Source organism: Streptosporangium sp. NPDC051022, from assembly GCF_040683035.1.
GTDB lineage: Bacteria > Actinomycetota > Actinomycetes > Streptosporangiales > Streptosporangiaceae > Streptosporangium.
Genome location: NZ_JBFBCF010000019.1, coordinates 1 through 57,671, shown reverse-complemented (window position 1 = coordinate 57,671; position 57,671 = coordinate 1). Strand labels below are relative to the sequence as shown.

The 57,671-nt window shown below is 72.0% G+C and carries 40 protein-coding genes (1 of these 40 running past the window's edge); 22 read left to right on the top strand and 18 right to left on the bottom strand.

All coding sequences use genetic code 11. The features are described 5' to 3' along the window. On the bottom strand, positions 1–598 hold the 5' portion of the coding sequence (locus AB0N02_RS27705) for a sigma-70 family RNA polymerase sigma factor (protein WP_363952281.1). Its footprint begins 266 nt before the window's first position; only the first 598 of its 864 coding nucleotides appear in the window; the start codon lies at positions 596–598; the stop codon falls past the left edge of the window. Between the two features lie 93 nt (positions 599–691). Between AB0N02_RS27705 and AB0N02_RS27700 the strand changes: the two genes are divergently transcribed. The 5 genes from AB0N02_RS27700 (at position 692) to AB0N02_RS27680 (ending at position 13,099) form a co-directional block, all read left to right on the top strand. Next, positions 692–4,306 carry a serine/threonine-protein kinase gene (locus AB0N02_RS27700; RefSeq protein ID WP_363952278.1) on the top strand — a complete coding sequence of 1,205 codons (3,615 nt, stop codon included), beginning with the start codon at positions 692–694 and terminating at the stop codon, positions 4,304–4,306. Positions 4,307–4,343: 37 nt separating this feature from the next. Continuing rightward, the gene (locus tag AB0N02_RS27695; protein ID WP_363952275.1) at positions 4,344–5,465 is read left to right on the top strand and encodes a serine/threonine-protein kinase; all 1,122 of its coding nucleotides are present in this window, start codon (positions 4,344–4,346) and stop codon (positions 5,463–5,465) included. Between the two features lie 80 nt (positions 5,466–5,545). Next, the gene (locus AB0N02_RS27690; protein WP_363952273.1) at positions 5,546–5,803 is read left to right on the top strand and encodes a hypothetical protein; all 258 of its coding nucleotides are present in this window, start codon (positions 5,546–5,548) and stop codon (positions 5,801–5,803) included. A gap of 67 nt (positions 5,804–5,870) precedes the next feature. Further along, on the top strand, positions 5,871–7,274 hold the full coding sequence (sthA, locus tag AB0N02_RS27685; RefSeq protein ID WP_363952270.1) for a Si-specific NAD(P)(+) transhydrogenase: 1,404 nt from the start codon (positions 5,871–5,873) through the stop codon (positions 7,272–7,274). 290 nt (positions 7,275–7,564) lie between these two features. Further along, positions 7,565–13,099 carry a metallophosphoesterase gene (locus tag AB0N02_RS27680; RefSeq protein ID WP_363952267.1) on the top strand — a complete coding sequence of 1,845 codons (5,535 nt, stop codon included), beginning with the start codon at positions 7,565–7,567 and terminating at the stop codon, positions 13,097–13,099. A gap of 222 nt (positions 13,100–13,321) precedes the next feature. Here the strand turns inward: AB0N02_RS27680 and AB0N02_RS27675 are convergent, their stop codons facing one another. Next, positions 13,322–13,960, bottom strand: a complete 639-nt coding sequence (locus AB0N02_RS27675) for an HD domain-containing protein (protein WP_363952264.1) — start codon at positions 13,958–13,960, stop codon at positions 13,322–13,324. 126 nt (positions 13,961–14,086) lie between these two features. Between AB0N02_RS27675 and AB0N02_RS27670 the strand changes: the two genes are divergently transcribed. The 3 genes from AB0N02_RS27670 to AB0N02_RS27660 are packed head-to-tail and all read left to right on the top strand — an operon-like array spanning position 14,087 to position 16,266. Continuing rightward, positions 14,087–15,124 (top strand): GlxA family transcriptional regulator, encoded by a 1,038-nt coding sequence (locus AB0N02_RS27670; RefSeq protein WP_363952261.1) that lies wholly within the window; start codon positions 14,087–14,089, stop codon positions 15,122–15,124. Between the two features lies 1 nt (position 15,125). Continuing rightward, the gene (locus tag AB0N02_RS27665) at positions 15,126–15,734 is read left to right on the top strand and encodes a phosphoribosylanthranilate isomerase (RefSeq protein ID WP_363952258.1); all 609 of its coding nucleotides are present in this window, start codon (positions 15,126–15,128) and stop codon (positions 15,732–15,734) included. Positions 15,735–15,756: 22 nt separating this feature from the next. Continuing rightward, positions 15,757–16,266 carry an N-acetyltransferase gene (locus tag AB0N02_RS27660; RefSeq protein WP_363952255.1) on the top strand — a complete coding sequence of 170 codons (510 nt, stop codon included), beginning with the start codon at positions 15,757–15,759 and terminating at the stop codon, positions 16,264–16,266. On the opposite strand, the gene AB0N02_RS27655 is transcribed toward AB0N02_RS27660, so the two are convergent. The 3 genes from AB0N02_RS27655 to AB0N02_RS27645 all read right to left on the bottom strand — a co-directional run bounded on the left by AB0N02_RS27655 (position 16,242) and on the right by AB0N02_RS27645 (position 19,090). Further along, positions 16,242–16,802, bottom strand: coding sequence for a VanZ family protein (locus tag AB0N02_RS27655; RefSeq protein WP_363952252.1), 561 nt, complete (start codon positions 16,800–16,802; stop codon positions 16,242–16,244). The two genes, AB0N02_RS27660 and AB0N02_RS27655, sit on opposite strands and share 25 nt — an antisense overlap. 37 nt (positions 16,803–16,839) lie before the next feature. Next, positions 16,840–17,376, bottom strand: coding sequence for a hypothetical protein (locus AB0N02_RS27650; RefSeq protein WP_363952249.1), 537 nt, complete (start codon positions 17,374–17,376; stop codon positions 16,840–16,842). Positions 17,377–18,418: 1,042 nt separating this feature from the next. Then, positions 18,419–19,090, bottom strand: coding sequence for an NAD(P)-binding domain-containing protein (locus tag AB0N02_RS27645; protein ID WP_363952246.1), 672 nt, complete (start codon positions 19,088–19,090; stop codon positions 18,419–18,421). Between the two features lie 122 nt (positions 19,091–19,212). Between AB0N02_RS27645 and AB0N02_RS27640 the strand changes: the two genes are divergently transcribed. Continuing rightward, positions 19,213–19,575: a helix-turn-helix domain-containing protein gene (locus AB0N02_RS27640; RefSeq protein WP_363952243.1), complete on the top strand. Its 363-nt coding sequence runs from the start codon at positions 19,213–19,215 to the stop codon at positions 19,573–19,575. 190 nt (positions 19,576–19,765) lie between these two features. On the opposite strand, the gene AB0N02_RS27635 is transcribed toward AB0N02_RS27640, so the two are convergent. Both AB0N02_RS27635 and AB0N02_RS27630 read right to left on the bottom strand, forming a co-directional pair. Continuing rightward, positions 19,766–20,476, bottom strand: coding sequence for a DoxX family protein (locus AB0N02_RS27635; RefSeq protein WP_363952240.1), 711 nt, complete (start codon positions 20,474–20,476; stop codon positions 19,766–19,768). A 68-nt stretch (positions 20,477–20,544) separates the two neighbouring features. Continuing rightward, positions 20,545–22,086, bottom strand: a complete 1,542-nt coding sequence (locus tag AB0N02_RS27630) for an MFS transporter (RefSeq protein ID WP_363952237.1) — start codon at positions 22,084–22,086, stop codon at positions 20,545–20,547. Positions 22,087–22,334: 248 nt separating this feature from the next. Here AB0N02_RS27630 and AB0N02_RS27625 point away from each other — a divergent pair, with 248 nt between their 5' ends. The 7 genes from AB0N02_RS27625 (at position 22,335) to AB0N02_RS27595 (ending at position 34,464) form a co-directional block, all read left to right on the top strand. Continuing rightward, positions 22,335–24,293 (top strand): hypothetical protein, encoded by a 1,959-nt coding sequence (locus tag AB0N02_RS27625; protein ID WP_363952235.1) that lies wholly within the window; start codon positions 22,335–22,337, stop codon positions 24,291–24,293. 314 nt (positions 24,294–24,607) lie between these two features. Continuing rightward, positions 24,608–26,947 carry an AAA family ATPase gene (locus tag AB0N02_RS27620; RefSeq protein WP_363952232.1) on the top strand — a complete coding sequence of 780 codons (2,340 nt, stop codon included), beginning with the start codon at positions 24,608–24,610 and terminating at the stop codon, positions 26,945–26,947. A gap of 273 nt (positions 26,948–27,220) precedes the next feature. Beyond that, positions 27,221–28,204, top strand: coding sequence for an ABC transporter permease (locus tag AB0N02_RS27615; protein ID WP_363952229.1), 984 nt, complete (start codon positions 27,221–27,223; stop codon positions 28,202–28,204). Between the two features lie 7 nt (positions 28,205–28,211). Further along, positions 28,212–29,123 (top strand): ABC transporter permease, encoded by a 912-nt coding sequence (locus AB0N02_RS27610; protein WP_363952226.1) that lies wholly within the window; start codon positions 28,212–28,214, stop codon positions 29,121–29,123. Positions 29,124–29,263: 140 nt separating this feature from the next. Then, on the top strand, positions 29,264–31,408 hold the full coding sequence (locus tag AB0N02_RS27605; RefSeq protein WP_363952562.1) for an ABC transporter ATP-binding protein: 2,145 nt from the start codon (positions 29,264–29,266) through the stop codon (positions 31,406–31,408). Positions 31,409–31,421: 13 nt separating this feature from the next. After that, on the top strand, positions 31,422–33,155 hold the full coding sequence (locus tag AB0N02_RS27600; RefSeq protein ID WP_363952223.1) for an ABC transporter family substrate-binding protein: 1,734 nt from the start codon (positions 31,422–31,424) through the stop codon (positions 33,153–33,155). A 220-nt stretch (positions 33,156–33,375) separates the two neighbouring features. Further along, positions 33,376–34,464 carry a winged helix DNA-binding domain-containing protein gene (locus tag AB0N02_RS27595; RefSeq protein WP_363952220.1) on the top strand — a complete coding sequence of 363 codons (1,089 nt, stop codon included), beginning with the start codon at positions 33,376–33,378 and terminating at the stop codon, positions 34,462–34,464. Here the strand turns inward: AB0N02_RS27595 and AB0N02_RS27590 are convergent. The 5 genes from AB0N02_RS27590 to AB0N02_RS27570 all read right to left on the bottom strand — a co-directional run bounded on the left by AB0N02_RS27590 (position 34,461) and on the right by AB0N02_RS27570 (position 38,927). Continuing rightward, the gene (locus AB0N02_RS27590) at positions 34,461–35,330 is read right to left on the bottom strand and encodes a biotin-dependent carboxyltransferase family protein (RefSeq protein ID WP_363952217.1); all 870 of its coding nucleotides are present in this window, start codon (positions 35,328–35,330) and stop codon (positions 34,461–34,463) included. The genes AB0N02_RS27595 and AB0N02_RS27590 overlap by 4 nt on opposite strands. Next, positions 35,327–35,950 carry an allophanate hydrolase subunit 1 gene (locus tag AB0N02_RS27585; RefSeq protein ID WP_363952215.1) on the bottom strand — a complete coding sequence of 208 codons (624 nt, stop codon included), beginning with the start codon at positions 35,948–35,950 and terminating at the stop codon, positions 35,327–35,329. Before AB0N02_RS27585 ends, AB0N02_RS27590 begins: the two co-directional genes overlap by 4 nt. Before the next feature lie 265 nt (positions 35,951–36,215). Then, positions 36,216–36,971 carry a 5-oxoprolinase subunit PxpA gene (locus tag AB0N02_RS27580; protein ID WP_363952213.1) on the bottom strand — a complete coding sequence of 252 codons (756 nt, stop codon included), beginning with the start codon at positions 36,969–36,971 and terminating at the stop codon, positions 36,216–36,218. A 7-nt stretch (positions 36,972–36,978) separates the two neighbouring features. Further along, positions 36,979–38,553 carry a hypothetical protein gene (locus AB0N02_RS27575; protein ID WP_363952211.1) on the bottom strand — a complete coding sequence of 525 codons (1,575 nt, stop codon included), beginning with the start codon at positions 38,551–38,553 and terminating at the stop codon, positions 36,979–36,981. 131 nt (positions 38,554–38,684) lie between these two features. After that, complete coding sequence (locus AB0N02_RS27570) at positions 38,685–38,927, bottom strand: hypothetical protein (protein ID WP_363952209.1); 243 nt, start codon at positions 38,925–38,927, stop codon at positions 38,685–38,687. A gap of 608 nt (positions 38,928–39,535) precedes the next feature. On the opposite strand from AB0N02_RS27570, the gene AB0N02_RS27565 reads away from it, so the two are divergent. Both AB0N02_RS27565 and AB0N02_RS27560 read left to right on the top strand, forming a co-directional pair. Then, entirely contained in the window at positions 39,536–41,629 is a 2,094-nt protein-coding gene (locus AB0N02_RS27565) for a SpoIIE family protein phosphatase (protein WP_363952207.1), read from the top strand. A gap of 241 nt (positions 41,630–41,870) precedes the next feature. Further along, the gene (locus AB0N02_RS27560; RefSeq protein ID WP_363952204.1) at positions 41,871–43,517 is read left to right on the top strand and encodes an RNA polymerase sigma factor; all 1,647 of its coding nucleotides are present in this window, start codon (positions 41,871–41,873) and stop codon (positions 43,515–43,517) included. 317 nt (positions 43,518–43,834) lie between these two features. Here the strand turns inward: AB0N02_RS27560 and AB0N02_RS27555 are convergent, their stop codons facing one another. Both AB0N02_RS27555 and AB0N02_RS27550 read right to left on the bottom strand, forming a co-directional pair. Beyond that, positions 43,835–44,575 carry a peroxide stress protein YaaA gene (locus tag AB0N02_RS27555; protein WP_363952202.1) on the bottom strand — a complete coding sequence of 247 codons (741 nt, stop codon included), beginning with the start codon at positions 44,573–44,575 and terminating at the stop codon, positions 43,835–43,837. A 363-nt stretch (positions 44,576–44,938) separates the two neighbouring features. Continuing rightward, positions 44,939–45,169 carry a hypothetical protein gene (locus AB0N02_RS27550; RefSeq protein ID WP_363952200.1) on the bottom strand — a complete coding sequence of 77 codons (231 nt, stop codon included), beginning with the start codon at positions 45,167–45,169 and terminating at the stop codon, positions 44,939–44,941. A gap of 238 nt (positions 45,170–45,407) precedes the next feature. Between AB0N02_RS27550 and AB0N02_RS27545 the strand changes: the two genes are divergently transcribed. Beyond that, positions 45,408–47,480, top strand: coding sequence for a DNA topoisomerase IV subunit B (locus tag AB0N02_RS27545; protein ID WP_363952198.1), 2,073 nt, complete (start codon positions 45,408–45,410; stop codon positions 47,478–47,480). A 457-nt stretch (positions 47,481–47,937) separates the two neighbouring features. Here the strand turns inward: AB0N02_RS27545 and AB0N02_RS27540 are convergent, their stop codons facing one another. Next, the gene (locus AB0N02_RS27540) at positions 47,938–48,432 is read right to left on the bottom strand and encodes a carbonic anhydrase (RefSeq protein ID WP_363952195.1); all 495 of its coding nucleotides are present in this window, start codon (positions 48,430–48,432) and stop codon (positions 47,938–47,940) included. A 166-nt stretch (positions 48,433–48,598) separates the two neighbouring features. Between AB0N02_RS27540 and AB0N02_RS27535 the strand changes: the two genes are divergently transcribed. Then, complete coding sequence (locus tag AB0N02_RS27535) at positions 48,599–48,916, top strand: hypothetical protein (protein ID WP_363952192.1); 318 nt, start codon at positions 48,599–48,601, stop codon at positions 48,914–48,916. Positions 48,917–49,103: 187 nt separating this feature from the next. After that, entirely contained in the window at positions 49,104–49,466 is a 363-nt protein-coding gene (locus AB0N02_RS27530) for a VOC family protein (protein WP_363952189.1), read from the top strand. 602 nt (positions 49,467–50,068) lie between these two features. Here AB0N02_RS27530 and AB0N02_RS27525 read toward each other — a convergent pair. The 3 genes from AB0N02_RS27525 to AB0N02_RS27515 form a co-directional block, all read right to left on the bottom strand. Next, positions 50,069–52,588: a DNA topoisomerase IV subunit A gene (locus tag AB0N02_RS27525; protein WP_363952186.1), complete on the bottom strand. Its 2,520-nt coding sequence runs from the start codon at positions 52,586–52,588 to the stop codon at positions 50,069–50,071. Between the two features lie 332 nt (positions 52,589–52,920). Next, the gene (locus tag AB0N02_RS27520) at positions 52,921–53,562 is read right to left on the bottom strand and encodes a GNAT family N-acetyltransferase (RefSeq protein ID WP_363952184.1); all 642 of its coding nucleotides are present in this window, start codon (positions 53,560–53,562) and stop codon (positions 52,921–52,923) included. 99 nt (positions 53,563–53,661) lie between these two features. Then, the gene (locus AB0N02_RS27515) at positions 53,662–55,299 is read right to left on the bottom strand and encodes a SulP family inorganic anion transporter (protein ID WP_363952181.1); all 1,638 of its coding nucleotides are present in this window, start codon (positions 55,297–55,299) and stop codon (positions 53,662–53,664) included. A 210-nt stretch (positions 55,300–55,509) separates the two neighbouring features. Here AB0N02_RS27515 and AB0N02_RS27510 point away from each other — a divergent pair, with 210 nt between their 5' ends. Then, positions 55,510–57,579 carry a RecQ family ATP-dependent DNA helicase gene (locus AB0N02_RS27510; protein ID WP_363952559.1) on the top strand — a complete coding sequence of 690 codons (2,070 nt, stop codon included), beginning with the start codon at positions 55,510–55,512 and terminating at the stop codon, positions 57,577–57,579. Positions 57,580–57,671 lie beyond the last annotated feature (92 nt).

The window sequence follows — 57,671 nt, the reverse complement described above, 5'->3', positions numbered from 1 at the left end:
CCACGTCGGGATCGAGCAGCCTGATCAGAGCATTGATATCCCTGCCCTGGTTGGCCCTGGCGAACGCCTCGACCACCTTGCGGTGCTCGGCCGCGTCGACCTCGAAGCGGGGCGCCCTGGCCGTGACGTGCTTACGGGCCCGGGCGGCGAGCTGGCGGCAGGCGGCGGAGGAACGCCCGACGGCCTGGCCGACCTCGTCGAAGGACAGCCCGAACACGTCGTGCAGCACGAACGCGGTCCGCTCGGCGGGACTGAGCGACTCCAGCACCACCAGCATGGCCAGGCTCATCGACTCGGCCAGCGTGATCCTGTCGGCCGGGTCGGCCTCGGCCACCACCGGCTCGGGAAGCCACGGCCCGATGTACTCCTCCCGGCGCACGCGCGCCGAGCGCAGCACGTCCAGCGCCAGCCTGGACACCGTGACCACCAGCCAGCCGGTGACGTCCTGGATCTCGTCGCGATCGGCCCGGCCCAGCCGTAACCAGGCGTCCTGGACCACGTCCTCGGCCTCGTCGAGGCTGCCGAGCAGTCCGTAGGCCACGCCGACCAGCCGCGGCCTGATGGCGGCGAACTCGGCCGCGAGATCGTCATCGTTCACATAAGGAGGACGGGACATCTCCTGAGTGTGTGACATCGATCGAACTATGGTGTCCACCGACGCGTCAAACAAGCCGGTGAACGGGGGCGGGAGATGAGCACCGGACTGCTCGACGGCGATCCCCGGAGACTGGGCGCCTACTGGCTGGCGGGGCGGCTCGGCGCGGGAGGCCGGGGCGTGGTCTACGAGGCCTACGACGCCGAAGGCGGGCGGGTCGCGATCAGGGTGCTGCACGGCGACGCGGGCGCCGACCCCGGACTGCGCGACCGGTTCGGGCACGAGACGGCCGCCGCCCGGCGGGTCGCCGCGTTCTGCACGGCGGCCGTGATCGACGCCGACCTCGACGGGCCGAGGCCGTACATCGTCTCCGAATACGTCGAGGGCCCCAGCCTGCGCGACGCCGTCGCGGACGGGCGCCGCTTCACCGGCGGCGACCTGCACCGTCTCGCGACCGCCGTCGCCACGGCGCTGACCGCGATCCACGACACCGGGGTCGTCCACCGCGACCTCGACCCCGGCAACGTGCTGCTCGGCCCCGGTGGCCCCCGCGTGGTCGGCTTCGGGATCGCCCGCGCGCCGGACACGTCGCCGGCCGTGACCGCGGTGGAGGCGGACACCCCCGTCTGCACCCCCGTCTGCACCCCCGTCTGCACGGCCGCCTACACGGCCCCGGAGATCCTCATGGGCGAGCCCGCGGGCCCGCCCGCCGACGTGTTCGCCTGGGGCGGCGTCATGCTCTTCGCCGCGACCGGCACCGACCCGTTCCGGGCGGAGGGCCCCGACGGCGTCACGCACCGGGGGTTCTCCGTACAGCCCCAGCTGGACATGCTGCCCGAGCGCCTCCGTCCGCTCATCGCCGCCTCGCTCGCCGGAGACCCCCGGGCCAGGCCGTCGGCCGGGGAACTGCTGCTCGCCCTGGTCGGCGCGGACGGCCCGCTGGACACCCCGAGGCTGCTGGCCGCGGGCGGTGAGACGGGAGCCCGGGTCCGCTCGGCCTGCGACGACCCCGCGCTCGGCGCCCTCGCCGAACAGGCATACACCGCGCTCGGCCAGGCCGAGCGGGACCTCGCCCCCCAGATCTTCCTCAGGCTCGTCACCGTGACCGGCGACGGCGGGCCCGACGTACGGCGGGCCCGGCTGTCCGAGCTCCTCGACGGGCGCCCCGAGGCCGAGGCGGACGCCGTGAGACGGGTGTTGCGGGGCTTCGCCCACCTGCTCGCCCACGACGACCGGGAGGTCTGGCTGACGCGCCCGGCGCTGCCCCAGGCCTGGTCCCGGCTGCGCCGGTGGATCCGGGCCGAGCGGAGCGGCCTGTTCGTCCACCGGGACGTCCGCACCGCCGCACGGCGCTGGCAGGACAGGGGCCGCAAGGACGCCGACCTGTTCCGGGGCGGGAGCCTGGAGAGCGCGATGAACTGGGCGGCGACCGGCCGGCGCGCCATCGCCCTCAGCGCGGCCGAGCGTGACTTCCTGGCGGCGGGAGCCGCCCTCGCCCGGCGTCGCGCCCGCGGGAGCAGGAGGCTGTCGGTGACCCTGGCCGGGCTGCTGGCGGTCGCGCTGGCCGCGGGGACGCTCGCCGTACGGCAGAGCCTGGCGGCGGAGGAGCGCGGCGCCGCCGTCGCGCTCCAGCGCGACCGGGCACAGGCCCGCGACCTCGCCGCGACGGCCGAGACACTGCGGGTGGCGGACCCGGTCAGGGCGATGCTGCTCAGCGTGGCGGCCTGGCGGCTGGCCCGGGTGACCGAGGCCAGGGCGAGCCTGACCGGATCACTGGCCCAGCGGGAGACGGCGGCCTTCCGCGATCCGGCCACCGGGCTGCGGACGCTCCGCGCGCTGAGCCGTGACGGGCGCACCCTCGTCAGCGCGGGGGAGGGCGAGGCGCGGTTCTGGGACACGCGGACCGGCGAGCGCGCCGGCGTCCTCCACGGGATCGGCGACGACCTGCGCTGGATCGCGCTGAGCCCCGGCGGCGGGCTGCTCGCCGTGGTCGACGGGCGGCGGCTGAGGGTCTGGGACGTGGCGAAGGGCAGGCCGACCGGTGCGGCCCTCGACGTGCGAGGCCCCGGCGACGGCGGCCAGACGCGGGCCGTGTTCGGCCAGGCGGAGAACCTGCTCCTGGTGACCGGCGGAGGGGGACTGACCGCCTGGAACCTCACGACCGGCGCCCGGCGGGTCCTCCCCGTCGCGGGCACGGACTTCGACACCTCCGCGGACGGGCGTCGCCTCCTGGTCGGCGACCTCGGCGGGGGAGCGGCGACGTGGGTCCTGGACGGCCCGCGGAGCGTCCGCCTCGGCCGGTGCGCCGACTGCGCGACGAACGTGGCCTACAGCCCCGACGGCCGGATCGCCGCGGTCGGCGCGGCCGGCGCGGACGGCGCGGACGGCACCGTCCGGCTGTACGACACGGCCACCGGGACCGACCTGGGCCGGACGCTCTCCCCGTCCGACGGGGGCGTGCTGCGCTTCAGCCACGACGGGCGCTTCCTGGCGGCCGTGAGCCGGACGGGCGTCAGGCTCTGGCGGGTCGCGGACGGCGAGCCCCTGCTCACCCGGCGGATCGACGCGATCGACCCCGCCGTCGCCTTCGATCCGGATGGGCGCACCCTGCGTTATCTCGCGGAGGGGACGGTCGTCTCCCTCGACGTCGCCGACCTGACCGTGCCCGACGTGCTGAAGGGCATCCGGGCGGCGGAGACGGAGGCGGCGGAGGCGGAGCTGAGCCCGGACGGGCGCCTGCTCGCCGTCAGGGGCGAGCGGGCGGACGAGGTCCGGCTCTGGGACGTCCGCCGCCGCGCGCCCCTGGCGACCCTGCACCTCGGGCCCGGCGGGAACGCCCGTCCCGAGATGACCTTCAGCGGCGACGGCCGGAGGCTGGCGATCGTCGACGGCGACCCGGTCTCCAGGCTGGAGATCTGGGACACCGCGGCCTTCCGCCGGATCGGCGTGATCAGGCCCGAGCGGGACGGCCGGATGTCCACCGTGACGATGAACTCCGACGGCACCGCGGTCGCCTCCTACGTCACCCGCACCGGCTCCGGGGCGGTGCCCCGGGGGGAGGTGTACGCCTGGGACCTGCCCGGCGGGCGCCGCCGCTGGTCCCACCCGGAGGGTTACCTCGACGGGCTGAGCTTCACCCCGGACGGCCGCGCCCTGGCCATGGCGGGGGGCGAGCAGCGGCTGCTGGACGCGGCGACCGGCGAACCCTTCGGCGTCCCGTACGGCCCGCCCGCCGCCGACAACCCGGTGACCACGCTGGCCTTCAGCGGTGACGGCGCCCGCTTCGCCATCGCCGACCAGACGGGCCGGATCTCGGTGTGGGAGACCGGCGCCAGGAGGCAGGTGGGGACCACGGTCAGGAACGGCGCCGGCGTCAGGTTCGGGCTGGCCTACTCGCCGCGCGGCGACGTGCTGGCCGCCGCCGGCGAGCCCGTCGACGGGAGCCGGTCGGTGGTGCTGTGGGACATCGAGGCCGGGCGGCGGCTCGGGCAGCCGATTCCGGTGGGCGCGGGGGAGCTGCGGTCGCTGGCGTTCACCCCCGACGGATCCCGGCTGGTCACCGTCGACTCGGCCGGGACGCTGGCCGAGCACCCGGTCGATCCCGAGCTGACGGCCGGGGCGGTCTGCGAGCGGGCGAGACGCGCGCTGTCCGGGGAACGGTGGCGGGCCTACCTGGGCGAGGTTCCGGTCCGGAACATATGCCCTGGCTGACAAGAACTTTCCGGGCAAAGGCCGCATCCAACATCGCATGAGAGTCGCGGCGGGATTGGCCGAGGGAGATCCGCAACACCTGGGGGACTACCGGCTGGCCGGGCGCCTGAGCTCGGGCCGCCGGAGCGTGGTCTACGAGGCCTACGACTCCGGTGGCCGGCGGGTGGTCGTGCGGGTGCCCTGCGGCGACCCCGAACCCTGGAGGCCGCTCGCCGGGGAGGTGGCCGCGGCGCGGGACATGACCCCGTTCTGCACGGCGGAGATCATCGACGCCGGCTGCGCGGGGCCGCGGCCGTACATCGTCAGCGAGTTCGTGGCGGGCCCCAGCCTGCGCGGCCTGGGCCGTGTCCTCGCCGGTGACGACCTGTACCGCCTGGCCGTCGGCGTCGCCACCGCGCTGGCCGCCCTCCACGAGGCCGGAGTGGTCCACCGAGACCTCACCCCGGATGCCGTGCTGCTCGGCCGGGACGGCCCCCGGGTGGCCGGTTTCGGAATGGCGCGGACCGCGAGGACGAAGCGCGCCTCGCCCAGGCTGACGGTCGGCGCCCCGGGCTACACGGCGCCGGAGACGTTCACGGGCGATGAGGCCGCCGCCCCGGCCGACGTGTTCGCCTGGGGCGCGACCGTGCTCTACGCGGCGACCGGCGAGGATCCGTTCACGGGGGACAGCCTGGGCGCCGTCATGCACCGGGTGTTCTCGTACGACCCCGACGTGAGCCCGCTGCCGGCGTCGCTGCGCCCCCTGGTCGCCGCCGCCCTGGACAAGGACCCCCTCGGCCGGCCGTCCGCCAGGGAGCTCCTGCTGGCCCTGGTCAGGCAGCACACGCGGGCACTGTCGGAGGAGACGGTGGACGCGCTGCTGGCGGCGCGGGCCCCGCTCACCAGCGAGGCGGTGCTCGGCGAGCGGGTGCCGCTGGTCGAGGCCCTGCTCGCCGCGGAGGCCCCGCTCACGATGGACTTCCTGCTCGCCGCCGGCGAGCACGTGGCCGCCGGGCTGCGCGTCTCCCGCGACGAATCCGGGCCCGGCGCCGCCGGAGCCGGTCATCGTCCTCCCCCCGTGGCTCGCGGGGGCCGAGCCCGCCTCGCCCCGCTCGCGATGGCCGTCGCGCTGCTGTTCGCCCTGGTCATCGTGGTGATCGGGATGCGCATGACGGTCTGAGCGCCGTCTGGCCGGGGTAGATCTGAACAGAAAGCGGGGTGAACCCGGATAGATAACGCCAAGAGTTCTCGGGGGAAGAGATGGCGCTGTGTGAAGTCTGCGGCAACGACTACGACATGAGCTTCGAGGTGCACGCCCAGGGGGCCGTGCACGTCTTCGACAGCTTCGAATGCGCCATCCAGCGGATGGCGCCGCTGTGCGAGCACTGCGGGGTGAGGATCGTCGGCCACGGGGTCCAGGCCGACCGGCGCTGGTTCTGCTGCGCGCACTGCGCGCGTCAGGAGGGCGCGAACGCGATCGTCGACCGGGTCGGCATCCCCATGCAACAGGGAGCGTAGAAAGTGTTCTCCGGATAGTCGGTTTTCGGCATGGCCGGTGGCGCGTTCGGCGTTCACACTGAGGTCCATGTGGGACTTCGATGTACTCGTGCTGGGGTCGGGACCGGGTGGGCAGAAGGCCGCGATCGCCGCGGCGAAACTGGAACGACGCGTCGCCGTGGTCGAGCGCCGCAACATGATCGGCGGCGTCTCCGTCAACACCGGCACCATCCCGTCCAAGACGCTGCGCGAGGCCGTCCTCTACCTGACGGGCCTCAACCAGCGCGGCATGTACGGCCAGAGCTACCGGGTGAAGGACGAGATCACGGCGGCCGACCTGGGGGTCCGCACCCAGCACGTGATCGGCCGCGAGGTGGACGTGATCCGCAGCCAGCTGTCGCGCAACCACGTGGCACTGCTGCAGGGGACGGGACACTTCGTCGACCCGCACACCGTGGCGGTGATCGACGACAAGGGGAACGAGCTCAAGGTCACCGCGGACAAGATCATCATCGCGACCGGGACCAGGCCCGTGCGCCCGGCCACGGTGGAGTTCGACGAGCACACGATCATCGACTCGGACGGCATTCTGCACCTGCGGGACGTGCCGGACTCGATGGTGGTGGTCGGGGCCGGGGTGATCGGCATCGAGTACGCCTCGATGTTCGCGGCGCTGGGCACGAAAGTGACGGTGGTCGAGCGGCGTGAGCGGATGCTGGACTTCTGCGACCTGGAGATCGTGGAGGCGCTGAAGTACCACCTGCGGGACCTGGCGGTGACCTTCCGGTTCGGTGAGACGGTCGCGGCGGTGGAGAAGCGCTCGCGCGGCGCGCTGACCGTCCTGGAGAGCGGCAAGAAGATCCCCGCCGAGACGGTGCTCTACTCGGCGGGCCGGGAGGGGATGACCGCGGGGCTCGCCCTGGAGAGCGCGGACCTGACCGCCGACGAGCGCGGCCGGATCGCGGTCGACGAGCACTACCGCACCGCGGCCGGGCACATCTACGCCGTCGGGGACGTCATCGGGTTCCCCTCGCTGGCGGCCACCTCGATGGAGCAGGGCCGCATCGCCGCCCACCACGCCTGTGACGAGCCGCTGCCCGGCATCCACCACCTGCAGCCGATCGGCATCTACACCATTCCCGAGATCAGCTTCATCGGCCGGACCGAGGACGACCTCACCCGCTCCCACATCCCCTTCGAGGTGGGCGTCTCCCGCTACCGGGAACTGGCGCGTGGGCAGATCATCGGCGACACCTACGGCATGCTGAAGCTGCTGGTCTCCCCGGAGAACCGGGCCCTGCTGGGGGTGCATGTCTTCGGTACCGGGGCCACCGAGCTGCTGCACATCGGCCAGGCCGTGATGGGCTGCGGCGGTACGGTCGACTACCTGGTGGACGCGGTCTTCAACTATCCGACGCTGGCCGAGTCCTACAAGGTCGCCGCGCTGGACGCGGTCAACAAACTCCGCCGCGTCGCCCGCTTCGAGGTCTGACCACCCTCGTCGCCTCCGGAGCGGCGGCGCCGGCGACACGACGACGCGCCACCGGGTGTGAAGAGCACCGGTCGGCGCGTCCGCCCATGTCCGTCGAAGGCCGGGCGGCGTCTGCTCCTCGGTGAGTCGTTCGGGGAGCACGCTGAGCGCTTTGTCGGATACTTCTAAAATATGAGCATTTGTCGGGATTTGCCGATCGTTCACCTTTGCTACATGCGTGCGAAGTAGGCCGTTCCAGCCGCTGTGATTTCTGTGATCAGCACACTAGAACCACCTGAAACGGCAGAAACATGACGCGCAGCAGCGCACCACGAACACCTGCCTGGCCCGGTGCGATCACCGCGATCGCACTCACGGCCGGCGCACTCGTCGTCGTGCCGGCTTCCCCGGCCTCGGCGGCCCGCCAGGATCGGCCGACCTACCTCGGAAAGTCCCTTTACACCGGCGAGTTCCACGCGCACACCGGGATGAGCGACGGAGCCGAGAACCCGGACACGGCGTTCAACTACGTACACGACGAGACGGACGCGGACTTCTTCGCCCTCACCGAGCATGACGTGATGTGGGACGTCCGTAACGGCGACGACTTCATCAAGGACTGGCGGGACGCCGACTCGGACGAGTGGCGTGCCCTGCACGAGTCGGCGGACAAGTACAACGCGTCCCAGAACGACCTCACCGTGGTCCCCGCGGTCGAGAACACCTGGTACGACGGCACCGGCCACATCAACCTGTTCAACACCAGCTGGCACGCGACGGCCCGGGGCACGGAGAAGGGCACCGTCGACGGGTACGCCAACGGCTTCGGCATCGGCGACATGAAGTACGACTACTTCACCTACCTCGCCCGCCTCAAGCAGGATCCGAACGCGATCGGCCAGTTCAACCACCCGTCGCCCACGGGCAAGGGCGAATTCTTCGGCTTCAAGGGCCTGGACAAGACCGCCGACGACCGCATGGAGCTGATCGAGGTCAAGTCCGCCGACCAGGTCAAGGAGTTCCAGAAGGCGCTGGACGCCGGCTGGCACCTGGCCCCGGTCTGGAACGGCGACGAACACTCCGCGACCTGGGTTTCGAGCAGCCCGTCGATCACGGGCGTCTGGGCCAGGGGCAGGAGCCTGGACGACCTGTACGCGGCGATGCGCGACCGCAGCACGTACTCCACGGGCGACGTCAACGCCGTCCTCGGCTTCGGCGGCAACGACAAGCTGATGGGCTCGATCCTGCCCGCCGACACCACCACCCTGGACGCCCAGGTCCAGCTGAAGGACCCCGACGCCAAGGACTCCTTCACCGGCGCGCAGCTGATCACCAACGGCGGGAAGGTCGCCTACGACTTCGGCAGGCTCAGCGGCAACGACCTGACGCTGAAGACGAAGCTGGACGTCAGGAACGGCGACTTCTACTACGTCCGCGCAGACCAGGCCGACGGCAACCTCCTAGTCTCCGCCCCGATCTGGATCGGCGAGACGACGAGCGGCGCGAACTACGCCCCGCAGATCACCGTCGCCGATGTGCCCGCCACCGCCCAGTACGGCCAGACGGTCGCGCTGCCGCAGGTGAGCGCCACCGACGACTCCGGCAGGCAGCCCACCACCGCCTTCGAGGTGTGGGACTCCGCAGGCCAGGTCCCGGTCAAGGACGGCGCCTTCCAGATCCGCTCCTACGACGACACGTTCGTCGTCGTGAAGGCGACCGACGACAAGGGCAACACCAACGCCGAACTGCGCCGGATCCAGATCGACCGGAAGACGCAGGACCCGGCCGGCGTGTTCCGCTTCACCAACAACGTGGCCGTGGGCGCCAAGCCCGGCACGGCGGGCATTTCCGTCACGACCGACCGGGACGTTCAGAGCGTCTACGCGCAGGTCCTGCCGGAGGGCGGGGACGACTGGTCCAAGGCCCAGGTCCTCACCTCGACCGGCGACAGCCCGTACGAGACGGAGACCGTCGGCAACGACGAGCCCAAGTTCCAGCACTCCATCACGGGCCAGACGCTGCGCTCCCACGAGTTCCGGCTCACCGGCCTGAAGGTCGGCACGACCTACCGGTACCGCCTCGGCGTCACCCGGAACGGCGCCGCCCCGGCGGCCGCCGACACGGCCGCCTGGACGGACGTCAAGGGCCGGTTCCGCGCGGGCGGGGCCGACGGCGAGCCCGTCTACCTCCTCGGCGACGTCCAGGTCCCCGACGGCAACGCCGACAGCCTCAAGCTGCCGGGCAAGGTCCTCGACCGGCTGAAGTCCAAGGCGCCCGGCGGCGGCACCGTCGTGCAGCTCGGTGACCTCGTCGAGAACGGCGGCCGCACCAAGATGTGGGACGAGATCGACGACTCGCTCCTGTCCGGCCTCGACACGCAGTACGCGGGCGTCAAAGGCAACCACGAGACCTACGAGGACCCCGACTACAACTCGGTCGCCGACGAGCCCGGCTCGGTCTTCACCAACATGTTCGCGCTGCCCAAGAACGGCGCCGTGGGCGAGGCCAACTACTCGTTCGACCGCGGGCAGATCCACTTCTCCGTCCTCAGCTCCACCGCCCGCCTCGACGACCAGCTCTCCTGGCTGGTGAAGAACGTTCGGGCCTCGGACAAGAAGTGGAACGTCGTCCTCGGGCACTTCTCCTACTACGGCGGCCGCCACGGGGGCGACGCGGGCATGGACATCGACCGCGAGAAGGTCACGCGCGTGCTCGACCAGCTTGGCGTCGACATGTACGTCGGCGGCCACGACCACGTCTACAAGCGCTCGACGATCTACGACGGCCGACTGGCTCGGACGCCGGAGGAGACGGCCGAGGGCACCACGTTCGTGACGATGGGCTCGGCCGGCCCCAAGTTCTACGACAACGCGAAGTACTGGTGGGACGACAAGGTCGACGACGAGGACGTCCAGATGGGCGGTGTCCTGACGGTCACCGACGCGGGTCTGCGACTGACGGCGTACAAGATCGACGGCCGTCTGGTCGACGACTTCACCGTCACCAGGCCGCAGGGCACCTGGAAGGTCTCCTCCGCCGAGGTCAAGAACCGTGAGCTGGACGGCGTCGGGCTCCTCTCGTCCCCGGGCAGCCTCGACAAGCTGACCGTCACGGCCGCGACGTACGACGCCTCGCAGCAGAAGATGATCGACGTGCGCTCGGCCGACGTCACGCTCGACCACAGCGGCCGTGAGCAGTACGTCCGTTTCGACGAGCCGCTCGCGGTCGCGCCGAGCTCGACCGTCAAGCTGTTCGTCTGGGACTCGCTGAAGTCCGGCAAGCCGTTGCGGCCCGCCGTGACCCTGCGCGAGGGCCTGGCCGGTGACGGCACCGCCCAGACCCCGTACCTGATCGACTCCGCCGACGACCTGGCGAAGATCGACAACGACCCGGCCGGACACTACGAACTGGCCGGCGATCTGAACCTGAGCGGCCTCGGCCGTTCCCAGATCGGCCGCTCGATCGCCTTCACCGGTGTGTTCGACGGCGCCGGGCACACCGTCTCGGGCCTGTCCGCGATCTCCGGCCAGGGCCCCGGCCTGTTCGCCGACAACCACGGCACGATCGAGAACCTGGTCGTCAACGGCGACGCCACCACCGACCGCACCCCGGCCGGTCTCGTCGCCGACACCAACCACGGCACGATCGAGCGGGTCCGCGCCGACGGGTCGCTGACCGCCGCGAGCTATGTCGGCGGCATCGTCGGCCACCAGTTCGGCATCGTCCGCGACAGTGTCTCGACGGTGAACGTCAAGGCCACGACCCAGTACGTCGGCGGCGTCGTCGGCGTCGCGATGGGCGGCTCGGTCACCCAGAACGTGCTGGCCACCGGCTCGGTCACCTCGGCCGGGGCGTCGGCGGGCGGCATCGCGGCCTACGGGTACGACGCGACCGAGGTCAGCCACTCGGTCGCGCTGAACTCGAACATCTCCGGCACCGGCTACGCGCACGCCATCGTCGGCCGCGTGCTCGCAGGGCAGACGGCCTCGCTGGAGGACAACCACGTCAGCCGGACCGTGCCGATCAGCGGGCAGACGCTGACCGACCCGCCCGCGGCCGGCAACCAGAAGGGCAACGTCGTCTCCCCCTCGGAGATCCAGAAGCAGTCTTTCTACGCGGCGCGCGGCTGGAACTTCACCGACGTCTGGCAGTGGAGCGAGACCGGCGCGCGGCCGACCCTGAAGGTGGCACCCGAGCCCCTGCAGACCGGTGAGTCGCCCAAGCTGCCGAAGGACGGCAGGGGCTTCCACATCGTCAAGAGCACCGACGATCTCGCCCAGATCGGTACGTACCCTTCGTATGACTATGTGCTCGGCGCCGACATCGACCTGAGCGGCAAGCCGTTCACCACCCTGCCGGGCGCGTTCACCGGCGAGCTGGACGGCGCGGGCCACACGATCAAGGGCCTGACCTCCACCGGCGGCCTGTTCACGCAGGTGTCCGGGAACGTCCACGACCTCGCGATCATCGACGCCAAGGTGACCGGCGCCACCGCGCGCGCGGGCATCCTGGCGGGCGCGAGCACCGGAACCGTCGAGCGCGTGTGGGTCTCCGGCTCGGTGACCGCGGCCTCGCGGGTCGGCGGTCTGCTCGGCGACTCCCAGGGCGTCGTCCGTGACGTCTACTCCACGGCGGACGTGCGCTCGCTGACCACCGAGGCGGGCGGAGTCATCGGCGTCGCGCTGGCGGGATCGCTCACCGAGCGGGCCTTCGCCACGGGCGCCGTCCGCGCGGACAGCCGCAACGACGGAGGCGTGGCCGGGTACGGCTACACCGGCACCACGATCCGGAACTCGATCGCGCTCAACCCGACGGTCAGCGCGCCGTCCTGGGCACACCGCTTCCTGGGCCGGGTGCTGGCGAACAACGTCGCCTCGCTGGAGGGGAACTGGGCGGTCGAGACCGTCCAGGCCACCACGCAGCAGGAGACCACGATCGGTCCGGCGACGCTCAACGGCGCCACCGTGACCACGGCCGAGGCCCGCGGCCAGGACTTCTGGACCGGCAGGCTCGGCTTCGACCTCACCACGGTCTGGCAGTGGGACACCGGCCTCGGCCGGCCGGTCCTGCGCGGCCTGGCGGCACCCGTCGGCAAGGCGACGGCGGCACCCGCCGCCGAGGCGACCGCGAACCCCGCCGCGGCGACGGAATCCGCGGCCGCGGGGGAGAGCGGCGACAAGGGAGGCTCGGCGCGGACCGTCACGTTCACCGCTGCGGTCCCGGCGGCGGCCGAGGCCGCCGAGACCGGCGGCATCCGCCACGAGGCGGTCGTGAACGACGACGGCACCGTCACCGTGACGGTGTCCGCCGGGACCTCCACGGCGGCCGGGCAACTGTCGTTCCTCCTGCTGAAGGCCGGCGCCCCGGCGTCGGCTCCGGCCAAGGACGACATCGCCTACCTCGGGGAGGTCCGCCTCGACGAGCAGGGCAACGCGACGCTGACCGTGCTCCTGAGCCGGCCGGACGGGACGACCCTCGTGCTCAACACCTCCGGTGACACGGAGCGCCACGTCGCCCCGCTCCTCCCGCGGACGCCTGGAACCGCGGCGATGAGGGTGCTCCACGACACCGTCACCGCCACGGTCAAGGCACAGGGGAACGCCCCTGCCCAGGCGACGGTCACCCTGGTCTGCGCGGGTGCGGACAAGTGCCAGGAGCAGGTCACCGTCTCCCACGACGGCCGCTCTCTCGACGAGAAGAAGGTCACGCTCCAGCCCGGCAAGACCCGGGACCTGAAGCTCAACCTCCGCGACGAGGCCCGCGCCGCCCTCCTCGCCGGCAGGCCGATCATCCTGGACGTCCGGATCGGCACGGCCCCGGCGGTCCAGGTGAGGGTCACTCCGTGACGTACCGGCCGGAGAGGCTCCGGCCTCCGCGGTGACTCCGGAACCCATGGCGCCCGTGGCCTCCTCGGCTGCGGGCGCCATGGCCCGTTCCCCGAACCGGCCCGGGGGCGACGCCGCGGCCGGGTTCGCCGACGCCACTCCCGGCGCCCGCCTCGTCCTCCATCCGGGCGAGGCCGCACGCGCGGCGGACGGGAGTCTCCGTCCTCCGGGACGGAGAGGATGTCATTCGGGCCAGGCGGAGTTCAGGATGACCTCGACGAAGTCGATGTGCCGGAAGCCCGGGACGAAGTGTTCCAGGACGTCGGCGTTGACGGTGCCGAACGTGGTGTCCGGCCGGTCCTTGAAGCCCTCGGTGAAGGCCTGGAGGATCAGGCGCTTGAAGTCGGGGCGCGGGTGCGCGGCGGTCACCTCGGCGACGTCGTCGGCGGCCAGGTCGCCGTAGCCGATGCCCAGGACGTCGGTCTCGACCCCCGCGGTCACGAGCGCCACCTCGGGTTCGAGACGGTGGGGGATCTCCGGTGTCGTGTGCAGCGCGACGGCCTCCCACACCTTGCGGACGTCGGCCTCGGGCACACCGCGGGAGGTGAGGAAGCGGCGGGCCTCGTCGGCCCCGTCGAGCTCGAAACGCTGGTCGGTGCGCCGGTAGGCCTCGGTCAGCCCCAGGTCGTGGAACATCGCGCCGACGTAGAGCAACTCGGCGTCGGCCTCCAGCCCGAGCCGCTTTCCCTGAAGGGCGCCGAAGAGGTACACGCGCCGGGAGTGGTCGTACAGCAGGGGGGAGGCGGCCTCCCTGACAAGCTCGGTCGCCTCCCTGGCGAGCGCCGAATCGGGGACGGTGATGCCGGCGATCGTCTCGGTCATGATGATGTTCTCCTTTCCGGGCCCGTACGGGCCGTTCCGGTGATCTCAACCCTCTCAACCGGGAAAAGGGGAACGCCCCGCCTGCCGGGACGTGTTGTCCACAGAAAAGGACAGGAGAGACCCGGGATGGAACAGACGCACGGAGCCGCGCACCGCGTGGGGATCCTGGTGTTCGACGGCGTCAAACTCCTCGACGTCGCCGGACCGAGTGAGGTGTTCACCGAGGCCAACCGGCTGGGGGCGGCCTACGAGCTGGTGCTGTGCTCACCGGGCGGCGAGCAGGTGGTCTCCTCGACCGGCATGCGCATCCCGGTCGACGCCGACGCCAACGCCGACACCAACGCCGATGATGTCCGGTTCGACACGGTGCTCGTGATGGGCGGGGACGCCTTCCCCGGCCATCCGGTCGGCGCGGAGCTCCTGGCCGCCGCGCGCCATCTGGCCGGTCACGCCTCCCGAGTGTCGTCCATCTGCACGGGGGCCTTCATCCTGGCGGCGGCGGGACTGCTCGACGGCCGCCGCGCGACCACCCACTGGAAGCACACCCAGACCCTGCGGAGGTCCTATCCCGAGGTTCTGGTGGAACCGGACGCGATCTTCGTCAGGGACGGTTCCGTCTACACCTCGGCGGGAGTCACCGCGGGCATCGACCTCGCGCTCGCCCTGCTGGAGGACGACCACGGGGACGAGCTCGCCAGGAGCGTCGCCCAGTCCCTCGTGGTGTTCCTGCAGCGCCCGGGAGGTCAGTCGCAGTTCTCTCCGTCCCTGCGGGGCCCGCGACCGCAGGGGCCGCTCCTGCGGGCGGTCTTCGACGCGGTGGCGGCGGATCCGGCGGGGGACCACTCGGTCTCGCGGCTCGCGTCGCGGGCGGGGGTCAGCACGCGTCATCTCACCCGCCTGTTCCAGAACGAGGTCGGCATGTCCCCCGCCAAGTACGTGGAGCTCATCCGTTTCGACGCGGCGAAGGCGATGCTCGACGCGGGGCACTCCGTGACGTCCGCCGCCGAACGCGCCGGTTTTGGAAGCTCGGAGTCCCTGCGCCGCGCCTTCGTCAGCCGCCTGGGGGTCTCGCCGCGCGCCTATCGGCAGCGGTTCCGGTCCACGCAACGCCAGCGTCGTCCCGCACCGGGAATCCGCGCGGCGGGCATCCCGGCCAAGGACTAGTGTGCCCAGGGTGTATGTGAAGATCTGCGGGCTGCGCGAGCCCGAGCACGTCATGGCCGCCGTCGAGGCGGGAGCCGACGCGATCGGTTTCGTCCTCACCAGGAGTTCCCGGCGGGTCACCCCCGCGCGGGCCCGCGAGCTGGCCGCGGCGGTGCCCTCCCATGTGCTGACCGTGGCGGTGTTCGCCGGAGAGACCTCCCAGGAGGTCAGGCAGGCCACGCTGGAGGCCGGGGTGAGGGCCGTCCAGCTGCACGGCGACCACCCGCACGAGGACTTCACCGCGCTCAAGGACCTCGACGTCACGCTGGTCCGTGCCGGCGCCGCCGGCGCCGACCTGCGCTGCGGGGCCTTCGACGAGGATCTGCTCATCGTCGACGCGCCCAGGCCGGGTTCCGGCCTGCCGTGGGACTGGGCGGCGGTGCGCGGGCGCCCTCAGGGCCGCTGGATGCTGGCGGGCGGCCTGGACCCCTCCAATGTGGCCGAGGCGATCGACGCCGCCGGGCCCTGGGGGGTGGACGTGTCGAGCGGGGTGGAGACCGCTCCCGGGGTGAAGGACGCCGGGCTCATCAGAAGCTTCCTCGCCGCCGCGCGGCGAGCCGGACAGGGCTGAGGCTCCGGGAGGATCCGCCACCATGTCCGTCACCTGGCACACCCGGCCCGAGACCGGCGAGGACGTCGCCGCGATCCGCCGGGTTCTCCTCAGCGCCTTCCCCACCCCGGCGGAGGCCGACCTCGTCGAGGCGCTCCGCGCCGATCCCGCCTGGCTGCCCGGCCTGTCCGTCGTCGCGGAGGACCCCGCGGGCGTCGTCACGGGATACGCGCTGCTCACCCGCTGCCACGTCGGCGACGTTCCGGCGCTCGCCCTGGCCCCCTGCGCGGTCCTCGCCGGTTCGCAGCGGCGGGGCGCGGGTTCGGCCGCGATCCGCGCGGGTCTTCGGGCGGCCCGTGACGCGGGGGAGAACCTCGTCCTCGTGCTCGGTCACGCCGGCTACTACCCGAGGTTCGGCTTCACCAGGGCCTCCGCCCGCGGGATCCGTCCCTCCTTCGACGTCCCCGACGAGGCGATGATGGCGCTGGCGTTCGACGAGAGCCTTCCGGTGCCGAGCGGGACCATCGTCTACCCGGCACCGTTCGGCGTCTGATCCGGGCGGGATCCGTCCGGGACGGGACGCTTCCCGCCCCGGACGGACCTCCGCCGGAGAAGGACGACGGCCGCTCCCGCCCCGGCGACGGCCCCGAGGATGTTGAAGATCATGTCCGCGGTGTTGCAGTCGCGCCGGTCCGAGAGAAGCTGGGCGAACTCGATCGAGACCGATGTCGCCGCCAGCCCGGCGACCACCCACGAGAGGCGGCGGGTCACGAGGACCCCCAGGAAGGCCGGCGGTACGTAGAGCAGCACGTTGAGGAAGTTCTGCGGATCCGTGACGGAGACCGTTTCCGGCAGGCCCGCGACCGTGCAGGAAACGGGGCCGTGTGACGAGAGGCGGGTCGGCAGCGTGAACGCCGCTACGACGGCCAGGCAGAGCAGCGAGCCGAGCGTCGTGAGCCGGTCCGCGCGGAACAGGGCCGCCGTCCTCGCGCTCAGCGGGAACGACAGCCCGGCGAGGATCGCCAGCAGGCAGGCGACCGGTGCCCAGAGGTCACGGTTGGAGAGGAAGACCTCGACGGGAACGGGCATGGGTGTGCTCCACGGGGAATCCGGAACGGTTTCGGGGTCAGCACTCGCCCCAGACCTTGGTGACGTACTGGTAGCGGGTGGCGGTGTTCAGCATCACGCCGTGGTAGCAGCCCTGCGGGAGGGCGAGATAGAAGCTCTTGAAACTGATGTTTCCCGAGATGGCCGTCAGCGGGGGCGCGTACACCGGCCGTCCGATCCCCACCCCCGAGCGGTTCGTCTGCTGGAAGCCGAGCCGTATGTTCGTGGAGATCCCCTCCGTCTTGTCGTAGGAGACGTTGATCCGGCGGACGGATCGCGGGCCGACGCAGAATCCGGCGGTGAGTGTTCCGTTCTCGAGATAGCCGAACGCGGAGCCGGAGAAGGTGAGGTTGCCGCAGTCGCCGACGGACGCGCTGTTCCCGGCGCGCCCGGTCTTCCCGGTCTTCCCGGTGTGCGCGGCGCCTTCCGAGGGGGTGGAGGGAACGGCGTTCGCGGCGGGAGGCGCGACGCCCGCTCCGGCCCAGGTGACGAGGAAAGCGATCAGCAGGGTGGCGGGACGCCGGGCGGTCGTGGGTGAGAGATGGCGATCCAGCAAGACGAGTCCTCCCGTGGGTGAATTCGCGATGTTGGCGAGCTTGAGCCTGAAATATATGGATAACCTGAAAAATCGATAAATGCGCGAAGAGTGGTGGTTGTCGCCGATTCTCGGCGTGCTCCCCGGTCAGACGGGAACCTATCCGCAAACGGGCGCGTGATCAACGACGTTCGGATCGCGTGGAGTTCGGTTTTCGACGCCTCTCGCGGCGGGAGGGGCGAACGCCGGGGCGTACTCCATCTCGCCGGGTCTCGCCGGACCTCGTCAGGTCTCGCCGGGTGCCCTCGCGCGCGTGAGGCGCCAGATGTTCCCCGGACCACCTCCCTGAGAAGAAGGCGATATTTAATGGCCAATATGTTTTATGTGTGGTTTGCGGAGTGGTACTTCACGGTCCTACATAAACCACTGCGGGTCCTACAGAAAAAGCAACTCAATGTGCGGACACATCGTCGTAATCGCAGCACCACCGGAGGCGGCCACTTCGGGCACCCTTGAGAGGCAACGGCCGCACACGCCTCTCGCGCCGAAAGGAGAAACAGCAATGATCGCTTCCGATCTTCCATTCCGACCGCCCGCCGTCCACGACGCTGAACGGTCCGGGGACAGGGCCGGTGGCCCACGGGCTCACTCCGGCCGCGCGCCGCGGTTCCGGTGTCGTCCCGGTGCCGGTCCCGGCCGTCGGCCCGGACCGGGCCGGTCGCACGGCCCGCACGGGTGTGCGCGGCCGGCGCACCGGTCCGGAGCCCGCCGGGCGACGGCCTCCCCGTTCTTCGGGGGCGGAGGCCGGACGCCCACGTGGCGGGCCGTCCGGTCCGGCGCCGCGCGCGTGGCGCGCGGCGTTCCCGGACGGCCGGTCGACAAGGCCGGGGTGATCTGGACGGTGATGCTGTCCGGTGAGCCCCTCTGTGCGGGTGTGGCGGCGCGATCTGGAGGGTGAGCGCCGCCACGCCTCACACCGCCGTGTCCCGCACGGCGTGTCCCGCACCGTCCGGCCGGTGATCGTCCGGCCCGGTGCCCGTCCGGCCGCCCGGGGCGTCGAGCGTCACGGGGCGGTCGTGCCGGGATCCCCCTGCGCGAACCTCAGCGGTGGCAGCGTCGCCTGGGCGTCCGCGCCACCGAACCACATCCCGATCACGAACGCGGCCATGGCCTCCAGCAACCCGGCGCGTTCCAGCCCTCCGCCCTCGATCGGCACGCACCCGAGGTCCTCGACCAGGGAGCGCGCGGTCGCGAGCGCGCCCGGATCGTCCCCGCACAGCGGTACGGCCAGGCGCCTGCCGTCGAAGACGGGCGGCGTCATCCGCCAGACGTCCTCGTGGCACAGGTTGAAGGCCTTGACCACGTGCGAGCCCGTCGCGGCCGACGCGACGCGCTCCGCCATGGACGGGCCGCCCTCCGTCGCGAGGGTGAACCGTCCGGGGACGACGGGATTGGTGCAGTCGATCAGTACCCGCCCGCGCAGCGTCCCCCCGGACGCTCCCGCCGCCGCGAGGACCTCGGGCACCGCGTGGTCGCGTACGGCCAGCAGCACCACCTCGCCGAAGGTCGCCGCCTCCGTCCAGGTGCCCGCGCGGGCGGTGGGACCGAGCCGTTCCGCCAGGGCGGCGGCCCTGGCCGGGTCGCGTCCGCTCACTGTCAGCCGGTGGCCCGCGCGGGCCCACTGCGTGCCGAGCGCGTCCGCCATGCGGCCCGCGCCGAGGATGCCGATGCGCATTCGTCCTCCCGATGTCGTTGACCGGTGAAACCGGAAGACGAACCTAGGAGGCCCGTTGGGCACCGTTCGGTGCGTGACGTCCCGGTCATACTGGAGGACCGGCCACACTGGGGGGTTCCGAGGTGTTCCTAGCCGACTGCCACGCGCGTCTCGCCTTCGACCTGATCGGTCACACCTGGAGCGCCGTGGTCGTCTGGGCGCTGCGCGGGGGGCCGTGCCGTCCCGGCGACCTGCGCGGGCGGATCGGCGGGATCAGCGCGAAGGTCCTCACCGAGACGCTCCGCAGGCTGGAGTACAACGGCATCGTCTCCCGGCGGGCCTACGTGGAGGCGCCGCCGCGGGTCGAGTACGAGCTGACGGATCTGGGCCGCACCCTGGTGCCGCTCATCGGGGCCTTCGGGGAGTGGGCCTTCGACCACGGCGACGAGGTCCTCGAAGCCCAGGACCGGGCGGAGAGCCTCAGGGAGATCCAGGAAGGGCGGTGAGACGAACCTCTTGATCCCTCTTGATCCCAGTGGCGACCGCGACGACGCCCGGCAGGATCGGGACGTGCGCGTAGAAGCAGGCGCCGAGGATCGGCCGGGTGCGCCGCACCGGCTCGGCACGCGCCAGGACGTGCTCGGCGCGGGTCTCGTCGTCCCCGCCGAAGTGGATCCATCAGCCGGGCTCCGGGGTTCACCGTCCGGTGGTCTCGGTGTCCCCGACGGGTTCGTCCCGCCGCCGGGCGACGAGAACGTCGCTCCCGCCGGGCTCCGGCGCGTCCGTTCCGCCAGGTTTCGGGGTGTCCGTTCCGACGGGCTTCGCCGTGCCCGTCCCGGTGGCGCCGGCGGGGCCGTCCGTCTCGGCGGTACGGGCCGGATCGTCCGCGCCGGGACCGGCCCGCCGGTCGAGGGCGGGCCGGGCGCTCTCCGGGTCGCGCAGCGCGGCGATGACGTCGTTCGCCTCGTTCTCGGCGGCGAAGTCCTCGGCCGCCTCGGCCTCGCGGCGCTTGATCACCACCAGGTGGTCGGCCGACAGGCGGCCGCCGCCCACGACGGCGAGCAGTACGGACGCAGCGCCGAGCGCGACGACCAGGCTCACGTCGCCGCCGGTCAGCGGCAGGCCCCGCTCGCCGCCGGCCATGACGAACACCGCCGCGGCCTCGGCGAACAGCAGCAGCCCGCAGACGGGTACGGCGAGCCCGGCCACGAGCAGGGCTCCGCCGACGAGTTCCGTCAGCATCGTGGTCGCGGCCCAGACACCCGGGGCGGGAGCGCCGAGGGCGGCGAACTGGTCACCGGTGGCGGTCAGGCCCGCTTCCAGCTTGTGCCAGCCGTTGGCGAAGAAGATCCCGCCGACCCCCAGCCTGGCGGCCAGGGAGGCGAGGTCGTGGAGGGCTTGTCGCACGGCTCCTCATTCCGGTTGGATTCCCCGCTCCTGCCCATAGATGACCGGGTGGGGGCCGCCCAAACCCGTCAGCGGTGCTCGCGTCGTTTCGCCGGGGCGGATCGGCGGGGGAGCAGGAGCGCGACCGTCACGGCGGTCGAGCCCAGCAGGAGCGCGCTCACGATGATCGTGGTGTGCAGCCCGTCGATGAACGCGATGCGGGCCGCGTACAGCAGGGCCGCCCCCGTGTCGCCGCCGATCTCCTGAGCCGCGTGCGCGGCCGCGGCGAGCGACTGGCGCGCCAGGGTCATCAGGTGCGCGGGGACCCCCGGGACGGCGCCCAGCGAGGGCGCGTAGACGATGGTGGTGATCGTGCCGAGGACCGCGACCCCGAGCCCGGCGCCCAGCTCGTAGGCGGTCTCCTCGACCGCGGCGGCGCCCCCCGCCCGGGACTCGGGAGCCGAGGACATGATCGTGTCGGAGGCGGCCAGCAGGGTGACCTGGATGCCGAAGCCGATGCCGACGAAGCAGAGCGCGAGCATCACCACGTGCCGCTCCGTCCCCCAGGCCAGCGTGGGAAGCAGGGACAGCGTGGTCAGCGCGAGCCCGCCGGTCATCGTGGCGCGCAGCCCGAAGCGGTGCAGCAGCCGTGCCCCCGCGAGACCTCCCGCGACCGCGGCGACCATCAGCGGCAGCATGCGGAGCGCGGCCTGGAAGGGACTGTCGCCGAGCACGAGCTGGAGGTACTGGGCGAGCATCAGTTCCAGCCCGACCAGGGCGAAGACCGTCAGCAGCACGGCGGCGACCCCGACGGAGAACGCCCGCTGCCGGAACAGGCCGAGGTCGAGCATGGGGAACGGCATGCGCCGCTGCCTGCGCACGAACCAGACCAGCAGCCCGGCCCCGCCCAGGAACGCCACCAGGCCGGTGGGGTGCCCGGAGCCCGCCTCCTTCAGGCCGAAGGCCAGCGCGAGGATCCCGGCCACGGACAGCAGCGCGCTGAAGGCGTCCCAGGGGTGCAGGGCGCGGGAGCAGGAGTCGGGCAGCAGCTTCGCGGCCACGGGCAGCAGCACCAGCAGGATCGGCACGTTGATCAGGAAGACGGCGCCCCACCAGAAGTGCTCGACGAGCAGGCCGCCGATCATGGGGCCGATCGCCGCGCCCGCCGCGGCCACCGCGCTCCACACCCCCAGCGCGACCGCGCGCTCCCGCCGGTCGGTGAAGACCTGCCGGATGATGGAGAGCGTGGCGGGCATGATCATCGCGCCGCCGACGCCCAGGAGGGCCCGCGCGGCGATGAGCGCGGGCGCGGTCGGCGCGTACGCGGCCGCCGCCGAGGCGGCGCCGAACACCAGATAGCCGAGCAGCACCAGGCGTTTGCGCCCGTAGTGGTCGCCGAGCGTGCCGAAGGTCAGCAGCAGCGGCGCGACCACCAGGGAGTAGATGTCGATGATCCACAGCAGCTGCACCGAGGTCGGTTCGAGCGCGGCGGTCAGCGCGGGGACGGCGATGTGCAGGACCGTGGCGTCCACCGCGATCAGCAGCAGGCTGAAGCACAGCAGGACCAGGATCGACCAGCGGCCGGTCCCACGGCTGCGCGGGTCGATGCCGGTACGGATGGCACCGTCCATGACCCCGGCGGCGATCATAGGCCGCTGGAGGAGCTGCCGGCCTGGGCGAACATGCGACGCAGCTTAGGCGAAGCCGGGTAGTGGGCGAGCAACGATTGCGAGATGCGTTCACGTATCCATATGAATTTTGTTCACAAGTTCTCCACCTCTCTAGAGAGATACAGGGATATATCCGCTCTCTAGGCAAAAGGTGATCTCGCACGCACGATGGCGGTCGTGGGCAATCAGCGTGGGTTCCGTGGGCCGCCGTGGTGAGCGGGCCGGACGAGCCGGACCCCGCCTCCGTCCCGGCTCCGGCCGATCCCGGCAGTCCTCGTGAATGGTGTGTCGCGGCCGTCGCCTGGCTGGACCGCGACCGGCCCGAGGCCGCGCTGGAGGCCGCCCGTCAGGCGATCGACCGGGATTCCGGAGCCGGGTCCGCGGCCGACTGGGGGTACCGGCTCGCCAGCCTCGCCTTCGAGCGGCTCGGCCGCGACGCCGAGGCCGTGGCCGCCGCAGAGGAGGCCGTACGGCTGGCCCCCGGATCGTGGACGGCGCGCCTGCGTCTCGGCGCGGCCCTGCGCCGGGTGCCCGGGAGATGGCGGGAGTCGTCGGCCCAGGCGGCCAGGGCCGCGCGCTACGCGCCGGAGGAACCCGATCCGCACGTCCTCGTCGGCGACCTCGCGCTGCTGCGCGGAGAGCACCGCCGGGCCGAGACCGCCTACCGGGCCGCGCTGCGCATCATGGACGACCACCCCGGCGCGAGGATCAACCTCGGCCTGGCCCTCCTGCGCTGGAGACGCCCGCTGGGGCACCACGATCCCGCCTGGCCGATCGACCCCCGCGAGACCGGCCGTGCCAGGCACGCCGTGGAGCTGTGGTCCCGGCAGGTCCGCGCTCTGCTGGCCGTGGCGCTCGCGGCCGTCGTCGCGGTGGCGTTCGGAACCGGCCTGACCTCGGAGGCGGCGATCGGCGGCGCGGCCGTGCCGCCCGCGGTCCTGGTGATCACCCTCAGGCAGGGGCGCCGGGTCAGGCTCTGGCCGTACGTCCCTCGCATGCTCGCCCGCGACCCGTGGCTCGCCGTGTCCGTCGTGGCCGCGGTGGTCACCGTCGCCGCCTACACCGTGGCGGTCGCCGCCCTTCCCCGCGAGGTTCTCCCGCTCACCCCCGGTTCCCCGCCGGGAGGCTGGTGGGCGTGGCCGGCGGGACTGGTCCTCCTCAACGGCGCGATCCTGCTCGTCCTGCGGATGCCGGTCGAGGCGTGGCGGGGACGCCCCGTCAGGGCGCTGGCCGAGTTCGCCGCGGCCCACCGGGACCGTACGGCCAGGCGGAACATCACCGTGACCCTGTGGCTGGTCGCCGGCCGCGCGTGGTCGGCGCTGGCCGCGCTCGCCCTGGCCGTCGCGCTCCTGGACGAGCCCCGCCCCGCCCTCGCCGCGCTGGCGGTCCCCGCCGCGCTCGTCTGGACGCGGGCCAGGGGCGGTCTGGCCCGCTGCCTCGACCAGGTGCTCGCCGCGGACCGCTGGCTTGTGACGGCGCGGGCCCTGCTGCTGGCCGCCTCGGTGTCGCTGGCGGGCACGGCGGCCGTGGCGTTCTGCGGTCTTCCCGCGACGATGGGCGAGTGGGCCTGGTGGACCGGTACCGCCGCGCTGGCCGCGCTGGTCGCGGTGTTCGCCGTCCGGTCGGCGCGGGCGTGGTGGCGCGGCGTGCCCGGACCGTGGCGGTCCTCCCTGATCATGTGCGAGAGCTGCGGCCACCGCCTGCCGGGCGACGCGGAGGCGCCGGTCGGCCTCAGCGCCGAGATACGGCGGGCCTTCACCTACGCCCGCGGGGTGGTCCTCGCCTACGCCGACCCCACGGGGCCGAGGGCACTGGCGGTCGGCGCGGTCAGCTCGATCGGCCCTGGTGGCGAGTTGCGGCTGATCGCCGCCGACGACGCCTGGGAGGCGGCCGAGCGGGACCCGAGGGTGGCGGTGTTCGTCGCGGACCCGATGGAGCGCCGCTTCTGGGCCGAGGTGCGCGGCATCGCGATCGGCGACACCGAGACCGACGTGCTCAGGGTCACCCCGAAACAGGTCGTGGTCGCCGAGTACCCCGGCCGCCACCAGGGGCGCCACCGCGCACGCCGCCAGGGCCGCCGTCCGGGACGTGACCAGGGCCGCGACCACGATCGTGACCAGGGGCGCGAGGACCGTCACGGCCGCGGCAGGGTTCCCGGGGGCGAGTGACCCCGGTGGGGCGGCTGCGGACCGGCCGCGTTCCGTCCCCTCGCCTGTCCGCGTCCCCGTCGTGCCCGTGCCGTACGGCCCCGCCCCGCTCGCGCCGTGCGCGGCCGTCCCGCCGTCACCGTGTGCGGGGCGGCGGGGAGAACGGGCCGTTTCGAGGGGGGAGGGCGGGGCAGTAACCCGGCACCCGGATCGTGGTGTTCATCCGGTCTCATCCGTTTATCGGATCGTGTCGGTGCGGCGGCGTGGCGCGGTGCTCACGGGCGCGCAAACCTTTTCCCGGTGCGGTATAACCGGGGGCGGACCGGGGAGGCGTGATGCGGGAACCCGACAGGACCCGGCCGGCGGGACGGGCGGCGGCGCGGGATGCGTTCGAGCAGGTGCGGCTGCGTTATTTCCAGCTCTCTCCCGGACTGCGCCGGCTGATCCACGTCGCCGTGCTGATCGCGGCGGTCGGGCTGGCGCTGGGCATGGGCTGGTCGCCGTTCGGCGCGCTCTTCGTCACGATCGCCCTGCTCGGCTTCGCGGCGCTGACCCTCCGCTTTCCCCGTGCCGCGGCCACGCTGGTCGTCGTGCTCGCCTGGACGATGCTGCTGCCGGTCTTCCAGAGCCTGTACGGCACGGGGCAACCGACCCCGATGGCGCTGACCTTCCTCGCCTTGCCCGTGGCGGGGGCCGCCCATCTCATCCGCTGGGTCCCGCCGTGGATGACCACGCTCATGGCGCTCGTCCCCGCGGGCGTGGTGGCCGCGCTGTTCTCGGTGATCCTGCCCGGCATCGCGCTGTGGGCCGCCTACGGCGTCGCCGCCGCCGTGCTGGTCCACCGGTTCCTCCAGGCCCGCCGGGCCAGGGCCGCGCTGGCCGGGAGGGACGACCGGGTCCGGGTCAGGGCGCGTGAGGGCGGGCAGCCCGCCCCCGCCTCCGGCGAGCGGTCCGCGCCGCCGCCGATCTCCGTCGAGGAGGCGCTCGGCGAGCTGGACGGCATGATCGGCCTGGCCCCGGTCAAGGAGCAGGTGCGCTCCATCGCCGCCTCGATCGAGGCCTCCAGGCTGCGCAGGGAGGCGGGATACTCCACCGAGCCGCCGATGCGCCACTTCGTGTTCGTGGGCCCGCCCGGCACCGGCAAGACCAGCGTGGCCAGGAGCGTCGCGAAGATCTTCTACTCCTTCGGCCTGCTGGAGACCCCCTACGTGGTCGAGGCCCAGCGCGCCGACCTGGTCGGGGAGTTCCTCGGGGCGACGGCCATCAAGACGAACGAGCTGATCGACCGGGCCCTGGGCGGGGTGCTGTTCATCGACGAGGCCTACGGCCTCATCAACTCCGGAGACGGCCAGCCGGACCGGTTCGGCGCCGAGGCCGTGCAGACGCTGCTCAAACGGGCCGAGGACGACCGCGACCGGCTGATCGTCATCCTGGCCGGATACGAGAAGGAGATGGACTCCTTCCTGTCCTCCAACCCCGGTCTGTCGAGCCGCTTCTCCAGCAGGGTCCGCTTCCCCAGCTACGCGCCCGGCGAACTGCTGCAGATCACCGAGCTGCTGCAGCGGCGGCGCGGCGACCGGATGGCCGGCGACGCCCGCTCCGCGCTGCTGGCCAGGTTCGAGGACGTGCACCGGCGCGCGCTCGTGGACGAGCTGGGCAACGCCCGCTTCGTGCGCAGCCTCGTCGAGGCCGCGGCCCAGGCCCGCGACGTGCGCGTGGTCGGCGCGGGCGGCTCGCCGACGACCGAGGACCTGGTGACCACCACCGCGGGCGACCTCGCCAAGGCCTTCGACGACCTCACCGTCCGCTACCGGGGCTACCAGGCCACGCCCTCCCTGGAGGAGGCGCTGGCCGACCTCGACCGGATGGCGGGCCTCGAACCCGTCAAACAGCAGGTGCACGCGATCACCGCGCAGCTCAAGGTGGCCAAGTTGCGCCAGGAGCGCGGCCTGCCGACCCCGCCGCAGATGCGGCACTTCGTCTTCACCGGGCCGCCGGGCACCGGCAAGACCACCGTGGCCCGCATCCTGGGCCGCATCTTCGCCGCGCTCGGCCTGCTCGCCCAGCCGGACGTGGTCGAGGCGCAGCGGGCCGACCTCGTCGGCCAGCACCTCGGGGCGACCGCGATCAAGACGAACGAGCTGGTCGACCGGGCTCTGGGCGGGGTGCTGTTCATCGACGAGGCCTACAGCCTGGTCAACCCCGGCTACTCCGGAGGCGACGCCTTCGGGGCCGAGGCCGTGCAGACGCTGCTCAAGCGCGCGGAGGACGACCGCGACCGGCTCGTGATCATCCTGGCCGGATACGAGCGGGAGATGGACTCGCTGCTGGCGACCAATCCCGGCCTGGCCAGCAGGTTCAACCAGCGCGTGCGCTTCCCCTCCTACTCCCCGGGGGAGCTCGCCGAGATCGCCGTGCTGCTCGCCGAGAGCTCCGGAGACCGGTTCGACGAGGGCGCCCGGCGCGACCTGGCCGAGGTCTTCACGTGGGTGTGCGAGGACGGCCTGATCGACGGCCTCGGCAACGGCAGGTTCGCGCGCTCGCTGTTCGAACGCGCCGCGATGCGCAGGGACGTGCGCCTGGCGGCCATGGGCGGCACCGCCAGTGCGGCGGACCTGACCACGATCACCAGCGCCGACCTGCGCGCCGCCGTCGACGAGCTCGCGGACCGCTGACCCTCCCGGGGCCGTCCTCGGGCCCCGCCCGCGCCGGGGAGCGTGCTCCCGTCGCCGAGGTTCGTGGTCTGGTGACCTCATGATCCTGTGTTGTCCGTGTTCTTTGCGCTCCCGCTGACCTGCGGTTCCGCGTTTCCACACTCGCGAGATAGCGTGGTAAACACCGCCCTTGACCGAGATCGAACCCCCGATTGAGCACTCCCAGTAGTTGACTGGCCGCAAGATGTAGCAGGATGGCCACCGACAGAGGGACGACGGCGAAAGGGGAGCGTGATGGCGGGGTTCCTTCTCCGCAGGCTGCTCAACTATCTGGTGCTGATCGTCGTCGCCACGAGCCTGGCCTACATGCTGGCCGCCAGCGCGCTCAATCCCCGCTCCAACTACGAGGGCCGCAACCCGCCGATTCCGGAGGCGGTCATCGACGCGCGCCTCACCGAGCTGAACCTCAACGACCAGACCCCGCTGGTCACGCGCTACATGACCTGGGCCGGCGACGTCCTGCACGGAGACTTCGGCAAGACGGTGACCGGCGGCTCGGTGGCCGAGGACCTCGGGCGGAGGATCGGCGTCACCCTGCGCCTGATCACCATCGGGGTGGTCCTCGGCAGCCTCACCGGCGTGCTCGTCGGCGCCTACGCGGCGGTCAGGCAGTACGGATCCTTCGACCGGGTGTCGACGGCGTTCTCCTTCGCCGTCCTGGCCGTCCCCACGGTCGTGCTCGCCAACATCCTGATCATCGCCGCGGTCTGGTTCAACGAGCTGACCGGAGTCCAGGTCTTCCTGGTCAGCGGCGAGGCGACCCTCGGCCTCGAGGGAGGTTTCGCCCTCCAGGTCGTCGACCGTCTCCAGCACCTGATCCTGCCGACGCTCTCCCTGTCGCTGGGGCTGGTCGCCGTCTACAGCCGCTACCAGCGCAACATGATGCTCGACGTGCTCGGGGCCGACTTCGTCCGCACCGCCATGGCCAAGGGGTTGCGCCGCCGTACGGCGCTGACCAGGCACGCGCTGCGAACCGCGCTGATCCCGGCGGTCACCTACTTCGCCTTCACCTTCGGCGCGCTGCTGGTCGGCACCACCTTCACGGAGAAGATCTTCGGCTGGCACGGCATGGGGGAGTGGCTGGTCGACTCCATCTCGACCAACGACGTCAACACCGTCGCGGCGATCAGCTGCTTCGCGGCCCTCGCCGTGCTGGTGGCGTCCCTGGCCTCCGACGTCCTTCAGGCCGTCCTCGACCCCCGAGTCCGGGTGGGGTGAGGAAAAGATGACCATCACCGACGAGGAGTTCGCCGAGCAGCGGACGGACATCGGCGGGCTCAGGGCGCCGTCGCGCCTGCGGACGGTCGCGGGCCGCTTCTTCGGCTCCACCCAGGGCCGGATCGGGTTCGCGCTTCTCGGGCTCATGTTCCTGCTGGCGTTCGCCGGGCCGTACGCCGGCAGGTGGTCCTACACCGACAAGGACTTCATGGCCTTCCTCCAGCCGCCCTCGCCCCAGCACTGGTGGGGCACCCTGCAGACCGGCGCCGACGTGTACGCGGTCACGCTGCGCGGCATGCAGAAGTCGCTCATCGTCGGGCTGCTGGCCGCCGTGGTCGGCACCACGCTGGCGGCCGCGGTCGGCGCCTTCGCCGGATACTTCATGGGCTGGACCGACCGGGCGCTGACGTGGATCACCGACCTGCTGCTCGTGCTGCCCGCCTTCCTGATCCTGGCGATCATGTCACCGCTCTTCGCCGGAGGTCAGTGGCCGCTGTTCGTGCTCGTGCTGGCGCTGTTCCTCTGGATGGTCACCTCGAAGATCGTCCGAGGCATGACCGTCTCGCTCAAGGAACGGGAGTTCATCCAGGCGGCCAGGTTCATGGGCGTGCCGCCGACGAAGATCATATTTCGGCACATCATCCCGAACATGTCCTCGTTGCTGGTCGTGGACGCCACGCTGAACGTCAGCGCCGCGATCCTCACCGAGACCTCGCTGTCCTACTTCGGTTTCGGCATCCAGCCACCCGACGTCTCGCTGGGCGGCCTCATCGCCGACGGCGCCAAGATGGCCGTCTACGCCCCGTGGACCTTCTGGTTCTGCGCCGGGCTGCTGATCGTCACCGTGCTCGCGGTGAACCTGGTCGGCGACTCCCTGCGCGACGCCTTCGATCCCACCGCGAAGAAGGGCGGACAGTGAGCGAGCGCGACGAGTGCCCGGCGGGCACGCGGTCCCGCAACAGCCAGGCCCTGCGCCCGGAACGCCCCGGGCACCCGGAGCGTCTGGAGGACCCGCGGCGCCGGGAGCGCGAGGGGGACCGGGGGCGTCCCGGGCGGCCGGTGCCGGCCAGGTCCGCCGAACCGGTCCTCGAGGTGACCGGCCTCGACGTCACCTTCGGCTCCGGCCCGGGCGCGGTGCACGCCGTACGGGGGGTGAGCTACGCGGTCCACCCCGGCGAGGTGCTCGGCATCGTCGGCGAGTCGGGGTCCGGCAAGTCCGTCACCTCGCTGGCCGTGATGGGCCTGCTCCCGCCGAACGCCCGCGTCACCGGTTCGGTGCGGCTGCTGGGCAAGGAGATCCTCGGGGCCACGGAGAAGACGCTCACCGCCTTCCGGGGCAAGACGATCTCGATGGTCTTCCAGGACCCGCTGTCCGCGCTCACCCCCGTGTACCGGGTGGGCGACCAGATCGCCGAGGCCGTACGGATCCACCAGAGGGTCACCAGACAGCAGGCCGCCCGGCGGGCCGTCGAACTGCTCGACCTGGTCGGCATCCCCAACGCCGCCCAGCGGGCCAAGGCCTTCCCGCACGAGTTCTCCGGGGGCATGCGGCAGCGCGCGGTGATCGCGATGGCGATCGCCAACGACCCCGATGTGATCATCTGCGACGAGCCCACCACCGCGCTCGACGTCACCATCCAGGCCCAGGTGCTGGAGGTGCTGAAACGGGCGCAGCGGGAGACCGGCGCGGCGATCGTGATGATCACCCACGACCTGGGGGTGGTCGCCGGGTTCGCCGACCGGGTCATGGTCATGTACGCCGGGCGGTCCGTCGAGGTCGGGCCGGTCGACGACGTCTACTACCGGCCGCGGATGCCGTACACCATGGGTCTGCTCGGCTCCATCCCCCGCCTCGACCGGGGCGGCGGGCAGCCGCTGGTCCCGATCGGGGGCAACCCGCCGTCGCCGGGCGCGCTGCCGCCGGGCTGCCCGTTCGAGCCGCGCTGCCCGATAGCGGTGCCCGCCTGCGCCGAGGCGGAACCCCCGCTGGAGGCGGTGGACTCACCGGACCACCTGGCCGCCTGCATCCGCTCGGGTGAGATCGAGCTCGAAGGCTGGTCACCGGCCCAGATCTACCGGGTCGGTGACCTCGACGGTGCCCCCGGTGGTGACCTCGACGGGGCCCTCGACGGGGCCCTCGACGGGGCCGCGGAGAAGGCCGGGACCGTCCCGGAACAGCCGGTACGGCCGCCGCGCGCCGAGCGCGCGACCGTCCTGGCGGTCGACGGCCTGGTCAAACACCACCCCCTGATGAAGGGGGCGATCTTCAGGCGGAGGGTCGGCACCGTCCACGCGGTCGACGGCATCAGCTTCGACATCCGCGAGACGGAGACGCTCGGCCTGGTCGGCGAGTCGGGCTGCGGCAAGACGACGACGCTGCTGGAGATCCTGGAGCTGACCCGGCCCCAGCAGGGCACGATCGCGGTGCTGGGACACGACACCTCGGCACTGGGCGCCCGCGAGCGGATGGCGATCAGGCGGGACATGCAGGTGGTCTTCCAGGACCCGCTGGCCTCGCTGGATCCCCGGATGACCGTCTACGACATCGTCGCCGAACCGCTGCGCGCGCACGGCGGCCGGAAGCCCGGGCCGAGGGTCCGGGAACTGCTCCGGCTGGTCGGGCTGGAGCCCGGCCACGCGGCGCGGTACCCGCAGGACTTCTCCGGCGGCCAGCGCCAGCGCATCGGCATCGCCCGCGCGCTCGCGCTGGAACCCCGGCTGGTCGTGCTGGACGAGCCGGTCTCGGCGCTCGACGTCTCCATCCAGGCGGGCGTGATCAACCTGCTGAACGACCTGAAGAACCGGCTGGGCCTGTCCTACCTGTTCGTGGCGCACGATCTGGCCGTGGTCCGGCACATCGCCGACCGGGTCGCGGTCATGTATCTCGGGAAGATCGCCGAGATCGGCCGGGTCGACGCGGTCTACGACGCCCCCATGCACCCCTACACGCAGGCGCTGCTGTCGGCGATCCCCCTGCCCGACCCCCGTAAGGAACGGTCCAGAAGACGCATCCTGCTCGAAGGTGATCTGCCCAGTCCGGCCGCCCCTCCCTCCGGCTGCCGCTTCCGCACCCGCTGTCCCAAGTTCAGGACCCTCGACGAGACCGGCCGGAGCCGGTGCGTGAACGAGGAGCCCCAGGTCCGGCCGTTGGGCGAGGACCACGGCGCCTCATGTCACTTCGCCGAGAAGCTCGAAGTCGTATAACCGTGGAGGAACCGTGATATCAATCCGGCGCGTGGGCGCGTTCGCCGCTGCGCTGACCGTGGCCGGCTCGCTGACCCTCACCGGCTGCGGAGGTCAGGGCGGAGGCCGAGGAGGTGGCCCGAGCAGTGACGGAGACGAGTCGAAGGGCGGTTCGGCGGCGGTCAGGGCCTACGACATCAACCCGCTCCCCCGCGACAAGGTCAAGGACGGCGGCCTGCTCCGCTGGGGTCTCAACGAGTACCCCACCAACTGGAACCTCAACCAGGTCGACGGCAACCTGGCGATGGTCAAGAAGGTCATCGACGGGCTCATGCCCTCCGCCTTCCGCTCCAACGAGAAGGGGGAGATCTCGGCGAACACCGACTACCTCCTGGCGGGCAGGCTCACGGCGAGCAAGCCGAAGCAGGTCGTCACGCTGACGCTCAACCCGAAGGCCAGGTGGTCCGACGGGAGACCGATCACCTGGGAGGACTACCGGGCCCAGTGGCAGGCGATGAACGGCACCAACCCCGACTACCGCGTCGCGGGCACCACCGGCTACCACGACATCGAGAGCGTGGAGCGGGGCAAGGACGTCCACGAGGTGGTCGTCACCTTCGCCAAGCCCTTCGGCGACTGGCAGTCGCTGTTCGGCCCGCTCTACCCCAAGAGCACCAACGCCACCGCCGAGGCGTTCAACACGGCCTGGCTGAACCAGATCCCGGTCACCGCGGGCCCGTTCAAGTTCCTCTCGTTCGACCAGACGGCCAAGACCGTCACCATCGTCAGGGACGACCGCTGGTGGGGCGAGCGGGCCAAGCTGGACAAGATCATCTACCGTGCGCTGGAGAGCGACGCGCTGGTCGGCGCCTTCAGCAACGGCGAGCTGGACACCTTCGACGTCGGCCCGTCCGCGCCCGACTACGCGCGGGCCAAGAACAGCCGGGGCGCGATCATACGGCAGGCGGCGGGCCCCGACTTCCGGCAGTTCACGATGAACGGTGAGAGCGAGGCGCTCTCCGACGTCAACGTCCGCCGGGCCATCGCGATGGGCATCAACCGCCAGGCCATCACCCAGTCCGACCTGCAGGGCCTGGACTGGCCGATCGTGCTGCTGAACAACCACTTCTTCATGAACACCCAGGACGGCTACCAGGACAACGCGGGTGAGATCGGCGTCTACAACCCGGGGAAGGCCAAGCAGCTGCTGGACGCCGCGGGCTGGAGGCTGTCCGGTCAGACGCGCACGAAGGACGGCAGGGAGCTGAACCTGCGCTTCGTCATGCCCTCCGGCCTGCAGCTCACCAAGTCGGAGGCCGAGATCACCCAGAGCATGCTGGCCCAGATCGGCGTCAAGGTCACCCTTCAGGCGGTGCCCAGCGACGACTACTTCACCAAGTACATCATTCCCGGTAACTACGACATCACCGCGTTCGCCTACGTGGGCACGCCCTTCCCGGTCTCCAGCGGCTACGGCCAGTACGCCAACGCCGTCCGCGACTCCAAGGGGCAGCCGCAGTGGAACTCCAACCTGGGCCGCATCGGCTCCCCGCAGATCAACGCCGCCATGAACAAGGCCACCTCCAACCTCGACGGGGCGCAGGCCATCGCCGACACCAACGCCGCGGACAAGTTGATCTGGGAGGCGGTGAACGTGGTGACGCTCTACCAGCGCCCGCAGAACGTGGCCGTCAACAAGGACATAGCCAACTACGGGGCCCGCGGCTTCTACGACCTGAAATACCAGGACATCGGGTTCGCCAAGTGAGCCGGACGGACCCGGGCGGGCGACTCGGCTGAGGACCCTCAGCGGGACCGTGAGGACCTCGTGAGGCGGGCGGCTCGGAGGGGATCTCCCGCGAAGGTCCCGCGACCTTCGCGGGAGATCCGCGCCAGGAGCCTTTCGGCGGGGGGCCTCCGGAACCCCTGGAGATCTCCGGAGGTCCCCCGCCCCGGTTCTGTCGGTGCGAGGGTGTAGAAGCCATGGCATGGTTGTTTCCGTCACCTGGCCCCAGGTGCTCGCATGGCGGTTGAAGAGGCAGTTCGTCGATCCGGCCGCGGGCCCGGACGCCCTGTCCGTGGTCCGGCGCCTGGCCGGGGTGCAGGCCCAGGTGGCCTCCTCGGCCGCGCTCGCGGTGGCCGTACGGCGCGCCGCGCCACGCCCCCGCGAGGTCGACACCGCCCTGTGGACCGACCGCACCCTGGTCAAGACCTGGAGGGTCCGCGGCACCCTGCACCTGGTCCCCTCCGACGAGCTGTCCTTCCACACCGCGGTCCTCGGCTCCTTCCGCGGCTGGGACAGGGCCTCCTGGCAGCGCGGCCACGGGGTGACCGCCGCCGAGGTCGCGGCCATCCTCGACGCGGTCCCCAAGGCGCTCGAAGGGCGCGCGCTGACCCGCGAGGAGCTGGTCGAGGCCGTCATCGAGGTCACCGGTGACGCTCACCTGCGGCAGGCGCTGACGTCGGGCTGGGGCGCCCTGCTCAAGCCGCTGAGCTTCCTCGGCGAGCTCTGCTACGGGCCGCCGCGCGAGGGCCGGGTGACCTTCGTCAGCCCCCGCGACTGGGTGCCGGACCTGCCCGGGACGCCGCCCTCCGCCGACGAGGGCGGCAGGCACCTCGTCCGGGCCTTTCTCGGCGCCCACGGCCCAGGCACCCCCGAGACCTTCGACACCTGGCTCTACCGGGGCGCCGCCCGCAAGGCGGCCCTGCGCGGCTGGTTCCGCGACCTGACCCCCGAGCTGGCGGAGGTCGAGGTCGAGGGCGGCCCGATGGTCGTGCTCGCCGAGCACCTGGACGACCTGGCCGCCACCGGGCCCGCGACCGGCGTCCACCTCCTGCCCGGCTTCGACCAGTACATCCTCGGCGCCCCCCGTGACCTCGAACCTCTCCTGCCCCGGCAGACCAGGGCGAAGGTCAGCCGGGCCGCGGGCTGGATCTCCCCGGTCGTGATCCACCGGGGCCGAGTCGCCGGGGTCTGGGAGGCGAAGAACGGCCGGATCACCTTCGACCTCATGGAGGACGTCCCGTCCACCGCCCTGGCCGAGGAGGCCGAGCGGGTCACCTGGCTGCTGCGTTAGGGCGCGGGACGCCGGAGGCGGAAACGGACCGGGTCGCCGGGGCGCAGCTGGGCGGCCGCGGCGAGAGCGGCCGAGGTGAGCACGGCGATGACCGGATATCCCCCCGTCGGCGGGTGGTCGGCGAGAAACAGGATCGGCTGCCCGTCCGGCGGCACCTGGACGGCCCCGGCGACCACGCCCTCGCTGGGCAGCTCCGCGTCGCGGGCCCGCTCTAGGCGTGGGCCGTTCAGCCGCACACCGACCCGGTTGCTGTCCTGGCTCACCCGGTACGGCTGCGCGCACAGCCCGGCCAGCGCACCGGGGACGAACCAGTCGTCCCGGGGGCCGGGAAGGGCCCACAGGACGTCCGGCGGTGCCGCGGGGGGCGCCGCGTCCACGGTGAGGGGAGGCAGGTCGTGGACCGGCCCCACCGGCAGGACGGCGCCCGCGCGCAGTACGGGCGGGCCGAGGCCGCAGAGCGAGTCGGTCGAGCGGCTGCCCAGGACGACGGGCGTGTCGAGGCCGCCGCGGACCGCGACGTAGGTCCGCAGCCCCGCCGCGGGGATCGCCACCCGCAGCTCGCCGCCCGCCGCCACCCAGAACGGGGCGCGCATCCCCCGCGGCAGGCTCCGGCCGCGCACGGCGACCACCAGCGGGCAGTCGGCCCCCGTGACGGCGACCCAGGCGCCGGTGACGAAGCGGAGCGCGGCACCGCCGAAGGTCAGCTCGATCCCGGCGGCGCCCTCGGGGTTGCCCACCAGCCGGTTGGCCAGCCGCAGGCTCGGCGCGTCCGCCGCCCCCGAGTGCGGCACGCCGAGGTGGGCGTAACCGGGGCGGCCGAGATCCTGCACGGTGGCGTACGGCCCGGGCGCGATGACCTCGATCATGGAGCGGCGATCGCCTCGAACCTGACCCGTGTGCCCGGCGTGAGCAGGGCGGGCGGGTCGGCGGCCACGTCCCACACGGTCAGGGGGGAGCGGCCGAGCAGCCGCCAGCCGCCCGGGGAGGCCGACGGGTAGACGGCCGAGTAGGGTCCCGCGATCGCGACGGACCCCGCGGGCACCGAGGTCCTCGGCGTGGCGAGCCGCGGCACGTGCAGCGCCGGATCCAGCCCCGTGAGGTAGGCGAATCCCGGGGCGAACCCCAGCCAGCCGGCCACGAGCTCCCGCCCGGTGTGCCGCTCGACCACCTCCGCCGGGGACAGCCCGGTCAGAGCGGCCACGTCGTCGAGGTCGGCCCCGTCGTAGACCACCGGGACCGTCACGGTCGCGGTGGGGGCGAGACCGCCGGGGGCGGGCAGGCGGGCCGCCTCCAGCAGCTGGGAGAGCCGGGAGCGCAGCGGGGCGAGGTCGGTGCCCGGTGCGCTCACCAGGACGGCCGCGGGACCGGGCACGATCTCGGTCACACCGGCCGGGCGGGCGGCCCGGAGCAGGGCGTCGAGCCGGTGGGAGACCTCCAGTGATCCGGTCTCGACCAGCAGCGCGTGCTCTCCGGCCAGGCGGATCACGATCCGCACCTCACGCCGGATTCCCCGGTGTCCCCGGTGTCCCCGGACGCCACGGTCTCCCAACGGTCGTTCACGGTGTTCCCGGGATTCGCCCGGCGGGGGTCGCCATGGTGATCGGGCCGGCGACGACCGAGCCGGCATCGCGGGACCGCCCCGGGGCATGGGGTGGCGGCGCGGGGAGCCCGCCGGCCGCCGGGCGGGGCCGTGAGCCGCGAACCACCCGGTTTCGGCCGGGAATCCCGGTCCCTTCGGGGGCGGGAGGACGTCAAGTGAAGGCCTTCAGCGTCACCCCGGCCGCGATCAGGCCGTCACGCACGGCCCGCGCCAGCAGTACGGCGCCGGGGGTGTCGCCGTGCACGCAGATGGAGCGCGCGTTCAGCGTGATCTCGGACCCGTCGATCGCGGTCACCGTCCCGGTGGTCGCCATGCGCACGGCCCTGGCCGCGACCTCGACCGGGTCGTGCAGCACCGCGTCGGGGGAGCGGCGGGAGACGAGGGCGCCCGAGGGGGTGTAGGCGCGGTCGGCGAAGGCCTCGGTGACGGTGGTGAGTCCCTCGCGGGCGGCGATCTCGTGGACGACCGAGCTGGGCAGGCTCAGCAGCGGCAGCCCCTCGTCGTGGTCGGCGACGGCCGCCACGACGGCCTCGGCCTGCTCGGGGTCGCGGCAGATCCGGTTGTAGAGCGCGCCGTGCGGCTTGACGTAGGAGACCCGGCCCCCCATCGCCCTGGCGATGCCGTCCACCGCGGACAACTGGTAGAGGACCTCGGCGCAGAGCTCCTCGGGATCGACGTCCATCTCGCGGCGCCCGAACCCGGCCAGGTCCCGGTAGGACACCTGGGCGCCGATCGCCACCCCCCGGTCGACCGCGGCCGTGCAGGTGCGGCGGATGGTCAGCGGGTCGCCCGCGTGGAATCCGCAGGCGATGTTCGCGCTGGTCACCAGGCCGAGCAGGGCCTCGTCGTCCCCCAGTCGCCAGATGCCGAAGCCTTCCCCCAGATCGGCGTTGAGATCGATCAGCATGGCTCACCTACATCGGAGGCTCGTCGGGAATGTCGGCGATGTCATCGAGGGCGACGGCCAGTTCCTCGGGGTCGTCGCCGATCCGCTCGGCGAGCTCGATCAGCACGTGCAGCACGTCGTGCCGGTCGTGCCCCAGGTCCAGCAGCCGCTGGGCGGCCTCCCACAGCTGCGGCGGGTCGCCCTCCCAGAGCCTGCCCGCGATCTCCTCGTGCCAGGCGAGGTGCTCGTCGTAGTCGGGCCGGTCCCGCTCGCCCGCGTGGTCGATGCCCAGCAGGATCCTGCGGTCGGCCTCGTCGGCGGGGTTGAGCAGGTCGAGCTTGATCTCGCCGTGTGTGCCCTGCAGGAACGGGAACGCGAAGACCCGCCGGGCCAGCGCGGACAGGTCCCCGTCGGGCAGCAGGCGCTCCAGCAGGTCGCGGTCCAGGCCGAAGGTCGTCGGGTCGCGGTAGGCCTCGGCGAACTTCGCCGTGGCCTCCCAGATGCCGTCGAGCGTGGCGCGCAGCCCCTCGTCGGCCAGCCCGTTGCGGCGCGCGGCGAAGCGGGCCCAGGCCCCCAGCACGTACGGCACCGCCTCTTGCTCGGCAGGGCTGAGCATCACCTTGCGCGGCAGCCAGTCGAGCAGGAACGTCTGGCACTTGGTCGGGCTGATCCGCAACGGCCTGCCGAAGTCCTGGTCGCAGCCGTAGTCGATGATGTGGTCGGCGCAGCGCGAGGCGGCCGAGGGGTCCGACAGGTGCTCGGCGGCGTCGGAGGAGAGGAACTCCGCGGCCAGCATCGCCCGGCGGTCGCGGCTGTAGGGCGCCTCGCTGTGCAGCGGGGCCGGGCGTTTGCGGCCGGGGGGCAGAGCCTTGATCCGGGAGCGCGCGAAGGCGTGGTAGGCGCTGTAGCTGTCGCTGACGGGCGCGCTCGTCCTGCGGTCGCCGTACTCCGCGGTGGCCTTCATGGCCGACTCCAGAAGCGCCCTGGCCTGCTGCGGCTCGATCTCCTCGAACCTGAGCATCGGGTTGGCCGCGGCCTCGGCCCTGGCCTGGTCGAGCAGTTTGTCCACGTGGGAGGAGACCCAGGTGTCGCGGGCGATCCCCCGCATGTTGTAGTCGACGACCATGACCAGCGCGTGCCGGTCCTCGTCGCTGTCGGTGCCCCGGTAGCCGAAGGTGCAGACCACGGTGTCCTGGTCGCCGTAGGCGTCGCGGGAGACGAAGCAGCCGGTCGGCTTGACGACGCCGAGGCGGTCGGCCCAGCGGGGCCTGGCCACCTGCCGCTCGATGAGCGCCAGCGCCGCCCCCTCGGCCTTGGCCGCCTGGCGCGCGGTGCCGAGGTAGGCCAGCGCGATCAGCAGGGTCAGCGCGGCCGGGGACCCCGCCTTGGCGGCGTAGTCGACCATGCCCTCGCCCAGCACCTGCTCGGCGTCCCCGCCCCGCAGGCGCCGCCTCCACCAGGCCCCGACCATGTCGGAGACCATGAGCTCGGCGTCCAGCGGGCTGCGCACGGCCAGCAGCTCCCGCGACGCGAGCAGCATCTCGGCGAACACCTCGTCGGGAGACCGGCTGTCACGCGGGTCTCGACGGTGCCGCCGGTTCAAGCCGCCTCCTCCGTCGGCCGAAGAGGCCCGGTGCCGTGCTGATTGGCTCGCTCGCCCTGCTCGCTCACGTCCCAACCTTCTCGCATTCCCGGGTCGAACAGTGCGTGGAACACGGCCCGGTGATCTCGATGTTACCGGGGACTTCGCGGTGGCGGCGCGGAGTTGACGAGGGCGAGCAGATGCTCGCGGGCGACGCGCTCGACCACCTCGGGTGTCGCCTCGATCCCCAGGTGCTCGGCGCAGGCCCGGACGTCGGCCACGCACCGGTCCACGGTGCCGAGGGGGACGGTCAGGAACTCGGCGGCCAGGCGGGCGCTCACCCGATCGTGGAGCGTCGGCGGGCCGCCGCTGAGGTGTGTGGCGAGAGCGGGCATGGCTGTCGCATTCCTCCGGTTTTCCGGGAGGAGACCCCCGGACGGACGGCGGGGACGTGCGTTCCCATTCCACAACTTATCGCCTGGGTGTCAACCCTCGGAGGGGCGTTGTGGAGCGATGTTTGCGCGGATGGGATGCGAGGTGAGGCGTGTCTTGACTGGATTTGTCGACAAGGTAGTCAGCGACTGTCCGCGAAGGGGGAGCCAAATCGGGAATGAGTCAGTAGCCTGATCTTCCTTGGGACGCTCGCGGAGACGAGGTGGGCAGTTGTCGGGACGGTCCGGCTTGATCCTGCTAGGGTCCTGGCCGCAAACGTTTGAAGGCGCCGGCGGCGGTCGTGCCGGTGTCTCGGGAGGGCGGAGACGGCGTCCGGCCCCGGTCGGCGCGGTCCGGCGAGGGCGGCGACTCCGCGAGGTGCGCGCAACGAACCCGGACCGGAGAGGCGCGCGCGGTGCGTTGACCGCATCATGGGCGGGGCTTCCGTCCGTGCCCGCCCATCGCCGATGATGTACTGCAGGATCCGGTCCCCCGGAGCTGCGCTACGCCAATTCGCAAGTTTGGAGATGTGCCTCGTGGGAGACCCTGGCACGCGACGGAGGTGCCGACCATGAGCGCCGAAACCTCCGTGCCCCGTCCCCGGAAGTCGGGTGTGGACATCTCGGACTCCGGCCTGTTGCAGGGCCTGCTGACACAGTCGCCGTTCGCGTTCGCGTTCTTCGACCCCGAGGGCCGCTTCCAGCGGGTCGACGAGGTCTTCGCCGGCGTCGTCGGCCTCCCCGCCGAGCGCCTGGTCGGCGGCGCCCCGCACGAGCTGCTCTCGGCCGATCTCACCGCGCTGGTCGAGGGCTCGGTCCGCGCGATCGTCGACGGGGCCGAGGTCGAGGGGGACCAGCGGATCAGGGTGCGCACCGCCGACGGGGAGACCCACCACTGGTCGCTCACGTTCTCGCCGGTCCACGACGAGGAGGGCGTCCTGCGCGCGGTCTGCCTGATCGGCGTGGACATCACCGAGAGCCGCCAGGTCGAGGAGGACCTGCGGCGCAGCGAGGAGCGCTACCGGTCGCTGGTCGAGGCGCAGTCCCAGCTCGTGTGGATCACCGCGCCCAACGGGGCCGTGCTGGAGGACGCCCCGCCGTGGCGTGCCATCACCGGCCAGGGGCTGGAGGAGTACCTCGCCCACGGCTGGCTGGACGCCGTCCACCCCGACGACCGCCAGCACACCGAGGAGGCGTGGCGCGAGGCGCTCCGCGGCCGGATCATGTTCGAGTGGAGCTACCGCGTCCGTACCAGGGTCAGCGGTTACCGCCACTTCGAGGTGCGCGCGGTCCCGATCATCCGGCACGGCCGGGTGGTCGAGTGGGTCGGTGCCAACACCGACGTCACCCCGCAGCGCGAGGCCGAGGAGATGCGCGGCAGGCTCACCGACCAGCTCGGCGCCGCGGCCCTGCGCACGGCGCGCCTGCAGGGCGCGACGGCCATGCTCGCCGAGGCGCTCACCGTCGAGCAGGTCGTCCAGGTCATCATCGACGTCGGCCGTACGGCCCTGGCCGCCGACCGCTCGGCCGTGGCGCTGCTCGACGTCGAGCGGGCCGCGCTGAAGCTGGTCAACAGCGGCGGCATCCCCGACGTCCCGGGCGCCCCGGGCGAGGAGATCCCGCTGGCGCACTCCAGCGTGATGACCATGGCGGTCAACAGCCGCCGCCCCGTCTTCGCCGAGTCGCCCGAGAGCCTGCGCGCCCAGCTCGTGGACGCCGGGGCCGAGGAGGAGGGGATCACGGGCTTCATCGCCCACAGCGACGAGCGGGCGTGGGTCGGCCTGCCGCTGCTGGCCGCGGGACGCGCGCTCGGCGCGCTGCGCTTCTCCTTCACCCGCCCCCAGAAGATCTCCCAGGAGGACGGCGTCTTCCTGGAGGCGCTCGCCGGGCAGTGCGCCCTGGCCGTCGAGCGGGCCACCCTCTTCGAACGCGAGCACCGCACCGCCGAGACGCTGCAGCGCAGCCTGCTGCCCGACCGGCTGCCGGTGGTGCGCGGCCTGGTGCTGGCCCAGCGGTTCCGCTCGGGAAGCCGTCACGTGCAGGTCGGCGGCGACTGGTACGACGCGTTCGTGCTGCAGGACGGCCGGGTCGCGGCGGTGGTCGGCGACGTCATGGGCAAGGGCGTCAAGGCCGCCGCGGGCATGGGCCGCATCCGCAACGCCATGCGGGCCCTGGCGCTGACCAATCCGCCGCCCGCGGCGGTGCTCACGGGCCTGGACAGGGTCTTCGAGGCGACGGAGGAGGAAGAGCAGGTCACCACCCTGGCCTACATGGTCGTGGAGCCCGGCACCGGAGAGGGCACACTGGCCCTGGCGGGCCACCCGCCGCCCCTGCTGGTCTCCCCGCAGGGCGTGCCGCTGCTGGTCGAGGGCGAGCCCGGCACTCCGCTCGGCTGGCCGACCAGCCGCCGGCAGTTCCGCTTCTGTGTCCCTCCGGGGCATACCGCGGTCCTGTATTCAGATGGTCTGGTGGAGAATCGGAAGCGTGGCTTGGATGCCGGTCTTGCCGATCTTTGCTCAGTTGTGACCGAAGCGCCGCCGGAAGTTGTTGGAAGTCCGCATATGTTGCTGGATTTCCTAGTTGACCGGATGCTGTCTGGGTATGAACAGGATGATGACGTCACGGTGCTCGCGATTCATGTTCCCCTGGCCACGAAGAGTGACTGAATGAAACAGTCATAACGGTTGCTTTCGGGTATCGGTGCCTCGCTTCCGTACGCACTACTCTCTTGGTCGGCCTAGGGTGGAGGGCAACCGCCAGGAGGCGGCCGTATGGATCACGGTGTCGTGCCACAATGCTGGACAGGTGCGTCGCGGTTTGCGCGGCCTCGTTCATCAACAACTAGAGGTTCCGCCCCTAGTGGGCACCTGGGTCCATTCTCGTCACGCTTTCCTTCGAGAGGTGTTCGTGTCGCCTGCAAGTTCGACTCGCTCGAAGCCATCCGAGCTGAACGAGCCCGTCATTCAGCAGCTGATGGAGCGGGGGCGCTCGCAGGGGTTCCTCGAGTCTGAGGATGTCCGCAAGGCCGTCGAGGAAGCGGACATTCCCATGGCGCAGGTCGCTGGAATCCTGCGCAGCCTCAGCAAAGAGGGCATCACCGTACGGCTGACCGCCGAGGACTCCGCGGGTCCCAAGAAGTCCCGGACCCCGGCCAAGCGCCGTACCCCCGCCGCTCCCGCCCCGGTCAAGAAGACGAAGACCGCCGCGGCGGCCAAGGAGCAGCCGGAGACCGTCACGGCGGTCGTCAGCGGCTCCGAGCCCGCCCCCGCGGCCAAGAAGCCGGCGCCCCCGGCCAAGAAGATCGCACCGTCCGCCAAGAAGCCGGTCCCCGCGCCGCCGAGGAAGACGGCGCCCGAGGCCGCCGCGCCCGCGCCCAAGGCCGCCGCGCCCAAGGCCGAGGCGAAGCCCAAGCAGGTCGTCGGCGACGACGAGGAGGTCATCGACCTCGAGGACGTCGAGATCGAGGACTTCGACCTCGAGGCCGAGGTCGAGGTGGAGATCGAGACCGAGATCGAGACCGAAGCCGAGACCGAGACCGACGACGAGCCCAAGGCCGAGGCCGTCGAGCAGAACGAGGACGAGGTCCTCATCCTGTCCGACGACGACGACGACGCCCCCGTGCCGCAGGTCGCCGCGGCCGGAGCGACCGCCGACCCGGTCAAGGACTACCTCAAGCAGATCGGCAAGGTCCCCCTGCTCAACGCCGAGCAGGAGGTCGAGCTGGCCAAGCGCATCGAGGCCGGCCTGTTCGCCGAGGAGCAGCTGGGCACCGACGGCGACCGGCTGCCGGTCGACGTCCGCGCCGAGCTGGAGTGGATCGCCGAGGACGGCCGCCGGGCCAAGAACCACCTGCTGGAGGCCAACCTGCGCCTGGTGGTCTCGCTGGCCAAGCGCTACACCGGCCGCGGCATGCTCTTCCTGGACCTGATCCAGGAGGGCAACCTGGGTCTGATCCGCGCGGTCGAGAAGTTCGACTACACCAAGGGCTACAAGTTCTCCACCTACGCCACCTGGTGGATCCGGCAGGCGATCACCCGCGCCATGGCCGACCAGGCGCGGACCATCCGCATCCCGGTCCACATGGTCGAAGTGATCAACAAGCTGGCCCGCGTGCAGCGGCAGATGCTCCAGGACCTCGGCCGCGAGCCCACTCCGGAGGAGCTGGCCCGCGAGCTCGACATGACCCCGGAGAAGGTCGTCGAGGTCCAGAAGTACGGCCGCGAGCCGATCTCCCTGCACACCCCGCTGGGTGAGGAGGGCGACAGCGAGTTCGGTGACCTCATCGAGGACTCCGAGGCGATCGTCCCGGCGGACGCCGTCAGCTTCACGCTCCTGCAGGAGCAGCTCCACTCCGTTCTGGACACTCTGTCCGAGCGCGAGGCGGGCGTGGTCTCGATGCGGTTCGGCCTCACCGACGGTCAGCCGAAGACGCTGGACGAGATCGGCAAGGTCTACGGGGTGACGCGCGAGCGCATCCGGCAGATCGAGTCCAAGACCATGTCCAAGCTGCGTCACCCGTCCAGGTCCCAGGTCCTGCGCGACTACCTGGACTGATCCGTCTCACGGTGAGGGGCCCGCACCCCGGGGGGGGGGGCCCCCCCCCACCCCCCGCTTTTCCGGCCCCCCCCCAGCGCCCCCGTGCCCGCCCGACACACCGTCCCAGCCTCGACCCGGGGGGGCGGCCCCCCCCCCCCGGGGTGCGGGCCCCTCACCGCCCGGAAGCCGCCAGGGCGGGTCGTTCCCGTCGTGGCGGCCTTCCTCGTTCCCGGGTCACCCCGTGGATTCCCGGGTCACGACCTTTCTCCGGGCCACACCGTGATCTCCGGACCGCACTGCGACCTTCCGGCTGACCCTCCGGGTGACCTTCCGGGTCACGCTGTGACGTCGATGGTCCACGGCCGGTTACCGCCGGGGGCCGGGCCGAGCGCGACGGCGTGGCCGAGGCTGTCCAGCACCTTGGCCAGTTCCTGCGGCGTCTGCGGATCCACGCCGCCCTCCAGCAGCGAGCGGGCGATCACGCCCCGGGTCGCCTTGGCCATGTGGCTGACGACCTTGCCGTCCTTGAGAACCCGCACCGCGACCGCCCGTCCTCCGGGCTGCCAGGCCGCGGCGTAGGTGCTGGAGCGCAGGTCGACGACCAGGCCGGACTCCCCGCCGAGCGCCGAGGTGACGGGCTTGCGCCAGTAGGCGCCCAGGCCGCCGAGCGGCGGCAGCTTCACCCCCATCGACAGCCGGTACGGCGGCACCCTGTCGGTGATTCTCAGCAGTCCCCACAGCCCGGAGAAGATCAGCAGGCTCTCCGCGGCCCGTTCGGCGGCGCCGGGGGAGAGGGTGGCCAGCCCGAGGTTGTCGTAGAGCACCCCGGTGTACAGCTCCGCGGCCGTCAGCGTGGGGGCCGTCCGCAGCTCCCGGTTCTTGCCGATCTCGCCGAGCTGGCCCGGCGACAGGCCGAGCACGGCCTGGGCCTGCGATTTCCTGGACAGCGCGACGAGCGCGCTCAGGACCTTCCTGCGGGAGGCGGTCAGGGACGGGAAGCTCAACCGGGACAGGTCGAGGGCGGGGCCGTCGCCCGACCCGGCCTTTCCCTCGGACGGTGGCAGCAGAATCAGCACAGTCGTCGAGCGTAACGCGGCCGCTCGGGCCGGGGCGTCCGTCGGCCACGATGGGGCCTCGGCGGACAGGACGTGAGAACACCGGGGCGAGGGGCCGCGGTGCGGGAGCCGCCGTCCGGCCGCGAAGACCGTCCGGCCGCGACCGCCACCCGGGCGGGAGCACCGCCGGGCGGAGAAGGGCGCGTGCCGGGCGGGAGGGCCGCCGGGCGGAGAACACCGCGTGCCCCGCTCCCATACGCACGGGGACAGGGCACGCGGCAGGGATATGTGGTTGTGGCGGAGTCGGGCCGCGGGCCCGTTCGCTCCGGGGAGCGGGAGGGCTTCGCGGGACCGGGCCGATGTCGCCATCGGGCCGGCCGACGCCTACCGTTCGTCGTTTTTGGCGGTTGAAGGGGTTTCGCTGAGGCGTGCCGACTCGTCCTGGATGTCGGCGCCCTTGTCTCTCAGCACGGCTATGTGCTGCCGCCCGTGGTGGGCGCAGAACAACAGCTCCCCACCTACGGGCAGGGTCGCGCGGATGTAAGCCTGGGCGCCGCACCGGTCACAGCGGTCCGTGGCCGTCAGCTGCTTGGCGGGGGCGAGAGTTCCAGTCACGTATCGCCTTTCAGGTCATCCCCTTGTGGAGGATCTGGCGTCAGTCACTTGAGACAACATCTAACCCGATGTGGACGTTCCCAACCGACCCCCGACTACGCCGAGAGCGGAAAGCGGCCGAAAGTAACGAGGATCACGCTCGGGGTAACGCTCCGGCGGCCCCGTGGGAAGCTGGTACCCGCCGCGGCGGGAAGAACGGTAAGCTGCGCACACGTGTTCGAGCAGAGTGGGAGTGGGTGTGACCGCAGTTAGCGCGGAGAAGGGCTATACGGCGCGCCATCTGTCGGTGCTTGAAGGTCTCGAAGCCGTCCGCAAGCGCCCGGGCATGTACATCGGATCGACCGACAGCCGCGGTCTCATGCACTGCCTGTGGGAGATCGTGGACAACGGGGTCGACGAGGCCCTGGCCGGTTACTGCACCCGCATCGAGGTCGAGCTGCACGCCGACGGTTCGATCGAGGTCCGTGACAACGGCCGTGGCATCCCCGTGGACGTCGAGCCCAAGAGCGGCCTGGCCGGAGTCGAGCTGGTCTACACCAAGCTGCACGCCGGAGGAAAGTTCGGCGGCGGCTCCTACGCCGCCTCGGGAGGCCTGCACGGCGTCGGCGCCTCCGTGGTGAACGCCCTGTCCTCCCGTCTCGACGTCGAGGTCGACCGCGACGGCCGGGTCCACGAGATCAGCTTCCGCAGGGGCGTTCCCGGCGTCTTCGACGGCGACGGGCCGACCGCCAAGTTCAAGAAGAAGTCCGGCCTGCGCGACGGCGGCCCGCTGGCCCGCGACGTCACCGGCACCCGCGTCCGCTTCTGGGTCGACTACCAGATCTTCCTGCCCGAGGCGGAGGTCTCCCTCGACGAGATCCACGTCCGGCTGCGCCAGACGGCCTTCCTGGTCCCCGGCCTGACCCTGGCCGTGCGCGACAGCCGCGGCGAGGAGCCCGCCGAGGAGGAGTTCTGCTTCGACGGCGGCATCTCGGAGTTCACCGAGTTCCTCGCCCGGGACGAGGCCCTCTGCGAGGTCCTGCGTCTGCAGGGCGTCGGTCACTTCCACGAGACCGTGCCGGTCCTCGACGACCTGGGGCACATGACGCCCACCCAGGTGCAGCGCGAGCTCACCGTGGACGTGGCGCTGCGCTGGGGCAAGGGCTACGACAGCACCGTCAGGTCCTTCGTCAACGTGATCGCGACCCCCAAGGGCGGCACCCACGTCAGCGGCCTGGAGCGGGCCCTGGTCCGCACGCTGAACGAGCTGCTCCGCGAGACCCGCCTGCTGAAGAACGGCGACGCCCCGGTCACCCGGGAGGACATCTTCGAGGGGCTCACCGGAGTCGTCACGGTCCGGGTGCCCGAGCCCCAGTTCGAGGGGCAGACCAAGGAGGTCCTCGGCACCTCGGCGGCCTCCCGCATCGTCGCCCACGTCGTCTCCCGCGACCTCAGGGAGATCTTCACCAACCCGCCGCGCGGCGCCAAGCAGCAGTTGCGCGCGGTGCTGGAGAAGATCGTCGCGGCGGCCAAGGCCCGTGTCGCCGCCCGTGAGCACCGCGACAACCAGCGGCGCAAGACCGCCCTGGAGAACTCGGCGCTCCCGGCCAAGCTGGTCGACTGCCGCAGCGACGACGTCGACCGCAGCGAGCTGTTCATCGTCGAGGGCGACTCGGCGCTGGGCACCGCCCGCGCGGCCCGCGACTCGGAGTTCCAGGCCCTGCTGCCGATCCGCGGCAAGATCCTGAACGTGCAGAAGGCGTCCGTCGCCGACATGCTCAAGAACGCCGAGTGCGCCGCGATCATCCAGGTCATCGGCGCCGGCTCGGGACGCTCCTTCGACATCGAGGCGGCCCGTTACGGCAAGGTCATCCTGATGGCCGACGCCGACGTCGACGGCGCGCACATCCGCTGCCTGCTGCTGACCCTCTTCCACCGCTACATGAGGCCGATGGTCGAGGCGGGCCGGGTCTTCGCCGCGGTCCCGCCGCTGCACCGGATCGAGATCACCAACCCCGGGCGTGGTCAGGGCAAGTACGTCTACTGCTACTCGGACGCCGAGCTGCACCGCGTCCTGCGAGACCTGGAGCGCCGGGGCAAGCGCTGGAAGGACCCCGTGCAGCGCTACAAGGGTCTGGGCGAGATGGACGCCGACCAGCTGGCGGAGACGACCATGGAGCCTCGCCACAGGACCCTGCGCCGGGTCAGGATCGAGGACATCCAGGAGGCCGAGCGCATCTTCGACCTTCTGATGGGCAGTGACGTGGCCCCTCGCCGGGAGTTCATCGTGGGCAGCGCGGCCGAGGTCGACCGCGACCACATCGACGCCTGAGGCCGTCCCCCGGATGCCGCCCGGCCGGGCGGCATCCGGCCGGGTTCACGACGCCCGTGGCGAGGGCGTCCCCGTCGGTCCCACGTGGGTCCACCCTCCCCGGCGGTCCGTCACCCGCTCCATCCCCCTCTCCCGGTTCCCGTTCTTCGAATGACGCCTCACACCGTGGACCTCGGCGCGGGCGGTTCACCCCCGTGCCCGAGGTGTGGTGACCGCGATCGGCCGGAGCGAGACGAGGAGCCGTCCGTCTCCGTGCCCGGGAGCGGCCCCGTCCCGCACCCCCGCCACGCAGAGCGGGGCGGGGGCGGTTCTTTCCCTCCGGAGAGCCGAAGGGCCGTGGTCCGGACCCGGCGGACGGACACGGCGAACGTCGCGCGGCCGTGTGCTCCGGCGCGGTTCGACGTCATCCAGCGGGTTCCTGCCCGGACACGGCCGGGTGGATCTCACAGGGGGGGTCTCACAGCTCGACGGGCATGATCTTTCCGGTCCGTACGTCGTAGACGGCGCCGCCGATGGCCAGGTTCGCGGGCAGGAACGGACTGGTCCTGATACGCGTCAGGTCGTGGCGCAGCGCCGCGCTCTGATCGGGAACGGTGTGGAACTCCAGGCTCCGAGTGTCGACGCCGTGCTCGGCCGCGAGCCTGTGCACGTCGTCGTCGGTGGCCTTCGCCATGCCGCAGTCGGTGTGCGGCATGACGAGAACCCGGTTCACCCCCAGCAGATAGACCGCGAGCACGAGCGTCCGCAGCACGTCGTCGGTCACCCGAGCGCCCGCATTGCGTAGGATCTTCGCGTCTCCGGCTTTCAACCCGAACAGCCCCAGCGGGTCGATCCTGGAGTCCATGCAGGTGACTACGGCAAGGCCGCGGGCCGCCCTGCCGGTCAGTGCGGAGTCGGTGAACGTGGCGGAGAACTCTTCGTTGGCGGCCAGAAGGTCGTCGAAGGGACTCACGCAAACACCTTTCGGTTGGCAGAAACGATGAATTAATAATTCCCTATACCCCTTTTATCGCTGCTCCCGGGGCCGCCGTCCCGGTCGACTTCAGGAAGATCCCACACCTCTCGCTCACCATGGGTGATGATGTCGTGACACAAAGTCCGGGAGCCTGGAGAGGGTCATGAGCAGGATCGAATCCCTGGCGGAATATCTGCGCGCCCAGGGCAGGCGGAAGCTGGATCGGGTGGAGAGCCGTGACGACGGCCGCAACGCCCGTTCGGCGCTCGCTCTGCTCGACGCGGCGGCCTACACCGAGTCGCTCGGCGACGACGACCCGCTCGTGGACGTCCTCGTGGAGGCCGGCTGCTTCGGTCCGCACGGTTTCGACGACTTCCAGCCCGGCGACCAGGTCGCGCGGCTTGTCCGCTCCTGGGAGAGCGGTGAGCCCTGGCAGCTGCTGATGGCGATCCGCTTCGCCCTCCAGGGCTCACTGGCCTGACCGTGACGCCCCGGCGACCGTGCCCGCCGGGGTGGGGTGGCGCCGGGAGGCGCGTCGTGCCCGCCGGGGCGGGGGTGTGGCGGGGGTGTTCTGTACGGCCCCGCTCGCCGCCGGACACCGTCGGCGTTGCCGAACGATTATGACACCTCCATAATCCCTATACCGGTGTTGAGATATGGAGGACACTATGGCAATCGCACGCATGCGGTCGGTCGTCATCGACTGCCCGGACCCGAAGAGCCTGGCCGACTTCTACAGCGCGCTTCTGGGCTGGCCGGTGACCTCGGTCGAGGACGACTGGGTGGTGGTCACCGACGGGCGGCCGGAGCGGCTCTGTTTCCAGCTGGCGGAGGACCACCGGCCGCCCGTCTGGCCCGATCCCGACAGGCCCCAGCAGTTCCATCTCGACTTCACCGTGGACGACATGGCGGAGGCCGAGGCGGCGGTGCTCGCGCTGGGCGCGGTCAAGCACGAGCACCAGCCGGGCCTGGACGACGGCTTCCGGGTCTTTCTCGACCCGGCAGGGCATCCGTTCTGCCTCTGCGTGTGAGGCTCCGCCGTTCCCGCGCCGCCGCCCGGGAGGCCGATCCGCCCCTCTCCGTCCCCCTCCGCACCTCGGTAGCGCGATGGCGTCACGCCTGCGGCGCCTAGCCTGCGGAGGTCGCGCTCCCGACGTCCTCCGGGCGGCTCGTTCCGCGCGGGAGGCCCCGCACCCTCCGCGTACGGGCTCGGTGCCGCCCCGCGGGCCCTGTAGCCCCGCCTGGGCGGGAAAACGTTCCCGTCGGTGATTTTCCGCCAGGCGACCTCCCGGGGGCTCCAGAAGCCCTCACGGCGCGTCCGTGAAGCCTGCCTCCGGAAGCGGTCGTGAGGAGGCGCGTCGCCGCCGAGCTCACCACCCGCCGCACGAAACGCCCGGCTCCGTCCGCTCGCACGAAACGCCTGGCTCCGCCCGTTCACGCGAAACGCTCGGCTGGAGGACTCCAGCCGAGCGTTCGGCCGTGCTGTTCGCGGCCCGACCGATCGGCCACGTGCCGCCCCGACCCCTCGGATCCGTCCCGTGGCCCCGGCCCGGCGGCGGGCCGAGACCGGTGCGGGACAGGCTCCCGTCGATGATCCGTGTGGCTCCGGGCGCCCCCGCGACGGAGCGGGAGGTCACTCGCCTTCCAGGGCCGCCTCGGCGGTGTCCCCCGGGGTGCCCGCGGCGGTGGCCGGAGCGCCGTCGGTGGCGCCGATGGCGCCGCCGATCGCCGCCACCGTGTGGGTGAGGCGGACGCCGGACCCGTCGCGACGGCCCAGCTCCTCCGGGAGCGGGACGGGCTTGCCGACGGTGGACACCGCGCGGGCCGGGCCGGGACCCGCCCACGCGAGCAGCAGGACGTCCTCGCCCTTGAGGAAACGCTGGACCCGGACGCCGCCGGTCGCGCGGCCCTTGGCCGGGTATTCGGCGTAGTCGGAGACCTTCGCGCCGCCGACCTGGGTGCCCGGCAGCGCGGTCGAGGAACCCGCGATCGTCACGACCCTGGACTCATGGGCCGGATCGACCACGCCGAACCAGATCACCTGGGCGCCGCCGTCCAGCCGGACGCCCGCCATGCCGCCGGCGGGACGGCCCTGGGGACGGACGCTGGAGGCCGGATAACGCAGCAGCTGCGCGTCGGAGGTGATGAAGACCAGATCGTGGGTCTCCGCGGTCAGCTCGACCGCTCCGAGCACGGTGTCGCCCTCCTTGAGCCCGATGACCTCGAAGTCGTCGCGGTTGGCGGGGTAGTCGGGGACGACCCGCTTGACCACGCCCTGCGCGGTCCCCAGCGCCAGGCCCGGCCCGTCGGGATCCAGCGAACCGAGGCCCACGACCGTCTCACCGGGGCTCAGGGTGACGTACTCGGAGACGGGGTGCCCGCCGGACAGCGTCGGCGGGTTGACCGAGGGAGGCAGCGTCGGCAGGTCGACGACCTGGATCCGGATCATCCTGCCGTGGTTGGTGACCACGCCGACCTCGCCCCTGACCGTGCTGCGCACCACCGAGACCAGCACGTCGTGGGCCGAACGCTCGCCGTGGCCCGCCAGCGGGGAGGCGTCGGACGTACGGGCCAGCAGGCCGGTCGAGGAGAGCAGCACCAGGCACGGGTCGTCGGCGACCTCCAGGGGCACCGAGGCGTTCCTGGTGACGCCGGAGGACTCCAGCAGGACCGTACGGCGAGGCGTGCCGAAGGTCTTGGAGACCTGGGCGAGCTCGTCCGAGACGACCTTGCGGAGCTTGTCCTCGGAGGACAGGATCGCGTTCAGCTCGGCGATCTCCCGCTCCAGGGTCTCCTTCTCCTTGTCGAGCTCCAGCTTGTCGAAGCGCGTCAGGCGGCGCAGGGGGGTGTCCAGGATGTAGTGGGCCTGGATCTCCGACAGCTCGAAGGTCTGCATCAGGCGCTCGCGGGCCTGGCCCGAGTCGTCGGAGGAACGGATGACCTGGATGACGTGGTCGATGTCGAGCAGGGCGATGAGGAGGCCCTCGACGAGGTGCAGGCGCTCCTCGCGCTTGCGCCTGCGGTACATGGAGCGGCGCCGGATCACGTCGATGCGGTGGTCGACGTAGACCTGGAGCAGCTCACGCAGGCCCAGCGTGCACGGCTGGCCGTCGACCAGCGCGACGTTGTTGATGCCGAAGGTCTCCTCCATCGGCGTCAGCCGGTAGAGCTCCTCCAGCACGGCCTCGGGGATGAAGCCGTTCTTGATCTCGATGACCAGGCGCAGGCCCTTGTGCCGGTCGCTGAGGTCCTTCAGGTCGGAGATGCCCTGGAGCTTCTTGGCGGTGACCAGCTCCCTGATCTTGGTGACCACCCGCTCCGGGCCGACGTTGAAGGGCAGCTCGGTGACGATGATGCCCTTGCGGCGGGGACTGACCTGCTCCACGGCGCACCTGGCGCGCATCCGGAAGGTGCCCCGGCCCTTGGCGTAGGCGTCGCGGATGCCGTCCAGGCCGATGATCGTGCCGCCGGTCGGCAGGTCGGGGCCCGGCACGAAGCGCATCAGGTCGTCGAGGGTGGCGTTCGGATGCTTGATCAGGTGGCGGGCGGCCGCGACGACCTCGACGAGGTTGTGCGGCGCCATGTTGGTCGCCATGCCGACCGCGATGCCGGTGGCGCCGTTGACCAGCAGGTTGGGGAAGGCCGACGGCATGACCGTGGGCTCGGTCTCCTGGCCGTCGTAGTTGGGCTTGAAGTCGACGGTGTCCTCGTCGATCGACTGCACCATCGACATGGCCGCGGCGGCCAGCCGGGCCTCGGTGTAGCGCATCGCGGCGGGCAGGTCGTCGGGGGAGCCGAAGTTGCCGTGCCCGTCGACCAGCGGCAGCCGCATCGAGAACGGCTGCGCCATGCGGACCAGCGCGTCGTAGATGGCCGTGTCGCCGTGCGGATGCAGCTTGCCCATCACGTCGCCGACGACCCGCGACGACTTCACGTGTCCCCGGTCGGGCCGCAGGCCCATCTCGCTCATGGAGTAGAGGATGCGGCGCTGGACGGGCTTGAGACCGTCCCTGGCGTCGGGCAGCGCCCGCTGGTAGATGACCGAGTAGGCGTATTCGAGGAAACTGGTGCGCATCTCGGCGGAGACGTCGATGTCGACGATCCGCTCCTCGAAGTCACCGTCAGTCGGGGGTGTGGTCGTCCGTCGAGCCATCTGATTTCCTGCGCGGGCGCCTCGGTTGTCCGGCCGAGGAAGAAGCGCATCCTCCTTTATTTGTCTTCGTTGGGTAACGGTAGCCTTCGGCCCGGTGTGGGAACCTCGGGCGGGTGTGCGAGGTTTCGGCGGGGCCCGCGCCGTTGACGAGACGGTGTCCGGTAGCGCGTGGTGACATGTCCCGTCCGGCCACGTGAGAGGCGCGAGATCACGAAGAGGCCTCCTCGGTGGTGGCGGGACCGGTCATCCACGGGCTCGGCCCCGATCGACGTGACCGTACATCGTGCGGAGGCTCGCCACCATACTCACCGCGCCCGACACTTCCCCGTCCTTCAGGCGGGATCCGCCGGGGAGCCGGGGGCGGAAGGACCTTGAACAGGGGTGCCGGGAAGGGAACGCGGTCCCGCGCCGGGCCAGGGGCCGGGACCCGGGCCCTCGTACTCGTCTCCCGGGACGTTGACCTTGGTGTCGTAGAGCCGGAAGCCCCGTGCCCGGTAGTTGGCGAGCGCGGCCGGGCCGTCCAGGGAACAGGTGTGCAGCCACACCCGCCGGGTCGCCTCCCGCTCCGGCCGGCGTTCGGCCAGGTCCCAGGCGCGGGCCGTGGCGACCTCCAGGAGACGGCCGCCCACGCCCTTGCCGATGGCCCAGGGCAGGAGGCCGAAGTCGCTGATCTCGACCGTCGCGTCGGCGCCGGGCATGAGCTCGGCGTAGCCGGCCGGGGTGCCCCGGTGGTAGGCCACCCAGGTCTCCACTCCGCGCTCCAGCCAGTCCGCCCACTGCCGCCAGGTCCACGGCAGCCGCTCGGTCCAGTTCCAGTCACCGCCGACCGCCGTGTACAGGAACCGGCTGAACTCGGGGGAGATCACTTCCGCGTGCACGATGTCGACCTCGATCGCCGGGGGCTTCGCCGCGAGCAGGTCGGAGCGCGAGGTCTGTTCGAGGTACCACGTTGTGACGTCCATAGTGAGATGCATCAAACCACGATGTGGAACCAGGACGGCCCGCTGACCGGCCACAAGCCGCCCCGGGGACGGCGTCCCGGCGGCGGGCGGGGGTGGGCGGATGTCCGGTGTTCAGGAGCCGGAGGCGCGATAGGCGGCGACGGCCGCCGCCACGCCCGGCTGTATCCGTCCCTCCGCGGACAGCCGCTCCCAGGCGTCCGTACGCCGGAGGATCTCCATGGGCTCCAGGCTCTCGAGGGCGACCCAGACGTCGAAGCCGTGCTGCTTCAGCGTGGTGTGGAGCTCGTCGGCGGCCGAGATCGCGGTGAGGTCCATGCCGGGCACGCCGGTCAGGTCGAGAAGTACCGCGCGCGGCCTGGGCGAGGCGGCCTCGACGAGATCCGTCACCCGCCCCGCGGCCCGGCGGGCGTTGGCGAAGTAGAGGCGGCTCTCGACCCGCACGATCAGCAGCCCGGGCTCCGTCTTGTCCGACGGGTGACGTTCGAGGTCGCGGTAGGCCCCCGTGGCCGGATCGCGGCCCAGCGGGTAGACGGCGGGATCGTCCACCTGGTGCAGCAGCATGAGCAGGGAGATCACGACGGCGGCCAGTACCCCCTGCATGATCCCGAACCCGACCGAGATCAGCATCGTGAGACAGGCGAGCACGAACTCGGGCCGCGTGGCCCGCCAGATCGCCGCCAGGCCGTGGACGTCGACCAGGCACACCGCGATGGTCAGGACGAGCCCGCCCAGCGCCGCCCTGGGCAGCGGGGCGAGCGCGGGGGCCAGGAAGAGCAGCACCACCGCCGTGCAGAGCGCGGTCACGATCTCGGCCGTCTGGCTGCGGGCCCCCGAGGCGTCGTTCATCTCGGTCTGCGTCATCCCGCCCGCCGCGGGATAGGCGCGGAAGAGGCCGCCCGCGGCGTTCGCCAGCCCGAGCGCGAGCAACTCCCTGTCGGTGTCGAGGGGCGGGTCGTCCGGATGCCGGAAGATCCTCGCCGCCGTGATCGACTCGACGAAGGCGAGCAGCGCCACCCCCAGGGCCATCGGGGCCAGCGCCCTGGCCAGCCCGAGATCGGGCAGGAGCGGCGTGGGCAGGCCGCCCGGCACCTCGCCGACCGTGGCGACGCCGCGCGAGGCCAGGTCCGTCAGGGCGCTGACCGCCGTGACGGCCACCATCGCGACCAGCGGGCCGGGAACGCGGGGAACCCGCCGCAACACGACGAGCAGCAGGATCGTCCCGCCCGACACGAGCATCGTGGGCGGGTGGGCCTCGTCCAGTTCCCCGAGCGCCGACAGCAGCCGGTCGAAGACCTTGTCCCCCTCGGTGCGGACGCCGATCACCGTGCCGAGCTGCCCGGCCACGATGGCCAGGCCGATGCCGCTCTTCACCCCGGTCATCACCGGCTCCGAGATGAAGTCGGCGAGGAACCCCAGCCTCAGGACGCCCGCCACCAGCAGCACCACCCCGGTCAGCACGGCCAGCGTGGCGGCGACCGTCGTCGGGACGCTTCCGGGGGGTGCCGCCACCACGGCCGCCGCCATCAGCGCGGACAGGGTCGAGGTGGTGCTGACCGACAGGGGACGGGAGGTTCCGGCCAGCGCGTAGGCGGCCATGGGGACGAGCGCGCAGTACAGTCCGGCCTGCACGGGCAGTTCGGCGATGGTGGCGTAGGCCGCGGCCTGCGGCAGGACGACGGCGGCCGTGGTGACCCCGGCCACCGCGTCGACGCGCAGCGTCCTCCGGTCCGGTAGGCGGATGATCGGCATGTGGCTGGGGCGCAGCCCTCCTCGCTGGTTCCCGGCCGGCCCGCTGGTCGCCGGCCGGTCACTCCACTGTGCTGGCGGTGCCCGCACGCGGCGCCGAAGCGTGCCCGATGGTTCGGTCAAGGTTCCGCCATCGGCGCCCGCGCCGGGCGGACGGAGCGGAGTGAAACAGTCGCCGGGACCTGGTACCAATGACCGGTGAGCGAAGAGCAGATGCTGCGGGAAGAGGCCGAGGAGCGGCTGCGGGCACTGGCGGGTGAGCACGCCCGGCTCCGCGAGGACCAGTGGGCGGCCATCAAGGCCCTGGTCATGGACCGCCGCCGGGTGCTCGTGGTCCAGCGGACCGGCTGGGGCAAGTCGGCGGTCTACTTCATCGCCACCGCGCTCCTGCGCGAGCTGGGGGAGGGGCCGACCGTCATCGTGTCGCCGCTGCTGGCGCTGATGCGCAACCAGATCGCCGCCGCCGAGCGGGCCGGGATCCACGCGGTCACGGTCAACTCGGCCAACCCCGAGGAGTGGGAGCAGGTCTACGGCCAGGTCGCCGACGGCATGGTCGACGTGCTCCTGGTCAGCCCCGAGCGGCTCAACAACCCCGAGTTCCGCGACCAGGTCCTGCCCGCGCTGGCCGAGAGCGCCGGTCTGATCGTGGTCGACGAGGCGCACTGCATCTCCGACTGGGGCCATGACTTCCGCCCCGACTACCGGCGGCTGCGCACCCTGTTCGAGGAGCTGCCCGAGGGCGTGCCGGTCCTGGCGACCACCGCGACGGCCAACGCCCGGGTCACCCACGACGTCGCCGAGCAGATGGGGGAGGAGACCCTCGTCCTGCGCGGGGCGCTGGAGCGCGAGAGCCTCCACCTGAACGTCGTACGGCTGCGCGGCGCCGAGCAGCGCCTGGCCTGGCTCGCCCAGACGCTCCACGAGCTGCCGGGCTCCGGGATCGTCTACACCCTCACCGTGGCCGCGGCCCAGGAGATCGCGGCCTACCTGCGCGAGCAGGGGCACGAGGTGGCCGCCTACTCCGGGCAGACCGAGCAGGCCGAACGGCTCGCCGCGGAGCAGGCCCTGCTCGACAACAAGATCAAGGCGCTGGTCGCCACCTCGGCGCTGGGCATGGGATACGACAAGCCCGACCTCGGATTCGTCGTCCACGTCGGCGCGCCGCAGTCGCCGGTCGCCTACTACCAGCAGGTCGGCAGGGCCGGACGCGGGGTCGAGCGCGCCGAGGTGATCCTGCTGCCCGGCGCGGAGGACCGGGAGATCTGGGCCTACTTCGCCTCACTGGCCTTCCCGCCCGAGCCGGTGGTCCGGACCGTGCTCGCCGCACTGCGGGAGGGCGGCGTGCTGTCGACCGCGGCCCTGGAGAACCGGGTCGACCTCAGCCGCAGCAGGCTGGAGACGATGCTCAAGGTCCTCGACGTGGACGGCGCGGTGCGCCGCGTCAAGGGCGGCTGGGAGGCCACCGGCGAGGAGTGGGGCTACGACGCGGGCCGCTACGCCCGGGTCGCCGCCGAACGCGAGGCCGAGCAGCAGGCCATGCTCGACTACCTCGACACCACGGGGTGCCGGGAGGAGTTCCTGCGCCGGCGTCTGGACGACGACACCGCCACGCCGTGCGGGCGCTGCGACAACTGCACCGGCGCGCACCGTTCGGCCGAGGTCGAAACGGAGGCGGTCGAGCGCGCGGCCGAGAGGCTGCGGCGGCCCGGAGTGGAGATCGAGGCGCGCAAACAGTGGCCGACCGGGCTGGCCGACCTCAAGGGCCGGATCAAGGCGGAGCTGGGCGCCGAGCCGGGCAGGGCCCTGGGACGCCTGACCGACATCGGCTGGGGCAACCGCCTGCGCGGGCTCCTGGCCGACGGGGCTCCCGACGGGCCGGTTCCCGACGACGTGTTCGCCGCCGTGGTCAAGGTGCTGTCGTCGTGGGAGTGGGAGCGGCGCCCGGTGGCCGTGGTCGCGGTCCCCTCCGCGACACGCCCCCAGCTCGTCCGGAGCCTGGCCGAACGGCTGGCCCAGGTGGGCCGCCTGTCCTATCTGGGGGATCTGGGATACCGGTCCGGCCCTCCGGGACGCCAGTTCAACAGCGCCCAGCGTGTCCAGGCCGTCCGCGCCACGCTCGCCATGCCCTCGGCCCTCGGCGAGGCCGTCGCCCAGGCGGGCGGCCCGGTCCTGCTGGTCGACGACCGTCTCGACACCGGCTGGACCCTGACCCTCGCCGCGGCCATGCTCCGTCACGCCGGGGCTCCGGCGGTGCTGCCCCTGACCCTCGCGGTCACCGCCTAGTAGGGCTTGGTTACCTTGGGTGGTGAGGGTGTGTCTCCCGTTCGGGGGTGACAGGGATGACACCACAAGAACTCGAGGCCGCACGCGAGCGG

Coding starts and splice junctions, on each gene's coding strand:
- AB0N02_RS27655 (WP_363952252.1), bottom strand. CDS start 16,802: ATGCCCGTTCCCGTCGAGGTCTTCCTCTCCAACCGTGACCTCTGGGCA.
- AB0N02_RS27530 (WP_363952189.1), top strand. CDS start 49,104: ATGGCAATCGCACGCATGCGGTCGGTCGTCATCGACTGCCCGGACCCG.
- AB0N02_RS27700 (WP_363952278.1), top strand. CDS start 692: ATGAGCACCGGACTGCTCGACGGCGATCCCCGGAGACTGGGCGCCTAC.
- AB0N02_RS27570 (WP_363952209.1), bottom strand. CDS start 38,927: ATGCCCGCTCTCGCCACACACCTCAGCGGCGGCCCGCCGACGCTCCAC.
- AB0N02_RS27520 (WP_363952184.1), bottom strand. CDS start 53,562: ATGCATCTCACTATGGACGTCACAACGTGGTACCTCGAACAGACCTCG.
- AB0N02_RS27525 (WP_363952186.1), bottom strand. CDS start 52,588: ATGGCTCGACGGACGACCACACCCCCGACTGACGGTGACTTCGAGGAG.
- AB0N02_RS27690 (WP_363952273.1), top strand. CDS start 5,546: ATGGCGCTGTGTGAAGTCTGCGGCAACGACTACGACATGAGCTTCGAG.
- AB0N02_RS27615 (WP_363952229.1), top strand. CDS start 27,221: ATGGCGGGGTTCCTTCTCCGCAGGCTGCTCAACTATCTGGTGCTGATC.
- AB0N02_RS27535 (WP_363952192.1), top strand. CDS start 48,599: ATGAGCAGGATCGAATCCCTGGCGGAATATCTGCGCGCCCAGGGCAGG.
- AB0N02_RS27620 (WP_363952232.1), top strand. CDS start 24,608: ATGCGGGAACCCGACAGGACCCGGCCGGCGGGACGGGCGGCGGCGCGG.
- AB0N02_RS27580 (WP_363952213.1), bottom strand. CDS start 36,971: ATGCTGATCGATCTCAACGCCGATCTGGGGGAAGGCTTCGGCATCTGG.
- AB0N02_RS27565 (WP_363952207.1), top strand. CDS start 39,536: ATGAGCGCCGAAACCTCCGTGCCCCGTCCCCGGAAGTCGGGTGTGGAC.
- sthA (WP_363952270.1), top strand. CDS start 5,871: ATGTGGGACTTCGATGTACTCGTGCTGGGGTCGGGACCGGGTGGGCAG.
- AB0N02_RS27660 (WP_363952255.1), top strand. CDS start 15,757: ATGTCCGTCACCTGGCACACCCGGCCCGAGACCGGCGAGGACGTCGCC.
- AB0N02_RS27610 (WP_363952226.1), top strand. CDS start 28,212: ATGACCATCACCGACGAGGAGTTCGCCGAGCAGCGGACGGACATCGGC.
- AB0N02_RS27510 (WP_363952559.1), top strand. CDS start 55,510: ATGCTGCGGGAAGAGGCCGAGGAGCGGCTGCGGGCACTGGCGGGTGAG.
- AB0N02_RS27590 (WP_363952217.1), bottom strand. CDS start 35,330: ATGATCGAGGTCATCGCGCCCGGGCCGTACGCCACCGTGCAGGATCTC.
- AB0N02_RS27595 (WP_363952220.1), top strand. CDS start 33,376: ATGGTTGTTTCCGTCACCTGGCCCCAGGTGCTCGCATGGCGGTTGAAG.
- AB0N02_RS27645 (WP_363952246.1), bottom strand. CDS start 19,090: ATGCGCATCGGCATCCTCGGCGCGGGCCGCATGGCGGACGCGCTCGGC.
- AB0N02_RS27695 (WP_363952275.1), top strand. CDS start 4,344: ATGAGAGTCGCGGCGGGATTGGCCGAGGGAGATCCGCAACACCTGGGG.
- AB0N02_RS27515 (WP_363952181.1), bottom strand. CDS start 55,299: ATGCCGATCATCCGCCTACCGGACCGGAGGACGCTGCGCGTCGACGCG.
- AB0N02_RS27630 (WP_363952237.1), bottom strand. CDS start 22,086: ATGGACGGTGCCATCCGTACCGGCATCGACCCGCGCAGCCGTGGGACC.
- AB0N02_RS27680 (WP_363952267.1), top strand. CDS start 7,565: ATGACGCGCAGCAGCGCACCACGAACACCTGCCTGGCCCGGTGCGATC.
- AB0N02_RS27670 (WP_363952261.1), top strand. CDS start 14,087: ATGGAACAGACGCACGGAGCCGCGCACCGCGTGGGGATCCTGGTGTTC.
- AB0N02_RS27675 (WP_363952264.1), bottom strand. CDS start 13,960: ATGACCGAGACGATCGCCGGCATCACCGTCCCCGATTCGGCGCTCGCC.